The sequence below is a fragment of the Mesorhizobium argentiipisi (SeqCode) genome (genome assembly GCF_037179585.1).
GTDB lineage: Bacteria > Pseudomonadota > Alphaproteobacteria > Rhizobiales > Rhizobiaceae > Mesorhizobium > Mesorhizobium argentiipisi.
Genome location: NZ_JAPYKO010000003.1, coordinates 55,206 through 112,876, shown reverse-complemented (window position 1 = coordinate 112,876; position 57,671 = coordinate 55,206). Strand labels below are relative to the sequence as shown.

Sequence of the window (57,671 nt, the reverse complement as noted above, 5' to 3'; positions counted from 1 at the left end):
TTCATTCGGTCGTAAGTTTTGGCTTCTGGCCAACCTTGCGCTTTTCTTCAGGGAGACATTCTCATGACAATGGAAGACCAGCATGTGAGCTATTGCTTCTTGGAGAAGACTGAGTGATCCCAGGCCGCGTCGTCAACGCCGATGCCGACGAACCAGCGGAACAGAAGATTGTATCCAGCCGCTCCATCAGGAGCCGTTCCGAGCGGATCGAATAGAACGCCTGTAGCAGCATAGCCCTGAGCAATTTCTCCGGCGGAATCGACGGCCGCCCGATCGGCGAATACAACCGCGAAGTCCCGCTACAACGCCGAAAGTGCCTCGGTCACAATCGCTCGGATCGTCCGAAGCGGATGAGCGCGAGGCAATCATCTGTCGCGTTGCGGGAGCGCGTCGGATTTTGTTTGACGCAATTCCCATCCGTCGATGGACTTCTGCAAGTCGGTGGATATGGCTTGCGCGGTGTTCGGCGCGGCCCATGAAATGAGGGCAACGCTGACCGAGAATGAGATCAGCAAAGCAAAGGCGGTCGCGAACAAAACGTGGTCCCTCTTTGGAAAGCACGAGCTTAACCGCCGCCAATCCGGTTCGTTCATTCACGATCCGTTAGCCTGTGTGTCGTGGTTAATCCATGCTTAACCGGCCGTGCGCGGCCATTTGCTAAACCCGCATAGGGGGCGTAGGCTCAGACATCGGCCGCCGATTATCCGGATGCTGCCGACAGTGAGAGATACGTGCTCTTGCCCGATAGGGAGAGGAGCCATGCCTCAATCCACCTTTCGCAACCATGTTTTGAAAACCCTCACGCCTGAGGATTTCGCGCTTTTACGCCCATCGATGAATCGCGTCGAACTGGCCGTAAAAGTCCGGCTCGAGATCGCACATCAGCCAATCGAGCTGGTATATTTTCCCGAGACGGGAATCGCGTCCGTGGTCGCAGCAATGACCGCAGGGCGGCACAGCGAAGTCGGCATCATCGGCCACCAAGGCATGACGGGTGTTGCGGTCGTTCTCGGCCAAGACATGTCTCCCAATGAAACCTATATCCAACTCGCCAGCAACGGCTGGTCCCTGCCCGTTGAACCTCTTCGCATTGCGATTGGCGAAAGCCAGACCCTTCACGCCTCACTGCTTCGCTTCGCCCACGCGTTCCTGATCCAGTCATCCCGCACGGCGCTGGTCAACAGCCAATCGAAAATCGAGGAACGGCTGGCCCGCTGGTTGCTGATGGTCAACGACCTCATCGAAGGGGACAAGATTTCCCTGACGCATGAATTTCTGGCGACCATGCTTGGCTCCCGGCGGCCGGGCGTCACGACCGCCCTTCAAATGCTCGAATATCGGGGGCTGGTTCATGCCAAGCGCGGCGAGATCACGATTGTTGACCGCCCCGGAATGATCGAACTCTCGCACGGCGCATACGGGAAGGAGGAGCAACGTCACTTCGACATCACCACCGGCTGATTGTTCGAAATCGGACATGCCCTTGAAGGCTGTCAGATGTTGGCGGTAAATCATCTTGGTCAGGGTTCAGGGAGGAATTCTCGATGACCAACGCTTTTCATTCCATTACGGTTGAAAGAGCTACCGAGGCCTATGTCCTGTCCAGAGGCAAAGCTCGCTTCCTCTCCATTGCAAAGGCAATCCGCGCCATCCGAACACTCATGCCGACCTGTAAGGCCTCTGACCGCCAGTTAGAGGAGATGTTAGCGGCGGCATCCATCGTTCACGGCGTGGCTGTGGCTTTCGACAAAACGACGTCCGACAGCGTAGCACCCCAGCTCCATTCCTAGGTGGCCGTATGCTTGCGTTCGCCCAGAAGGCTGCTTCTGCGGACGTTCGCCAAGCGATCATCCGCCAGCGATCGAGGACATCGGCAGGCCGTGCATGTCGATAGCAGAGGTGATTCAGGCAACCAGACGAGCTTTTCCACTTTGCGAACTGACGGATTGGGAGCTCGGCAACTTCGCTGCGCGAAGCGCGATTGATGCCGGACTTGCGATTGAATTCGACGCAGCTGTACCTTGATCGCAAGCTCGGCTGCGCGTTCCTTCGAGCGATCATGGGGCGATCATCAGGCACCCGTGCGAACAGTTGGGTTTAGAACTTCTCCGCACAGTCCATGCTTGCCGTCGCGAGCGCGGCGTAAATTCCTTGGATTTCCATTACATACCTCCTTTCCAAGTGCCAGCATCTGCAATGAGGAGGCTGTTTTGGTTCCGAAATCGCTTTTGGGCGGCATCGGCAACTTCCGCTGGGCGGCTGCTGTCAAGCGTCTCCTACGCCATCAGTCAGGGGTGTAGGGCACCGATCCGTTTTTGCTTCGCGTCGAATCTCAAAGTCAGACTAGATTTGAGGGCACATGCCAATTTATCAAAGAGCCAAAGAAGCTAGCGTCTTCGATTCCTCCGACGTCGCTCTGCTAGGTCGCGTGTTCGAGAAGTTGAAAGCTGAGGGCCAATCGCCAGAGGGACGTGAAGCGCTCGCCTCCCGCGTAATCGCAAACTATCAGGCCGGAATCAGAGACGAGGAAGAACTGGCGGCGGTTTCCAAACTACCTCTGGGGCGGTGAAGTGCATCTTGTGCCGTAGCGCATCTGCCTTGTCGAAACAGAGCAAAAAGCCCGTCAGCTGTTGACGGGCTTCTTACTTGCGGGTGGGAGTGTACCCAACCGCTATGAGCGGCACCAAGCCGAATGCCGGAGCAATCAGCTTCGAATTCCTCGAGCACCTCTGCATATTTGCGCTTAGCCTCTTCCGGGTCTTTCGTGCCAAGGGTTCTGTTGACTTCCTTGCGGCCGAAAGAGAAGGAAGCGATAGGGCTGACCATAGTTTCTGAAATCATAGACAGCTCTAATCCTCTATCAGCGAGCGCCCGGCATACGGCGCCTGGGGCAAGCCGAGAACACGCGCAAGCGTCGGCGCAAACTGGTCCGCATTTGCCTCGTCGACGGTCCGCTGGGCAACGCCGATGCCGGACAGGATGAACATTCGGTCGTCCTCACGGCTGCCCGGCCGAAAACCGTGAGTTGAGATGGCGCGCGGCCTGCCCGTCGCAGCGAGCGGCGCGGCCGCATGCGTCGCTCGCTCCTCGAAGGAATGCCGAGGCGGCGCGACGAACATCGCCACAGCCCCGCGGAGTGGCTCCGGCAGATGCAGATCGTTCCAGAGCTCGACGCCGTAGGGCGACAGTCGCTCGGTGGCCCTGTCAATATCGCCGGGCGTTTTAAGGGAGACGTAGAGACTGGCGCCCTCGGTCATCCAGTGCATGTCAGGGATAATGGCCTCTGGAAAAATCGCCGTATCAACCGGACCGTGACCGTGGTCGCTGGCGATCGCGATCACATAGTCGCCGAGCCGTCCGTTCCGCTCGAGAACTGCCAAGACGTTACCCAGCAGCATATCGGCGAACTGCATCGACCAGATCGCAGTAGGGCTGTCGTAGCCGAGAGAATGCTGGAATGCATCCGGCATCTCGATCTCCGTCAGCAGGAGATCCGGCGGCCGGTCGGAGCCGAGCAGAGCCACGACGGCGCGATTGAGAAACTGATCGAGTGCGAGGCCGGCCAGCAGGTGCGGCGCGCCGTCATCAACTGACTCTCGGAACCAATCCATTTCGGTCAGGCCGGCGCGCGCGAGCCGATCTTCGGGATCGTGGATTGCGCGCGAGGCCGCCAATGCTTCGGGAGTGGTCATCTTTCCGAAGCGATGACCGGTCACGAAACTACGCAGCCACCAGGGCGGGACATAGATGGAAGTATCGTCCAAAGCGATCAACGCATGGCCGATCGCCGCGACATCCAGGCCGGCGGCCTTGGCATGGGTGGCAAGAGTCGGTGCCCGCAAATCCTCAGCTAGCGGCGCCATGAAGATGTCACCGCGGAAAATATGATTGCCATAGACGCCGTGCACTTCGGGTCCAACGCCTGTCAACATGGTTGCGCGGCCGGGGACAGAGGTGGCCGGCACCGCCGATTTAAGCCGGCGAACGCGCAGGCCAGAAGCCGCGAGACGGCTCATGTTCGGCAGGCGGTGCGCATGGGCTTCGAAAGTGTCGGCGCTGACGCCGTCGACGAGTATGGAGATCAGCTTTCTTTGCATGAAGGTCCGTCATTTTAGGGTCGGGTCGAGTTGATCGCGCAACCAGTCGCCGAGGACGCTTACTGCCACGGCGGTCAACACGATGACGAGACTAGGAGCGAGCAGCATCCAGGGGGCGCGGGTGATATACTCGCGGCCGGCGGCGACCATGACGCCCAGGCTGCTCATGGGCGGCTGGACGCCAAGGCCGAGAAAGGACAACCCGCTTTCGACTAGAATGATTTCGGGAAATGTCACTGTTGCCGCGACCAGAAGCGTTGCCGCACTGTTGGGCAGGATGTGCCGAACATAGACGCGCAATGGGTGGGCGCCGAGCTGGCGGGTTGCACTCGCATAGCCCTGCGCACCGGCTGCCATCGCCAGTCCCCGGGCAAGCCGCGCATTCCGCTCCCAGCCGTACAGCCCCATCAGCGCGACAAACAGCGTCAGCGAATTGCCCAAAAAGGCGAGCATCGCCAGCGCCACGATGAGAAATGGTAACGAAGCCTGGACGTCTATCATCAGGAGCAGAACGTGCTCGACCAGCCGGCCGAAATAAGCGGCGGTGAAGCCGATCGCCGTGCCGACGAACACGCTGATCGCGGTCGCGCCGAAGGCGACCAGCAAGCTGGTGCGGATCGAGTAGATAAGACGCGAGCCAACGTCACGGCCGAGATCGTCAGTTCCAAGGATATGCAGCATCGTCCCGCCGAACCCCACAGGCGGCGCCAGACGATGGCGCAGGTCGATCGCAGTAATGTCGTAGGGGGCAATGTGCGCTGCTACGAGTGCGACCACGACCATGAGCAGAACCCAGCCCACTGCGAGGCGTGTCGGCAAGTCCATCCAGGATGTCGTCTGAAGCCTAGGCATCATGACCGGCATCTCAATGCGATCCAGCGGACGATGCCCGCAAGCGCGGATCGAAAACGCCATAAAGCAGGTCCATCAGGAGGTTGGCCGATGTCATGGTTAGTGTCACAAGCAGAAGGATGACCTGAACCACGGCGAGGTCGCGGTTGGCGACCGAGACCACCAGCAACTGGCCGATGCCGGGCCAGCCGAATACATTCTCCACCAGGACCGCGCCTGCAACTTGTCCGCCTAGCATCAGGCCGAACAGCGTCAGCACAGGAATGATCGCGTTCGGGAGAGCATGATGGCGAACCACCTGCCGCCAGGTCACGCCCTTGGCGCTGGCCGCGACGACGTATAGCTGTGACAGAACCTCGATCATGGCACTGCGCGTGAAACGCGCGATGATGGCCGCCCCGCCAATACCGAGCGTCAGAACCGGCAATACGAAGCCGGCAGCCCGATCTGCGCCGCCTGACGGGAACAAGCCGAGTGTGACCGAAAAGATCAGGATCAGGAGCAGCCCAAGCACGAAGCTCGGTACAGTGAAGCCGAGAACGGTCAGCATCATAACCGATCGATCGACCCAGCTGTCGCGATGCATGGCGGCATAGGCGCCGACGGGAATCCCGATCAGCATTGTGAGTATCAGCGAGGGGATCATCAACGCCAAAGTCAACGGCACGCGCTCGAGCACAGCGTCCAGGGCCGGCTTTCCGCCCAGCATGGAATTGCCGAAATCGCCGTGAAAGGCCGCCTGGATGTAGCGCAGATATTGTAAAGAAAGCGGCTGGTCGAGACCCCAATGCCGGCGAAAGGCTTCGAGGTCGGCGGCACGAGCGCTGGGACCGAGAATTTGCAAGGCTGGATCTCCAGACGCGCGTAACACCACGAAGGTAAGGGTCACCACAACAAGGATCGAAAGTGCGGCACGCAAGACTTTCGGGCCAACAAAACGAATGATTGTTGCCGTCATCGATCCCTCACACGATGGCAGGCGACCTCCCGTTTTGAATCCAGTGGCAGGAGTTCGGGCAGGCTTTGTCGGCATATGTCCTGCGCTAGTGGGCAGCGTGAATTGAACGGACACCCGGAAGGCCGATCGGTGGCGTTCGGCGGCTCGCCCGAGAGCGGCACATAGTGGTCGAAGCCGCCCGGCAGCCTCGGCATGGCCGACACGAGCGCCTGCGTATAGGGATGTGCGGGATGGTCGATGATGACGTCGGCGCGCCCCTGCTCGACGACGCGGCCCAGATACATAACGACAATGCGATCGCTCACATAACGCACGATCCGCAAGTCATGGCTGATGAACAATATGCCGAGCCCAAGCTCCCGCTGAAGATCCACCAGCAGGTTGACGATTTGTGCTTGTACAGAGACGTCGAGCGCTGAGACCGGTTCGTCACAAACCAAAAGCGACGGTTTTGGTGCTAGGGCACGCGCCAGCACGACGCGCTGGCGCTGGCCGCCGGAAAGCTGATGCGGGTATAGCATGTGGTGGTCTTCGCCAAGTCCCACGGCTTGGAGCAGCTCCCATACCCGCTGCCGCCGGCTCGCGGCATCGCCAACGCCGTGAATCTCCAGTGGCTCGGCTATGAGGGCGTTAACCGTCATGCGGCGGTCGAGCGCCCCTAGCGTGTCCTGAAAGACCAGTTGCATCTGCCGCCGCTGTGACCGCCACTCCTTGCTGCCTATCCGCGGCAGCAAGGAGCCTTGAAACAGCACCCGGCCGCTGTCCGGTGAATCCAAGCCGAGCGCGATCCGGCCGGTGGTGGATTTGCCGCAACCGGATTCGCCAACAATGCCGGTCGTTTGCCCCGCCTCGACGTTCAGCGACACGCCATCGACGGCAGTGAGATATTTCCGCGATCCGAGAATCGAGGAGCCGACCGGGAAGCGGCGGGAAACGCTTTCGAGACGCAGCAAGGTCATCGCTCGGCTGCAGCCTTCAGGCAATGCACGGAATGCCCGGCAGAAACCTGCCGCACTTGCGGTTGGACCATGCGGCATGCGGCGAGGGCGTCCCGGCAGCGCGGTACGTAGGCGCATCCAGGCGGCAGGTTTCGCTGCGGTGGCGCGCCCGCTATGGCGGTCAACCGTATGCGCGGTCCACACGATGGCGGAATGGCTCCGATCAGGTCGCGCGTGTAGGGGTGCTCCGGCGCTGTCAAAAGCGTGTGTGTCGATCCGGCCTCGACGATCCGTCCCGCATACATGACGCAAAGCCGATCACAGATCGCCGCTACTGCCGCTAGATCGTGGCTTATCATCACCAAGGCCATGCCGGTGTCTTGCTGGATCTTCTTGAGCAGCAACAGGATCTGCGCCTGCACAGTGGCATCGAGCGCAGTCGTCGGCTCGTCGGCAACCAGCAGTTCGGGCCGGCCGGCAAGCGCAATGGCGATCATTACGCGTTGGTTCTGGCCGCCCGACAACTCGTGCGGATAGGCATTGACCCTATTTGCAGCATCCGCGATGCCTACTTGTTCGAGCAGTCGACGGGTCTCAGCCCGAGCGGCGGGACCGGTCAAGCCGCGATGCAGGCGAAGTGCTTCAGCAATTTGCGCGCCTATGCGATGCACCGGATTCAGGGCGCCGGCCGGATCCTGGAAGATCATGGCAATACGCCCGCCACGCACGCGATCCAAAACTAATGGCCGGGCGCCGACCAAATCGAGATCACCGAGCCAGGCTTCGCCCGAAACCTCCGCGGATCGTGGCAATAGATCCAGCACCGCCCGCCAGGTCACGGACTTGCCGCAGCCGGATTCGCCGACGATACCAACCGCCTCGCCTTTGCCTACAATGAGATCGACACCGTGTAGTACAGGCACACCCCCGAAAGCGACCGTCAGGTCAGCAATCTTGATTGCAGGGTTGGTACCGGATGGCGGAACGCCATGAGCCGGCAACAGCGCGAGACTCGCGCTGTTCTGGTAAGACTTGTTCAGCATGGAGCTCAGGCCACCGGCTCAGGCGATATCTTCGGACCAAGATACATTTGCGGCAAGGGGCTGGGCTGCCAGCTGACATCCGCCTTCTGCCCATAGATAAAAGGCATGGAGTGCAGTGGTGTGATACAGGGGTCCTCAATCTCGACAATGTCCTGCATCCGTTTGAAGGCTGCCTTGCGCTTGGTGAGATCGGTCGTCGTTTCAAGCTCATGGCCGAGCGTGTTGAATTCGGCATTGGTCCAGCCGCCGCCCGCCTGCAGGTCGTTGGTCGGGCCGATAATCTGCCAAAGCATGGAGACCGGATCGGCGTAGAAGGCACCGCCGGACGTATCCGCGATGCCGCCGAGATTGTCGACCTGCGTCCAGTTCTCGCACATGATCAGCTTGACGTTGAGGCCAGCGGCTTTCCACATTTCGACCAGTGCTTGGTTATCGGCAAGCTGCATCGGATAGTAGGTGCCGACGGAAGGGTAGGGGATTTCCTCGCCTTTGTACGACGACTTAGCGAGGAGTTCCTTCACCAGCGCCGGATCGTAAGACACGCCCTTGCGCCCGGGATCGTTGATGGCGCCGAAAATCGGCAACTGCCAGCCATTGAGCGCCTTCGCCCGGCCATTCCACAGGCCGTCGGCCAGTGCATCTCGATCAATCGCGCAGGCAAGCGCGCGACGCAGGTTGACGTCCTTCAAAACGGGCGTCTTGAGCGGCGAGAATGTCAGGAAGCGGAACCACATGGTTTCGACGCCGGTGACCGAAAGGCCCTTGACGCCTTCGATCTCCGCAATGTGATCCGGGGTGATGTCGGTGATGATATCGTAATCGCCCGCCTGCAGCCCAGCGATGCGCGCGGCGATCTCCGGCACCCGCTTGAAACGGATCGACGCAAACGGCGGTTGGCCGCCCCAATACTCATCATGCGCGACCAGCGTGATCTCGTCGCCGCTACGCACGTCGCCAATCTTGTAGGGACCAGTGCCGATCGGCTTTGCAGCCCATGCATCGTAATTCTTTGCAGCATGCCAGGCCTTGGCACTGATAATTTGAGTGCCCCATGCTCCAAGGCGGTTGGTGAAAACCGGGTCCTCTGTCGTGGTAAGCAGACGGACAGTGCGGTCATCGACCTTCTGCACGTCGGCAAGTGAGGAAAGAAAATTGGCAAGCACGGCTGCACCAGGTGCCTTTTCGCCGCGCAGCCGATCCGGCCCGAGCGACAAGACAACATCATCGGCGCTCATTGTGGAGCCGTCATGAAACTTCACATTGTCGCGCAAACCGATCTCATACGTTTTCATGTCGATCTGCTTCAAGGATTTTGCGAGTGCGAAATTGAGACGGAAGTTGTCGTTGTAATCTGTCCGTAGAAGCTGGTCGAAAATGCTGTACTGCACCCGCCAGGAAACGTTGGCGATGGAAGCGCTATCCACCGGTTCCAGAATGGTGCGCAGATCCTGGACCGCGACCTTGAGGCTCGGCCGCTGGCCGCCCGCGGCCATGCGCGGCAACGCCATCGCGCCAGCCGCAAGGGCCATCATGCCTAGAAATGTGCGACGTGTCGTTTGCATATCAAAACCCTCTCTTTTGTCGGGACGGCAACCCGGCCGAACTCCGCTTCTTCCCGAGACGGGCAGAGACATAGCGCAGTTATATGAAGGTTTTGTGTGGCTTTAAGACGGATTGTGGCGGGTTTGTAATGGAGGCGCAAAGGCATTTCACAAACTGTCGTGAAACGATCGCATTCCTGCGGGGCCCATGCCGCAGCAGGGTCAGGGTCATTTATGCCGGGTTACGACGGCTTTTGCTGCGGATATAGGATTTGTGCACCAGCGGCTTCGATCTGCTTCAGCACGTCCGGTGCCGGCTTCCGGTCGGTGATGATCGAGGAAATCGCTGAATGGGGGAGGATTCGGTAACGCAGCGACAAGCCAAATTTGGTGTGATCGGCGAGAACGACGATTTTCCGCGTCTGCTCGGAAAGTGTCGCGGCGAGGTCCTGCCCGACCTGTTCATGGTCGAAGACGCCTAGCGTGGGATGCACGGCGTTGACCCCGATGAAAGCAACATCGATCTGCTGTTCGCGAAGCGTGCGCAGGCCAAGGAATCCTGTCACGGTCCGGAAGTCGGGATTGAATTCGCCGCCCAGCATGACGACGCGATGCCGACGGCCGTCGGCAGCTGCGATCGCTATATCGACCATGTTGGTGACGATGCGCATCTCCGGCAAAGCGGAAATGCGACGAGCCAATGAAAGCACCGTACTGCCGCCCCCCAAGAAGAGGTTCTGCCCGGGCTTGAGAAGACCGAGCGCTATCTCGGCAATAGCGTTCTTTTCCGCACGCTGAGAAATCGCGCGCGACGAGACGGCCAACAGCTTAGGCTGCTGCGTGGCGACGGCCCCACCATGGACGCGCACGACTAAGCCGTCCTGCTCGAGCTGTTTGATATCCCGCCGCGCGGTCTCCTCGGAAATGTTGAAGTGCACTATCACATCTCGGATACGGACTTCGCCATCCGTCTGGATCATTTCGATGAGCTTCTTCTGGCGATTGTGGCTGAGTGACATACTTCCCTCACGGTATTTGCGCGAAACTAGCGAGCTCGAAGCGCAAACGCCATCGTGGAGAGCAGGCTGGCCTGCATGGAGGTAGCGTCATTAGCAAAGCATGCCGCCCGGGCTGCGGACTAAATTGACCGCGCCGGTCAGCATGCCAACCGGGAGAGCGCTTCGTGGGGCGCTCGTCGTCACGTCCACAGCTTTGACGAAGACCTCGCACTTCGTGGGGTAGGCTGTGGCTCGCAAGCTCTGACCTGATGTGGTGGACGGCCTCCGCTCTCGGCATCGAGGTGCCATAGTGTGGCTGTCGAAAGTCACATGAGGGAGAGCCGTCCATGGAGAAGATTACCACAATTGGTCTGGATATCGCCAAGCAGGTATTTCAGGTTCACGGGGTCAATCGTGCTGGCGCGATCGTGAGCCGCCGCAAGCTGCGTCGCGATGATGTCGTTTGTTTCTTCAAGGAATTGCCCCGTTGCCTGATCGGCATCGAGGCTTGCGCGACGGGACACCACTGGGCTCGGGTTCTTATAGCGCTGGGTCACGACGTTCGGCTGATGCCGGCGTCTTACGTCAAGCCAAACGTGAATCGGCAGAAGAATGATGCGACGGATGCCGAGGTTTGCGAAGCGGTGGCGCTGCCCACGATGCGCTCGTTCCGGTGAAGAGCCGGGAGCAACAGAGTGTGTTGATGCTGCATAGGGTCCGCGAGCTTTTGATCCGGCAGCGGACAATGCTGGTGAACGCCTTGCATCCCGCCGCTTGCGCGGTCCGCGCTTCTTCCGCTGATCTTGCAGTTGCGAGAGGTGCACGGGAAGATCGCGAACAAAGGCCTAGCGGATCTACGAGGCTGAATTTAGGACCTTGGCGAGGTTCTAAGGGGGAAAAGAATCTGTCATCCGGCAGAGACAGCAGGTCAGACAATCGTCCAGATCTTGGACAAAGTGAGCATGCAGCACAAACATTGGCGGGCGGCTTTGCCTTCAGGCAGCGCGTTGCCATCATCCTGACGGCTCTATCGAAGACGGCTTCAGGTTCTGCTGGCGAGAGGCCACAGGCAACCTCAAGGTTCTGCGCGGGCAAACTCGTCAGACTTGCGCGCGCCCTACCTCCTGGCCGCGATGGCAGCAGGGCGCCCGGCATTTCTTAGCCACCCCGGCGCCGATGCCGGCGATCTGCCCACCTCGGTGGAACGCTCGGTTCTTTACCCATAGCTTCTCGTGCCCCAGCGATGTCAGTCTGCAATATATCGCCAGCTTCTGCCTGCCGTCAGGTTACCGAAATTCCGACAGTCTGTATCGGATGGATTGTTCCAACGACGATAAGCGGCTCGGGACGCAACGTTCAACCAACCTGCCGCCGTTCCGCCACAATGCCACAGCGCTTGGCGGGTCGGCCCGCGCGGCTTCAAGGAGGTTGCTCAGATGATACTCAAGAAAGCGGCTTTGGCCGTCCTGATGACGGCAGCCCTGGCAGGCTGCGAAACGCAGACGGAAGGCCAGCAGCGGGCAACCACGGGCGCTCTGCTCGGTGGTGCCGGTGGCGCGCTGGTCGGCCAGGCCATTGGCGGCAACACGAAGAGCACCGTGATCGGCGCGGCCGGCAGCGCGCTGCTCGGAGCAGTCGTCGGCTCCGCCACCACTCCGCAGCGTCGCGAGGATCAACTCTGCCGCTACCGATCGCTACGGCCGAATTGACACCGCACCTTGCGATGACCGTCACTATAACGGCAATTGATAAGGGCGCTCGATCGGATAGTAATCCGCCACGCACCTGTGGCGGATCAACAGCACATTTGAGAACAGTTGAGTATCCGGCCAGGTTTGCTTAGCGGCAATTCTGGCCCAACCATGTCCTGCTTCCAACACGACGTGCAGCGGTCGCAAAGGCGGCATTTCACGCTGCCAAGACAGCACATCATCTGCAACGATGATTCGGTACGCGCCAGCAAGAAAGCTTGTTCGGCACAATATGGCGAAGCTGGCCCAGCTGTGGGTTGGTTGGGCTCGGCGTTCGCGAATTGGCTGAAGCCGCGATGGGTGGACGCCCTTCAGAATCGCAGCTTTGCGCCTAACCTATGGTCGTTCGTTGTCTGCGTCGCCGATCCCGTGGTTGTCCGCCGGCAGCTTCTACGCTGCCACGAAGACGATTATTACACACTTTGCTTCGTCAGCGATCGAAACAGCGGGAACAAGCCCTGCATCAATGCGCGATTGCGTTCGAGACGTTGTTGGTAACTTTTGAAGGCGGCAGTCGGAAGTTCGATCGCCTCTTGGCGTAACGCGATGACAAACACGCCCGCATCAAGGCCGTTGGGGCCAAGGGCCAGACACCGCTCGACAAGAGCCGAGACCGCCCTTGTCGTATGCTCACTCGTCGGTATCGCCGCGATGTAGGTCAGGCGCTCGCCCAAGGCTGCGTAGAAGGGCTCGCGACGCTCCAAACAGATGGCATCCGGATCGAGCGAAATCGGATCGCCCGCCGTCATGCGGACAGCCTGTGCCAGCGCGATCGGCCTGGCGAGTTGATCATTGTCCGCAGCCTCTTCGACGACCTTTCTGAGACGGTCGAACACGCCTGCCCGCCGCGCGAAGCCGAGGGTCACAAAAGCCCAATTCTGTACGGTGATGAGGTTCGGCGCCGTGGGCAATGGGATTGCGAAGGGTGCAAAGAGCAACGAATTGTGCCGAGCCGCTCGCCAGAACTGTTCAAGCGCGCTCACGATCGGATCAAGCAGCGCATCCAAGTCGCTTGGCGAGAGGGACAGGGCCTCGGCGATCACGTCCAGTCGGTAGGTCAGGGTGTTGAGAGGCTGGTAGGCAGACGCGATGGCAATGTTGTGCCGCTGCGTCGTTGCCGTGCCCAGCAGGGCAATCAGGCCGCGCACGGCATCGTCGATACCGTCACGGCCGGCCAGCGCAGGCGTGGCGAACAGCACCGAGATATTTCCCGTGACGCCCGAGTGGTTCGACTTCAGGGCGCCGTCCCGCACCGTCCGAACGACCTCCTGAATGCGCTCGTCCTGCGCAACCGGAGCATCGAGATGAGGAAGAATCTCGTCGAGCAGGGCGAGGAGACGGGTGCCTTCCGTCGCGCCGCCGAGACCGTGTCGCAAGATCGTTTGTGCGCACCGGGATCCGAATTCTGAGTTTTCCGCCCAAAGCGCCTGCACCTCATCGCAGGCAATGAAGGTGATGGCGGGTGAGACGATCGGCCAGGCGCTCTCTGATGGCAGCCTATTCTCGAGAATGGTGAGAGTGGCATCTGCGAGACGGGCCAGATCATCGGGGGCAAATGCCACCGCACAGCCGACCGCCGCTTCCAGACCAGCTACAATCAGGTCAAATCTCTGGGCAGCAAAGCCGGCAAGGATCGCATCGGCAATGATCCGGGAAGCGGAATGCACAAATTCAGGGCGTTTTCGTGCAATTTCCTTGATTGCGACAAGGCTTGTCTTCGGCAGGCTATGCCCTTGGATCAATGAGTCTCCTGGTGATTCCTGAGCAAGTTTTGCGATGGCATCAATTAACAGACGCGCGAGCTGATCTTTTTCGGCGCTTAACGTGCCCAGCCAGGCGACGAAGAGCTTCACCAGCACATTCAGACGCTCGCGCCGGACGCCGCTATGCCTCTCGGCGACTTCCGTCGCCAAGCCGATCACCTCTTGTGTCACATAGGCATCGACAAGATCCTCGCGGCTGGCTTCGGGCCCCACGGCATCGTCGCGCCCGCTGCTGATCACCAGCCGCAGCGCAAGATCGAACCTGTCCTGCTGACGATGACGCCCGATCTGTTCGTATAGTTCGTCGAAAAGCGACCGCCCGTAGAGTCCCATTGCCTCGGTCGAAAGCGTGGCACCGCCCAGCGCGTTCAGACGGCGTAGCGCAGCCCAGAAGCATCGATGAGCGTCGGTGAACTTCTTCTTAGCCCAATGATCAAGGGGCGCGCCGAGATTGTGCGAGTATTGGAGCAGGGGGGTGTCGAGCACGCAGGCGCGCACATCCTGAAAAAACAGTCCATCTGCGCTTTGATAGCCGGCATGCATTGCCGCCAGCGCCGCATTCAGCGCGATCAAGGGCCTACTCACAAGGATTTCCGGTGCCTGAACCGCACCGAGCATGGCGTAGGTGGTTTTGAGCGACCCTGCCATGCCGGAGACGGTCGCAAGCGATTGGAGCGTCATGTCCGCAACGGGTTCGACGATCTCGGACCAAGTTCGATCAGAAAGACCTTCGCACAAGCGTTGCGTCGTCTCGTAAAGCGCGCCGGCGAGACTCGGGCGGTCCGCCTCCAGCGCGAGGTCGCCCAGATGCTTTGTGGCGACGATCCGCAATGGAGGGGCGAGCGAAGCAAGAGCTTCGTCGGCCATTCGAATGGTCGCCGGGTCCGCTCCGTCACCAATGGCGGCGACAACGCCGATTGATTTCCCGATCACGTTCAGGGAAGCGGATCCACCCTCGGTGCTGGCAAGCCAATAGCTGATGGAGGAGAAGTCCACGGTGGCCAGTTCTAAGGCAGATGCGATCGTCCGGCACCTTTCACGAAATGCTTCCGGAATGGGGTTATCATCATAGTGGAGGCGAGCATCGGATTGCCACGTCAAGACACGCAGCACATTCTGTAGGTAGGTCGCCAAGCCTTCCTGGCCGGTTTTGAGGCGGATCGTCCAGGTAGCTAGGTGCGGGGGGGCGACCGAGATCTGCTCGATACACAAGTCGCCGAGTTGGATCGTGCCGTCACTTGTTGCGTCGATGGTCGCGGCGCAGAGCTCGCGGACCAGACCGGCGGAGAGGAAATGGCTCAGCGCTACCCATGCCGGAGCGTCGTTACCGAAGCTGATCATTCGTACAGTGCCGGGTTCCATCATGGTTGGTCTGCCTTCCAGTCGGTGAATGCAAGGTGATTGGGCGACTGCCAGCGGCCAAGCAATATCTCACAGCTGTTTGGCGCGCTGATTGGCCGCCACATCGATGAATCGCGCAGCATGCTAGAAAGGTTGAACCCGAGAACGCGCACCGCCTCATCTTTGGAGGGCTGTGTCAGCGCGGCGATATAGCCACGCCATTGCCAGTCTCCCGGTTCGCCCGGTGCGGACTGATGCCAGGCATTGTTCCCACCATCATTCCTGCTGCGCCCGTAGCGATTCAAGCCGACCGCAGGGTGCAGTTGCTCCTCACGCGGATCAATCGGTTGGAAAATGCCGGACAGCCCTCCTTTCAATCCTTTGTTCAGCGTCTCGAAGTTCGAAAGGATGAAGGTCGCGAAGTGATGGCGTGGCAACTCGCCGCTTTGCGCCGCTCGGCAGAACGTGTCGCGAAATTCCAGGTGCCATTCCCGCGGGCGCGGCTGAGTCGCTTTCGGCCCGTATTCGATTTGGGGCGTGTGGGTCGGGACGGACACCACGTCGATATGATCAGGCGGGTTTTCGAACGGTGTCTCGGCGGTGTTCACCGCAGCGAGCGGACAGGGTATAGCGCGTTCAGTCGGGAGGTTGAGGACGTCCGAGCAGATCAATGGCTGGATCGTCACCGACAGGAAGCGCTTGTCGGCAGGCAACAGCGTCACTAGCGAAAACAGGTTCGCTTCCTCCATCGTCCTCTCCGGAAGAGGGCTGTACTCATACTGCGAACGCACCAGCTTGGGATGAATACAAACACGTGGGTGTGCGTCCACATCCAGCGTGAACAGGCAGCCCAGATTGAAATGGAGGTTTGCCGGCTGGTTCTCGAACCACGAACAAAAAGGCGCGAGATCCTGCGGCACGATATCCGGGAGAGCGAGCAAGGCATCAAGGAGTGACCAGATCTCGGAGTTCGAGAAGAGATGGCCTTTATCATCGCTGTCCGGACGAAGCCCGACATGAATACAGCCAAGCGTCTGAACTTGGCTGAGCGACCGCAACACCGACAGCAAGGCCTCTGTCGGCGCGAATGCTTCGGGGAAAGTGAGTAGGTCGAATGGCGCACCTGCTTGGAAGCTGGTCTTGGTATAGCCATCCATCGCACGCGGCGTCGGATTGATAAGTTCTATGATGACCTGCTCGAAGATGTCACTATGGGCGGCAGGTGCGTAGACGCTGGGCTCGACGACACGCACCACGAAATTCCGGCGATCACGCAACACCGTCCATACCAGGTGATTGCTCAGCAGCTTAGAGGGAGAGGCATTCGCGGTCAGAAATAGTCCTCAGTTGTCACGAGCGAGGTTTAAAGTGCCGTGCAATTATTTCCGAGCTAAGATGCCATCCTGCATACCGGCCGCGCAAGCCATCCGCAATTTTCAAGCGGGGAAAGTGGTACAAGCACCGATGTTTTGGCGTCTTTTCAGATGTATCCAACCGCGTTCGCCTCGGATAGGTGCCATTTTCAAGCCCCTTTCTTGCCCTGAGGGGGTGGTTGGCGCGTCAGCCCTATCGAACTCGGCTCGTTCGAATCGTGCGGTGCGGAAGTGAACCGATGCTCAACCGGAGCGTTGTTGCGTTCCGATCAATGATGAATGACCTCCCGAAGTCGGTCAGGGAGGGGCACCGCATAGCGAAAAGATCGATAGGGGCGTTTTACGGCCTCGGCGGCTTAACGCTGCCTATTTGCAGACGGCCCTCTGCGACTGACGTGGTCTTTATATCAATAGCTTACGAACCGGTTCGCGAAAGTCGACTCAAGAACCTGATCTCGCCCCCCGATCTCGGCGGACATGAGCTGTGGTCGACAAACTCCTGAACGACCGGCCTGCGGATTGCGAACCCTCATGCGGCGGCAGATAAGTGTGCAGGTCACACGTCCACAGCGGCAATGATTTTCTGGATTTGGACTCCCAAGATGCACAAACGGCAAACTAGCAACGCCCCTCGGTGGTAAGGTTCCTGGATGTCTAACAGCGCTGGCCACTACCGCCTCTTCGAACCGATCCGCCCATCTGACGACGCGTCACGAAGCGTGTGCCGCCCTCTATCTGCCGCGTTCAAAAAGCGGGTTAGGTCGTCCGCTTGCAAGAAGGGCATGCCGATCAGCACCAAACAACCGCGTTCGTAGGGCTCGCCGGTGAACACGTCGAACACGGTCCAGGAACCCTCTTCCTCCCAGCGGGCGTCATAGCGATCGGTCATCATCCAACGGAGGCTGGCGCATACGAGCATGAACGCAAGGGGTTACGCGATCGCGCCATTCCCACGGGAGCCGGCTCTGCTATCAGTCCGGCCGCGGCGGATCCGAGCGAACCGCCCGGCCGGCGCTCATTTAAACCACAAAGCCCCCGCCCAATGAGCGCCGGCCGATTCACCTTCGGAGCGATGCATTACCAAGTGCGCGCCGCCATCCATCTCGTTGGCGAATTGGCGGAAGCCGCGAGGGGTAGGCACTTCAGAATGGCAGCTTTGCGCCAAAAGCGGACATCCGTGACTGAGGCCCGCGGAGTTGTCAGCCCAAAAAGGGTTCGGAAATGCCCGGGCCGGCCGCACGGTACGCTTGTCAAGAAGAGGAGCGCCGCCGCCGATCTCTCGGAACGCGCCACTTCACGGTTAGACAAAATTCTGCTAGCGGACCAGAGCATGAACCGGACGGAGAGCTGAGATGGCCAAGGAAGATCACCCGCGTTTCTCGATCCACATTGATGGCCAGCACTTCGAGGTTGAGCAGACAACCATGACTGGCGCCCAGCTGAAAGAGCTCGCTCACAAGGACCAGCAGTACCAGCTCTTCCTAGAGGGGCATGGCAGCGATCCGGATGAAGTTGTCGGGGATACCTCTGCGGTATCCATCAAAAACGGGATGCACTTTTACACTGTCCCTCCGGCGACGTTTGGCTGATGTCGATTACCGAAGAACAATTCGTGGCGTTGAGGGCGCGTTTTCCGAATGCGACGATCGCGAAACAAGCTAATGGAACGCAGGTCGTCACTATTCCGGAGGTGCCCATGCCGGCCGGTTGGAATGTCGCCGAGGTCGACCTCTCCCTCGTAGTGCCCGCAGGCTATCCTCAGGCGGCGCCAGATTGCTTTTGGACATCTCCTGGCCTTCGTTTGGAGAACGGCACGCCCCCGCAAAACACCGGTATCCAGGACGTACCCGGTATCGCACCTGGGTCCGTCTGGTTTTCTTGGCATCCGGTCAGGTGGGATCCCAATAGCGACAATCTTGGAACATACGTGAACGTTGTCAGGCAGCGCCTCAGAGAGGTTCGATGACGTCCCTCGTTTTCGCCCCAGAACAGTGGAGCAATCTGCGCACCGCTCTGTTGACGGATGCGAATAGGGAGACGGCGGCGGCCCTCGTAGTCGTTGGCGGTAACTATGATGGAGGCGTCCGTGTGGTTGTGCGCGACATCGAGGTGGCGGAGGCTGACGACTACCTTGAGAGAAGTGGCAACATCGCATCGCTGAGTCCGAGCTTCGTAGCCCGGGCGTTAAAACGCGCGCGCCTGCTCGGAGGCGGTCTTGTTCTCGCGCACAGCCATCCATTCCAGCAGGACGTTCATTTTTCATCGGTGGATGACCTAGCGCAGAAGACGCTTGCCCCTTCGCTTTTCGCCCGCACACCGGGGCCCCACGGCTTTCTGGTCGTGGGTCCCGGCGGTTTTGAAGCCCGACTGTTCGATGAAGAGGGGAAGACCCTCTTCGAAGTCGACGCCGTCCAAGAAATCGGCCGCGTTGTGAACTACATCGACCGCCGCCTGCCTGACGCGGAACCACGGGAGCCGTTTTTCGACCGAAACGTTCGGGCATTCGGGCGTGACGGGCAGCTGCTGCTGTCGCAGCTGCGGATCGGTGTGGTCGGAGTCGGCGGGACCGGCTCCATCGTCGTTGAGGAATTGTCGCGCCTTGGGGTTGGACAAATACTCTTGATTGATCCGGAGATCGTTGAGGAGACCAACCTGAATCGCCTGATCGGTGCCACCGGGGAGGACGTCGGTCAGCCAAAGGTTACCGTCGCCGCCAGAGCTGCGTCGCGTGCGCGAAGCAGCATTGTGGCAAAGGGTGTTTGCGGGTCTATACTCGAAGAGGATGTTGGGCGCTCTCTTCTCGCTTGCGCCTTTGTGTTTTGCTGCACCGACTCCCACGGCAGCCGCGCGGTTCTCAATCAGCTCTCCTATCAATACCGCTTGCCCATGATTGACGTAGGGGTCCGGATCGACGCCAAGAGTGGCGTGGTGGCAGCGATGTCTACGCGGGTGCAGATGCTCGCGGAGGGCCTTGCGTGCCTCAATTGCTATCCACTGCTAGATCCGAATGCCGTTCGACGGGACCTGATGGTTGACCCATCGACCGATCCGTACATCGTTGGCACGTTCGAACCACAACCTGCTGTCATCTCGATCAATGCGGCCACATCGTCAATGGCCGTTTCCATGTTTCTCTCTGCCATGGTCGGCTTCCCAGGCGATGCCCGACACGTGGTAGGCAGGCCGATCGAGGGGATCGTGCGTCCGGTGAAGTCGAACCCTAATCCTTCATGCGTCGTGTGCGGAACGCTGTACGCGCTCGCAAAGGGTGACACATGGCCGATGATCTGGCGACAGTCATGACGGCGGGAGGTCGAACCAAGGTCTATGTGATTGGCGACCTTCCAGATGCAGCCGAGTTCGTCAACCGGCGCTTAGCGCTTGAACCTTACAAGACCGTAGACGAGCTGGCTGGCCCGGGTGCGCGGGCCTTGCTCATCCAGGCCGGTGACCTGAAGACACCACACGAGGAACAGAAACTCGCGAAGCGCCTCGCCCATAACCTGATCACGGCAGCGAAATCCGAGACCCTTGTCGTCGTACTATGCAATCCTGGCGAAGAGGCCCTCGTTCAACACACTCTGAGTTCAGTTGCGTCTTCGCTAGCGCAGTTCGCACGTCCAACGCGCGAAACGGAGCCTCCGTCATCCGTGATTACGCAAGTGGTCGTACGCACACGATTGGCCCTGCCCATGGTGGCAGAAGAGATAGCGCGACGCGACTGCGGCCCTGCTCATAACAGCGCCTTAGCGATCTCGATTCAGGGCGGCGGCGTTCCCGATCTGGATCCTGAGATCGAGTTGCTCTTTCGGCGCGCCTTCGCTGATTTCGCGAAGATTGAGATAAAGAGAGAAGACGGTGGCCGCTCCCGGATCGACGGTGTGTGGAGCGTGCTTCCCACCTTGTACGACGGAAGCATTCGGCGCCCGTTCGCCGTTAAGTGTGGGCCAGCAGCGGGCATCGGCATCGCAATTTACACCCACGCGGAGGTCGCCGACCACGTACCCTTTCGCGGATGCGCTCCACTATGCCCCGAGCGTTGCGTACGCGGCAGCACGCGCCGCTTCGCGGTCTTCCGTTTCATTGAAAGCGCAACACGTCTTGATACCGCCCTTCTTGGGCGAGATGCGACTGCCGCGGTCACCTCGATCTATACGGATCTGCTTGCGCACCTGCGGAGCCATGCCGAGCCCTCTTCGGGGAGTTTCGAGACCTTCCTGCCACAGGCCGGGTGGGAACCGCGTGACTTTGCAAAACAGCTGCCAATCACCTACGGGGCCGTTACTGCAGATGGTCATAGGGTCCGCCAGCCTGAGGAACTCAGAGCGAAGCTGTACGGGCTGCCGCCGCAATCTTGGCCCGTTGTTCGAGCTCATGGTGATCTCAATATCCGAAACGTGTTCGTGTATAATGGGACCTCAATGCCGGTGCTCATTGACTTCACATCCGACGTGCGCTTTCCACTTTCATACGACTGCGCGCGGCTCGACGTAGGGTTGGGATTCGATGAAACCTTTGCTGGCCCGAACTTTCTCCCCGCCGAACTCTTGCTGTCTTTGTATAGCGGAGACCTGTTTTCGATGAACTTAGGAAATCGGCTTGGGCTTTCCGAGAGCGCGCGGCATCGCGTGGCAGCGCTCGAAGCGGTGAGAATGCAGGCTCTCGCCTCAGCAAAGCTCCACAATGTCGACATTCGCGCGGAGTACAACCTCGCTGTGTGCGCCTCCATTCTCTTCTACGCAAGGATGCCCGACGATCTCGGCAAGTGTGCCTATCGTTGCGCCTCGGCGCTTGTTGAAGAAATGTAGCCGATGGCACGCAGTTTGCGCCGAAAGGCGCACCTCCGAGGAACGGTCGCGCATCAAGCCGATGCACTTGCGCTCGCAAGGGATGCGGGTGACGTTGTTGTGGTAGAGCGGGGAGTGCCTCGCTCCCTCGTAATGCGCTGCCCAGACGGCTGCGGCGACATTCTCACCGTTAACCTGGACCCGCGCGCCGGCCCCGCGTGGCGCCTTTATCAGAAAGACGGGGCGACCACCCTATTTCCCTCTGTTTGGCGCGATACAGGGTGCAGGGCACACTTCATTTTGTGGGATGATGTGGTTTTTTGGATTGGCGAGCCATGGCATTCGCACGAACGTGCGGAGCTTCGAGTGCGGGTGGCCGAGCGTCTAACCAATCATTTCCGCAGCTTTGCGGACATCGCCGACGAGCTCAATGAGATACCATGGTCCGTCCTCGTGGAATGCCGCCGCCTCGTGCGAGAGGGGCGAGCACTCGAAGGACGAGACGACCAGCAAGGGCTCTTCCGGTCTGTGCATCAGTCATCAGCCTTCTAAGTTGGCCAGCGCTCACCCGGCTCTCAGCTTCCGAAGGGGCATGGTTCGGGTCGCAAGTAGGCCGAGCGTAAGACGGCTGGTAATAGCTCGAGCAAAGCAACGTCCGCTTTGGGCTGATCCCGGACCTTCGCACTGTCTCGAATGTCCGCTTGTGTGCTGGGTACCCAAACAGCCGACCGGAATCCAGTCGCGCTAAGACTTTGCAGGCGGCGGACGGTCATCACTAGCAAAGGCCCTCGCAAGGGATGCCATCCTTGTCTCGGTCGAGTTTGCCTCCCCACGAGCAGTTCTCGAGATACCAGCGAGCCTCTTCACACGAGCTGATTTGAGAGCAGTATCGCCGCGGTTCGCATGAATATCCGGTTTGCGCGACCTGACGGCGGGTGATGATTCGGACCGGGCTTGGACGAAGGAGCGCTATCCGCGTGCTCGGCGCGCCATTCCCAAGGCTCCTGGAAGGCTCCAGCCCACACGCCCAGCTTTGCCGCCTCCGCCTTCGCCTGCTGCGCCGAATATTCGCCGCGGCTGTAGGGAGGCCAGTCCAGTGCTTGGCCGTGCTCGACCATCTACGCGGCTACACCGACGCCGTCCGCACGCTGGCAGTCTCCGACAAACCGGTGATATCGGTCCCAGGTCACGAACTTGCATTGCACCGGCCCGGAGGCCGTTAGGAAGGCATCCAGTGCCTCGGCTGACCGGCGCCCGCACGGATAGTCAAACCCCTTAGCATCGCTGCAATACTGCTTAGTCTCTGGAGTATCGATGCCATTGAAGCGGATCCGCTGGCTGTGGATCTCGATCGTATCGCCATCGATCACGGATGCGACGCCTGTGATCGGCTCTGGCTTCGGCCCGAACCAGATCGAAACTCCGATGTCCGGAGTTCGATCACTATACCGCATCGTCGACTGCGTAGCTAAGGCGGCAGCGGCCGCCAAGGTCACGAAGATCACACGCAGCGGTAGGTGTGCTCGAAGCCGAGCACGTGAACGACCTGTGGCATTGCGCGTCCGCCACCGATCAAGGCGGCGAGCGCGGGTCAATCACGCCAATACTCTCTGCGAACGCCGGTTTCGAATCCTGCCAATAGCCGGGGTAGCTACTTTAAGTACGAGAAGGCGGAAAAACTGTCATCGTCGCGGCCGATCGCAGAGAATGGAGCGGCTGGATACAGCTGCTCCTTTGAGTTTGCATATAGCTCGTCGGCGTAATATCGAATGATCGGGAATGGCTTTTTTGCACGGAAATCGAGACGGCCGCGTTAACGGCTCAACACGCGGTGAGGTCCGGTGATTTCGTATGGAAATGAGGGTTATTTAGCGGCCTTCTTCTCCCTTGCCGTACTGTTACTAACTCCGGAGACTTGTTATGCTGAGAATCGGCTCCGAATTACAGTTGAGCGCCTCCGACCTGGTCGGCCACTTGAACTGCGGCCACCTGACGGCGCTTGACCATCAGGTGGCGGACGGCGCACTCGCGAAACCGAAGATCTGGGACCCGTTGCTAGAGATACTGCAGCTGCGCGGCGCCGCGCACGAGGCTGCATATGTCGATCACCTGCGGGCGTCCGGCTTTACGGTCGCGGTCATCGAGGGCAAGGGCATTGATGGCGGCTCGGTGGCCGCCACGATTGAGGCGATGCGCGCCGGCGTTCCGATCATTGTGCAGGCTGCGCTGCGCGCGTCGCCCTTCACGGGCCGGGCCGACATCCTCCGGCGCGTCGAGACACCAAGCGATCTTGGCGCCTGGTCCTATGAAGTCATCGACACCAAGCTCGCCCGCGAAACCAAGGGCGGGACGGTGCTGCAGCTCTGCCTCTATTCTGACCTCGTCGGGCGGCTGCAGGGCCTCGTGCCAGAATACGCCTACGTTGTCGCGCCCCTTACCGGCTTCGAGCCGGAGGTTTTCCGGATCAGCGACTATGCAGCCTACTACCGCAACGTCCGGGAACGCTTCGCCGCGTCCTTAAATGGAAACGGCGGCAGCTATCCGGAGCCGGTCGCTCATTGCGACATCTGCCGCTGGCGGGGCCGATGCGACGACCAGCGCCACCAGGACGATCACCTCTCCCTTGTGGCGGGGATCACGGCCGTGCAGCGCGGCGAGCTCGCCGGCCACGACGTCGTCACCATGACTGCGCTGGCCGAGCTGCCGCTGCCGCTGCCGTGGAAACCGGATCGCGGCGCCGTCTCGTCCTACAATCGCATCCGGGAGCAGGGCCGGATCCAGGTCGCGGGGCGCGCGGCCGGGCAGTTGCTGCATGAAGCGCTGCCGATAGAACCGGGCCTTGGCCTGTGCCGCCTGCCGGAGCCGGACGACGGCGACATCTTCTTCGATCTCGAAGGCGACCCCTTCGTCGGCGAAGGCGGCCTCGAATATCTCTTCGGCTATGCCTTCAAAGACGCGAAGGGCGTGCTCACCTACGTAGCCGACTGGTGCCTCACGCCGGCCGATGAGAAGGCCTCCTTTGAGCGCTTCGTCGATTTCGTGATCGAGCGGCGCGCGCACCATCCCGGCATGCACATTTATCACTACGCGGCCTATGAGGTGGGCGCGCTCAAACGCCTGATGGGGCGCTACGCCACGCGCGAGGAAGAGATCGACACGCTGCTGCGCGGGCTGGTCCTGGTCGATCTCTACGCTGTGGTCCGCCACGCCATCCGCGCCAGCGTCGAGAGCTATTCCATAAAGAGGCTGGAGCCGCTCTACGAATTCGCTCGCGCGGTGTCGCTGCCCGATGCCAACTATGCCTTGAGCAAGGTCCAGGCCCGTCTGGAGCTCGGGGACGCAGGCGGCATCAATGCGGATGATCGGGCCGTCGTGACGGGCTATAACCAAGATGATTGTGTCTCGACGGAGCGGCTTCGGGACTGGCTGGAGAGCCTGCGGACTGATGCGGTCGCTTCAGGCTTGGAGGTTCCCCGGCCGGCTCCGCCTGGAGAGAAGGCTCCCCCGGATATTACCGCCTGGCAGGCGCGAATCGATGCGGTAGCGGCCGTGCTGACCGATGGAATTCCGGTGGACTCCGCGGAGCGCAGCGCCGAGCAGCAGGCGCTCTACGTGCTGGCGAACGTGCTCGACTGGCATCGCCGGGAAGAGAAGGCGATCTGGTGGGAATATTTCCGCCTGGCGGCGCTGTCCGCGGACGAGTTGGAGGACGAGCGGGCAGGCATCGCCGGCCTCGAGTTGGTGGGTAGCGTGGGCGGAACCGTCAAGGCGCCTATCCACCGCTATCGATTTCCCCCGCAGGACGCGGAGTTTCGCGGCGGGGAGGATTTGCGCAGCGTCGGCGGCGAGCGGTTCGGCAAAGTCGAGGCCGTCGACCTGGAACATCGGTTCATCGACATCAAGAAGCGGGGCGATACTGCCGGTTTTCACCCCGAAGCTATCTTCGCCCACACCTACATCGATACGGGTGTTCTGGCCGAGTCCCTGGTGCAGATCGGCGAATACGTGGCCGATCGTGGCATTGCCGGTCCCGGTGCCTATAAGGCGGCGCGCGATTTGCTGCTGCTGCGGCCGCCCGATGCCGGAGGCGCGGCGCTGCACCAGCCGGGCGAGAGCCCGGTCGATGCGGCCTGCCGCCTCGCCTCGACCTTGCAGGGCGTGCTCGCCATCCAGGGGCCGCCGGGCGCGGGCAAGACCCATACCGGCGCCTACGCGATCCTTGCGTTGGTCAGGGCCGGCCTTCGCGTCGGGGTGACCGCCAACAGCCACAAGGTCATTCGCAACCTGCTCGCGAAGGCCGCCGAGGAAGCAGCGAAGGAAGGCTTCGACCTGCAGTGCTTGCACAAGGTCACGGATGCGGAAGACAATGTCCCGCACCTCACCTTCACCACAAAGAACCCCGAGGCCCTCGGCGCCTTTGCGAGCAGCTACCACGTCCTCGGCGGCACGGGGTTCCTGTGGGCCAGGCCCGATGCAGCTGGCCTCGTCGACGTGCTGTTCGTGGATGAGGCCGCGCAGATGTCTCTCGCCAATGTGCTTGCGATATCGCCGGCCGCCGCCAGCCTTGTCCTGCTTGGCGATCCCCAGCAGCTTGAGCAGCCGATGCAGGGCTCGCACCCCGAGGGTACGGAGGTCTCGGCCCTCGACCACCTTCTCGGCGGACGGCAGACCATCGCCGAGGACGAGGGCCTGTTCCTCGACCAGACCTGGCGCCTCCATCCCGACATCTGCCGTTTTACCTCCGAGCTGTTTTACGAAAGCCGCCTCCTTCCCCGTCCGGGTCTCGAGAACCAGACCATCCTGATGGACGGCCCGCTTGGCGGGAGCGGCCTGCGCTATGTTCCGGTGCAGCACAGCGGCAACCAGAATTCCAGCCCGGAGGAGGCTGACCGTATCTGCAATATTGTGCTGGGGATCCTTGCTTCAGGTGCAGGTTGGCGCGACCGCGAGGGTAACGATGCGTCGCTCACCCTGAACGACATCCTAGTTATCGCGCCATACAATGCACAGGTCTTTGAAATCCAGGCGCGCCTCCCAGGCGCGCGGGTCGGGACGGTTGACAAGTTCCAAGGGCAGGAGGCACCGATTGTAATCTATTCCATCACGACCTCCAGTCATGCCGACGCCCCGCGTGGCATGGAGTTCCTCTACAGCGCGAACCGGCTCAACGTGGCTACCTCCCGCGCCAAGGCACTGTGCATTCTCGTGGCCAATCCGGGCGTGTTCGAGCCGGAGTGTCGGACGCCGCGCCAGATGCAGCTTGCTAATGGCTTCTGCCGCTATCTCGAAATGTCTAACGTCGTTGATACTAGTTTCTCGTAGCCCGGCTTCGGGAGCACTACAAAAACGCGTTGAATCAGCTCGGGGTTCGACCCATGAAATAATAGATCGGGCGCAGCAATTGATCGTTTGCTGATCGAAGCATGCGCCCCGACCAGTCTCACCCTTGGAATAAAAATTGCGATATCGTCGCCTTAGCATTTCCCTTTCGTAAGCATGCGCGCAAACGGAACTTGGCTCCGGACCCACTTTCTCCTACCCTGGTTTTCTAAAAGTCACATAAGGTTTGGCCCGGTCCAACTCGAATCCAATCGTGGGCGGGCATCTTTCTGCAAAGGCGTCATGGAAGACGCCAGCCTCGGGGGGCGCGTGAACAGTTCTTCCTATTCTAAGCCCCGTTGGCTTAGAGATCTCACCCGATTTTTGTCGCTGAAAAGCCAGTTCGTGCTTACAGGCAACATCAGGGACTTGCAGGCGTCAGAAGTCGAAGCAGGTACAATCGCCGCTGTCCCTCTTTTGCATTGTCTGGAACGCGAACTGAAGGGCAGCGGCTACGAGCAAGTCATCTCGTTCCGACCATTCTCCGGATTCAGCCTTCCAAATGGGGGAACCGGCGATGAGCTGCAGGCCGCGATGGCGAAGGCGGGCCTAGGCTCGGAGAACCCCTCGGGAGCTGGAATTGAAGTACTCGCGGCGGTGATTGACGGGTTTGTTAGGTCCAAGGAAAAGCCAACCGCACTGATAGTTGATTTTGCATCGCGATTGGTGAACCGCAGTGATGTGCTTTCCCCAGCCGAGCACATGTTGTTCTCACGCGCACAAGTCGTGTCCCACACAGCATCACCGCGGCCCGCTGGCGAAGCCAGAAAACCGTTTTTCAACACAGTAATTTGGTTGGCAGATCGTGAAGCGGACCTCCCCGACTTTCTCACCGTAGGCAACCCGAGGATCCGTCATATCGCGATTTCGCCGCCTGACGGGATGACCCGCAAGGCTCTCGCCGGGACGCTCCTCCAGAGCTTGCCGGGCGCCCGAGAGACGCCATCAAACGAACTTGAAATAGCTGTCGATATGTTTGTAAGCCTTACGGACGGGCTTCTGCTCATGGACATGAGCGCCATCACTCAATTGAGCAGGAATGAGGGCCTGCGGGTGTCCGAGATCGGTGATGCCGTAAGGCGATACAAGGTTGGGGTAACTGAGGACCCGTGGCGCCGCCTTGATCGAAAGACGATCGCGGGGGCTGATGAGTTTATTGCCTCTCGCCTAAAAGGTCAGCATCACGCTGTTGTCCACATGCTCGACATTATCAAGCGAGCCGTTACAGGCATTGGGCGTACAGGCTCGGGCAACCGGCCACGTGGTGTTGCTTTCCTTGCTGGTCCTACCGGGGTGGGCAAAACCGAGCTCGCAAAAACTGTGACAAGTCTGCTCTTTGGAGACGAAACTGCATATATCCGCTTCGACATGTCAGAGTTCAGTGCCGAGCACGCGGACCAGCGGCTAATCGGCGCGCCGCCTGGCTACGTAGGCTATGACGTCGGCGGCGAGCTGACGAACGCCATCCGTGAGAAGCCGTTCAGTGTCGTGCTTTTCGACGAGATTGAAAAAGCTCATCCGCGAATTCTCGATAAGTTCCTTCAGATTCTCGACGATGGCGTCCTGACCTCAGGTCGCGGCGATCGCGTCTACTTCTCAGAGGCAGTCATTCTGTTCACGTCTAACCTGGGAATCTACAAGACTGATGTAGGGGGACAGAGGATCGCGAGCGTCCAACCCGACGAGCCGTATGAGAGTGTTGCAACGAAGGTTCGCGACGAGATCGAACGACATTTTAAGCTGGTTCTGAACCGGCCAGAAATTTTAAATCGGATCGGCGAAAACATCATCGTATTCGACTTCATCCGACGCCCCGTCGCGGAGCAAATTTTTGACCAAATTGTTTCCGCACTTCTCGAGAACTCCAAGTCCTTGGGATACTCCCTCGCGATAAGCGAGAAAGCCTACTCGGCGCTTCGCGAGTTGTGTCTACACGACCTGACAAATGGCGGCCGCGGCATCAGAAACATGATCGAGGCCCACTTGGCGAACCCTCTTTCTCGCGCTCTCTTTGACGCGGAAGCAGCCGGCGGCTCTTTTGAAATCACCGACATAACGTACGGGGCCGTTACGTCGGTCAAGTTGAGCGAGAGCAGCAGACTGACATGACGACGCCCCTTGCTCTATCACGGCTCCATTTCCCAGTCACAACACTGGGGCCAGGATCTCGGATCGGCATCTGGTTTCAAGGGTGCTCGATCCGTTGCCCTGGCTGCATTTCAGCCGACACCTGGGCTCAAAAAAGGGGCATGACGACTGTCGAGCAGGCTGTGGATGCCGTCACGCGATGGATTCCAAAAGCAAGCGGCATCACCATTTCGGGCGGAGAACCTTTCGACCAGCCTAACGCATTGGCCACTCTGTTGCGGGCAATCCGACAGGGATCGCGATTGGATGTTCTGGTCTATTCAGGATACCCCTTCGAGGCCCTTGACCACCACCTTCGAAACATGGGTGGGCTTATCGACGCTCTCATCTCCGACCCGTATGATATCGGCTCTACCCAAACACTCGCCTTGAGGGGTAGCGACAACCAGCGGCTCCATCTTTTGACAGAATTGGGCAAGGCACGCCTTGCCTCCTTTGAACGGCCAATCCGGCCGGACGAAAAGAGGCTCGATATGATGGTCGATCCATCCGGCGAGATCTGGATGGTGGGCGTTCCTGGTAAGGAAGATCTAAATCGCCTCGCCCGCCTATTGGCCAGCCAAGGGCACCGCGTCGAAACGAGCCAAGACCGATCGAATAGAGCAAGCCATGATTAGATTTTGCCCTAATTGCAACACTGAGCGCCCTTTGAGCGAAATCTTCTGCCAAGGGCAACTGCCAGATGGGGCTACGTGCAACTGGGATCTTTCGTTGACACCGATCCGCGAACGCGGCCACGGCCACGATACTGCGCCGCCCTCGCCAAATGAGAAGTCAGTTTTGAGGCGCTGTTCAAACGGCCACGAAGTCTCGGAAGGCGATCTAATTTGCATAGCTTGCGGCGTCGAAGTCGGCGAGGTTGACGCGGAGCGATCGTCGTTGGGAGCCTCCGCGATCCCAGATGCAGGACCAATCTCGGTTCATGTACCGACGGAGATCGCGGGCTGGACGATCGAACGACGACTGCCGTCGTCGAGTGCAGTATGCGAACGGTTCGTCGTCTCGCACGGCAACAGCGAGCGAAGAGGTGTCTTGTCCTTATTTGCTGACGGCTCTGAGCCCGACGTTTCGGTATACGACGCTCTCAGAACTATGCCCCACGACCACCTTCCTGAGATTTTTGAGGTGGGTCGGTGGGAAGACCGGTCCTATGAGATCAGTGAGGATATTAAAGGCGGAACTCTGGAGGAGGCGAGGCCTGACGGGCGAAACCTGGAAGCTGTCCGGAGTGTCATCTATGAGATCGGCAAAGCGCTCGGGTCATTCTCTCAATCCGGGTTAAGACATCGGGACCTCAGGGCAGCCAACATATTGGTGAGGAGCGCCGATCCGCTGGATCTTGTGGTGACAGGCTTCGGCTCGGCGAGGCTCTCTGACTACGATCTTGACGTGGTCGCCCCTCTTGAGACCACTCGCTACATGGCTCCAGAAACCATCGCCGGCGGCGTAGCAGCTGCCTCGGACTGGTGGAGTCTGGGTATAATCGTACTTGAGATAGTCACGGGCGGCGATTGCTTCCAAGGCGTCAACGAACAGGCTTTCCTAATCCACGTGCTGACGAACGGCGTTGAAATCCCCCAGGACATTGATCCGGGCTTAAGTCAGCTACTGCACGGTCTGCTTGCTCGGGATCACCGCACCAGATGGCAGTGGCAAGAAGTTCGAGCATGGCTTGAGGGCAAGCATGTCGAATTACCTCCTGAGGCCGAGCGTGGCGTAGACACGGAGGGCCATGCCGGGATCAACCTCGGCGGCAAGAGTTTTAGGAAAGCCTCCGGCTATGCCCTGGCTGCGGCACAACCCGCGAATTGGGACGAAGCACGAAATCAAGCGGCGCGCGGAGTGATCGCGGCGTGGGCTGAAGACGCGGGCCTCGATCCTTCCATGCAGTCCGCGATCCGACGTCTCGGTCATGTCGAGGGACTTTCTGAAGATCTTAGGCTGGCCATGGCGCTCAAGGTGCTTCACCCGGCGATGCCACTTGTTGTCAAAGGCAACATCGTTACGCCCGGTTGGCTTCTCGACCATCCCCAGGAGGGAACGGAGCTCATCTTCGGCCCGGCTACCGAATTTTTAGGGCGCCTTGGTGCAGAAGAATGGCTTCGGCGTCTAAGGCTGCGGGGCGAATCGGTTCGGTCAAAGGCACAGCAATTCAGCATCGCTCTGAACGAGGATGAGCTCCAGATACATCTCCTGTCCACTTCAAAGGCGAGACTGGGTGCGCTATTGGAGGACCGGCGCCGAATCCTGCCCGACACAGAGCATCCCGGCCTTGTTTCTCTGATAGAGAGGCGCCAGACGACGGAGGAGGACTTAATTCTCCTTTTGTCCGCCGAAGTATCGCAGTTCAGGTCGGTCGACGAGATTATGGACCGGGCTCAAGAAGAAGCACGTCGAGCGGGCGTGCCACCAGTTGATGACGGCGAACTTCGGCAGATGCTAGGCAATTCCCGGCGCGACCTGCACAAGATGATAGACGAACGGCTCGAAGGCTTCGCAAGATGTGGGATCGAGCGCGTCGACGAATGGTCAGACCGTTTCCGCCTTGACCGCCGAATAGCAATTGAAAGGGCGGTAGTGCTGCTCTCGATTCCTTCGCAAAGCTGGAAGGAACCGCCAAAGCAGGCTTACGTCGCGACGCTGCTCGACTACTTCTCGAAGAAGGTGACTGGCAGCATTCTGCGAGGGCCACTGACGCGAATGGTTATCGGTAAGACGACACCTCGAGTGGACATCGTCGAACTCGGAACCGAGAGAAGGCCGGCGGCGGCGCTACTAGATCACCTGCTGGCCAGAACCGAGAGAGCCGAGGAATTGGATCCTGCAGCCTTCGCAATGTCAGAGACCCTTGAGCGGCGACTCCGCTCGCTGCATTCTCACGCAACACTCTACAAGCGAGATACCGGCATCGACGGGCTTTATCTTGGCTTCCCGTTTTTGCTTCATCGAGATGATCGAACCAAGACGAAGATAGCGCCAATCCTGTTATGGCCGATCAAGGTCATCCCGGAGGTCGGTAATCGCGGGCATGCATCGATTGTCTTCGACCGCGACCGAGAGGAAGTTCGCCTCAATCCCGCTTTCGAGGGGATGATCGGCATAGATGCTGCGCGCCGTTGGCAAGACGCTGCCAAGGATCTCCTCGGTCGAGCTACCCTTACTGCCTCCGATGTCATTGATGGCTTTGGCAATCTCGCTGATCCCACAGGCAGAACGCTGGACCGACTGCCGAATAAGGATGCACAAGCGGATTTCGGCAGACCGCTGATCTCTTGCTCTGCTGTTTTTTTTCACCTTGCCTACATGGGGCAAGCGATAGCTGAAGATCTGCGGCAGCTGAAGAGTAAGGATCTAAGTGGCAGTGGGCTGGAAACAACTCTGAAGGTCGCCGAAACGGAACCCAGTCTGGCGTTCCGGGCTCCTGTTCCTGAAGCGGATAGGTATTTCACTGTTGACAGTGACCCCTCACAGGAAGCGGCTGTTCTGGAAGCCCGTAATGCTCCTGGCCTGCTGATCGAAGGGCCCCCGGGAACGGGGAAAAGCCAGACGATTGTTAACATGGTCGCCGATGCGATCGGCAGAAAGAAGAGCCTGCTGGTCATCTGCCAGAAGCAAGCTGCCCTTGAGGTCGTAAAAAAGAGGCTCGTAGCAGAGGGGCTAGATGGCCGCCTTGTTATGGTCACAGACATGAACGGCGACCGAGAGCCGATGCTCAAGGCAATCCGAGACCAGCTAGAAAGCCGGCGCGGTGCATTTTCCGGCCAGGCGTGGCGTCGCGATCGCCAGAGCTTGGCTCAACGCATTGAATCCGTGGAAGGTGAGCTCGACAAGCATCACGAGGCGCTGCATGCAGAGGACGAGCAAACTGGACTCACCTACCGAGCCATCCTTGGAGAGCTGATAAAAATAGAGCAGGGACACGCTCCGTTGAATGTCCCGACACTGCGTCGGGTTCTCTCAGCCCTCGTGCCGGCGGAAGTTTCTGCGCTCGAAGAGACGTGCGGGCCACATGTGCGTTACTGGCTACCTGCTGACTTCGAAGACAATCCCCTTGCAGTGCTGAAGATCTTCAACCCTGATCCGGCGAATGTTGAGGCGTTCAAAGAAGATCTGATTGCGTTCGTACGGAGGGAGGCAGAGCGTATCAGCGTTCTCGCTCGCACCGCTAATGCGTCCCCAATGGCAGAGCCAGAGCCCTACCGAAGCTGGCACGCGGCACACGACGCGGAATTTCTCGGGCTCACAGAAGAACGGCGGAGCGAACTCGTTCGGTGGTATGATCTTTTCAGCCGGAATCCGGACGGGTTGAGCCCAGCTTTGCAACTCGTTAAGCGGCTCGAGCAACTGGCGGAGAAATTTGTGGCCATCGGAGGGCCGCCCCCACCGGTTGGATATGTTAAACGGGCAGTCGCTTTTTCCGATGCAGAGCTTTCGGGTTCGAACGACCTTGCCACTTTAGTTACCGCGGAGCCGTCTTCGCTGGGCCGATTAAATCCGTTCCGCTGGATGCGAGGTAGGAAGCTGCGAGCGCTTCTCACGGATCTCGCGCTAAACCCCGACGATCCGCGCACATTCCTCGAGGCAACTCTTTGGGAACGCAGCCTTAGACCGATTAGGCGAGAACTTGTGTCTGCGCTCGGCGAGATCCAAGAGCAAGCCTCCTTGCTATTGGAACTCGATCCTACTCATCTTGGTCGGCTAGCCAGCGATCGGGCGTTGTCCGTTTCCAAAGCGCAGGAACTTGCTGATATTGCCCGGGCGTATCCGGAACCCACCAGGATGGAGGCCACTCTCAAGGCCGGAACGTTGTCCGCATTCGAGAGTCTCAGGGATAGCATTGAGCAGGCGTTCGAACGGTATGAGGCGAAACAATTTAGCCGAGCAGCCGTCAGTAATCTGGCGCAGTGGTTTGAACAGAAATGGATCGCACACTGCGTTCACTTAGTCGAAGTCGATCAAGCAAATGCCGCTGCCATCGAGCCGATCGTGCGGACATTGGCGAAATTGGAGCCCTATCAACGCTTTAGGCTGCGCATCAGTGCATTGTCGTCAGAGGCGCTTGAAATCTTCCGGCTGCTTAGGCCGAAGTCGCACGAGCTAGCGGCGATACCTGCTGAACGCCTCGAGGACGAAACGCGTCGGATAATTAGGCGGGAGGCGCTTCTGGTCTGGAAGACGCGGCTAGAAGCGACATATCCGGTACTCTTGTACGAGGCAGCGGAACTGACGAGCAAGATTCGATCTCTCTTTGAGGCGGAACAGTCGATGCGCCGCGCAAACCGGCAGATGCTGACCAACGGAATAGACTTCACGAAGGTCGCTTCTGATCGGGAATGGGAGCCGATTACCAGATTGCGGGGCCAAAGGGCTCAACGGCTTCGCGAGTTCATGGAGAAGGGTCCGGATCTCGGCCTATTGGAACTTCGTCCGGTTTGGCTGATGAACCCGGACGTGGCGAGCCGCGTCTTGCCGCTTCGCAGGGGGTTGTTCGATGTCGTCATTTATGACGAAGCCTCGCAGATGCCAGTAGAATATGCACTTCCGACACTGTTTCGCGGGCAAGTGGTTATTGTCAGCGGCGACGAGAAGCAGATGCCCCCAACCGCCTTCTTCTCCAGCAAAGTTGAGAATGACGAAGCCGACGTTTTCGATGGCGATGAGCCAGAGGAAAATGCCACTGAAGCTGAGCGCGAAAGCTACGAGGAGACTTGGAACCGGCGAGAGATCAAAGACTGCCCAGACTTGCTCCAACTCGCCAAGGCAGTTCTGCCGACTACCACTCTACAGATCCATTATCGGTCCGAATACCGCGAACTCATAGGCTTCTCGAACGCATCCTTCTATGCAAATCGGCTCAACATTCCAGTTAGGCATCCAGATGAAGAGATACGCAGAACCCGCCCAATAGAGGTCATCAAAGTGGATGGGGAATATCAGGACCAAACCAATAAAGCCGAAGCCCAGAAGATCGTCGAGGTTGTCGCTTCGATCTGGAGATCTGGCGGACGACTTCCGACCACCGGTGTTGTCACGTTCAACCGAAAACAGGCCGACCTGATCGAGGAAATGTTGGACGATGCCGCCGACAATGATGAATGGTTTCGTGCCATTCTGGCTAAGGAACGAGACCGGGTTGAGAAGGGTGAGGACGTCGGCTTCTTCGTAAAGAACGTGGAAAACGTTCAAGGCGACGAACGCGACTACATAATCTTTTCGTCAACCTTCGGGCGAAATGCGCAAGGTAGCTTCCGTAGAAACTTCGGTGTGCTCGGGCAGAAGGGTGGGGAGCGTCGGCTAAACGTAGCCGTAACCCGCGCCAAATCTAAGATAATTATGGTGACTTCGATGCCAATTGCCGAGATATCGGACATGTTGGCGAGCCGAAGGCGCCCCTCCATTCCCCGTGACTATCTCCAAGGTTACATGGAGTACGCAACCGCTGTGTCGAGCGGCGAGTTCGAAGCCGGGCGAACACTGCTTGGGCGCATGGTCACAGAAAGAAATGGTGGCAAGAACGAAAACGACAGCGACTTCGACGGGTTCGCAAAGTCTGTTTTTGACTACGTGTCCAGCCTGGCAGTCACAGCTCACGCCGTGAACGACGGAAGCGCCTTCGGCATAGACATCGCTGTCGAGAACCCTCGAACCGGCCTCTATGGCATCGGCATCGAGTGCGACGCCCCACGTCACCGAATTCTTGCAAGCGCTCGTGCAAGGGAGATTTGGCGCCCGGCCGTTCTGCGTCGAGCAATTCCACACGTCTACCGCGTATCTTCCCACGGCTGGTATCACACCGGTGACGAAGAGCGGCTACGGCTCAAGGCAGCTATTGAAAGCGCCTTGTACAGGGAGGCGGCGGAATGAGCGGTCCGAAGGTGGTGCGAATTGTTACTCGTGAGGAACTGGTTGCAATCTGCGAAGGCCAGATCGCTGCTTTCGAGGCAATGGTTGGTTCTTGGGAACGTTTCGGTGAGAGGAACCGATGCGTCGACCAGCAAGACATCGATCAGACCCGTGATCGTGTGAGGGCGATGCGAGCCCTGCTCGCCGGCGACAATTTTGCGGAAGTCCAGAAGCGCATTCCCGCTGAAATATCGTTCCTCAAATCTGACATGGACCGGCGCATGAATGCGACCGCCGACGCGGCAGCCGTAACAAGGAAGCGTGCTCATCAACTCAGGCGCTCAGCAGAAACCCTCGCGAGATCATTGCGTGACAAAGATCTGCCAGTACCAGAGGAGCTTTCAGATCCGTCTCGGCATTCGGACGAGGCTATTCGGAAAGCCATCAGCGCTGCATTTTCCGATTTGGCCCTTGCAGGTTCAGATGGGGGCATATCCGATCGACAGCGCGCACTTGCTGATTCACTTGGAGTTGGAGAAGAACGAACGAGTCTTGCCACCTGGCTTGAAGGGCAAAGCGGAGACTTTGTCGACGACCCTCTCGTCGCTGCGCTCGACCGGAAATTAGACGAACTGCGTATTTTCGATCCGGAAGCAGCTACGACGTTCGCTGCACGGTTAGACGCGGTCGCTGCAGAAAGTGGCACTCGGCGCGGCCTGCTGGCCGACAGCCTCACCATAGAGCTGTCGGCTGCGCGGCGCGAAGCCGTGCAGAAGATTGAGATCAGGAGCGAGCTAGAGGGCATTCGGGCCGAATTCACCATCCTTGGCAGTCAAACCGCAAAAGAACGCATTCGCGCAATTGAGCAAGCGTTGGCGACGGTGACAGCGAAGGACGAGTTAGAGACCGCATTGGACGAAGCCAAGTCAGCCCTTGAAAATCTGAGAAATGAACAAGCTATGACCCTTCGCAGGCAAGCGATGCTGGAGGGGTTGGCGGAGCTGGGCTACGAAGTGAGGCAAGGAATGGAGACTGCTTGGGTAGAACACGGTCGCGTCGTGCTGCGAAACTCGAAGTCGCCGTCTCACGGCGTCGAGCTCGGAGGAAATCCTGAAAGCCTTCTCCAGATCAGGACCGTAGCATTCGACGAACCTCATCGAGTGACTGATAGAAAGGGCGACGTTGACGCCGAGACGGCGTTTTGCGCGGACTTCGAAGGTCTTCAGAAGCGCTTGGCTGCGAGCGGTGGAAAGCTGTCATTGGTTAAGGCGCTAGGAATTGGCGCGACGCCTGTGAAGATCGTACCGGCCATGGACTCTGTGTCGGAGCCGGCATCCACGATTAGCCATCATAGTTCGCGGCTCACCTAGACCAGGCGATCCTGGAAACTCTGATTTCCTTCGAGCGAAGAAGGAATTCCACAGAAAAACCGCTGGCGCGCCCGGCTGCGCTATAGGAGCGGGGCGCAAACGCCATCGCGGGCTTGTTAGGCGCCCTTTTTGGGCGCCGATCCGTACTCATCCGGTGAACACTGACCTGAGACCCTTGTTCCCTCCATTTCAATGGAGAGTCCGGCGCTTCATTTCTGGCCTCATGCGGCCTGTTTTTCCAGCGCCATTTTTATGGCGAATTCGATGGGCGTGATGTTGCCCAGGGCTGAGTGTGGTCTGTTGCGGTTGTAGTCCTCCTTCCATAGATCGATTGCTGCCCGCGCTTGCGCGAGGGTGGAGAACAGCGTTTCGTTCAAGCATTCGTCGCGAAATCGGCCGTTGAAACTCTCCACGAATCCGTTATCCGGCATGTTGTTCTCGGTGCCATCGTTTGTTCGGTCGTCAGGTTTCGTTAAGCTTGGCGCATCCGGGCCACGGGGCACCGGGAGCACGCAAGTGCGGGCAGGCCGTCGTATGCAGATGAACTGCGAGTTCGAGCACGTTATCTGGCCGCCCCTACGACTCGCCCGGATGCGCTGCGAGCGCGGATCCGTATTTGTCGTGTTGCCCGCTGGCTCCCTGTTCGTGACCAACGATGGAGGGAACCGTGCGTATTATCGGCATGGACATACACCGCGTAGCCGCCGAGGTCGTGTCGTTGCTTGACGGCAAGATCGTCAAGCTCGGCCGCGTTCAAATGCTGCGCGATAAGCTCGAAGTGTTCGCCAAGAAGGAACTCACCCATGACGACCACGTGGTGATCGAGGCGACCGGCAATGCCGCGGCCGTCGCCGAGGTGCTATCGCCCTACGTGGATCGGGTCGTGATCGCCAATCCCAAGCAGGTGCACATGATCGCGCACGCAAAGGTGAAGACTGACACGATCGACGCCACAGTCCTTGCGAAGCTCTACGCCTCGGGCTTTCTGCCGGAGGTCTGGGTTCCGGATCCGGGGACCCTTGCCCTCCGAAGACAGGTCACCAGGCGGACACAGCTGGTTCGCCAGCGTTCACGGCTGAAGAACCTGATCCAGTCCATCCTCCACGCCCACCTGATCCCGCCTTGTCCGCATGGGAACCTTGTCGGGATCAGCGGGCGCAAATGGCTGACGAGGCAAATATTGCCTGCGGATGAGCGCACTGCCATCCAGCGCCACCTCGGCTTGATTAACCAGATCAACGAGGCTTTGACGGTAGTCGAGGCGGATATCGCGGTGCATGCGCTCCAGGATCCGACAATCCGCCGCTTGATGACGTTGCCCGGCCTCGACGTCACGGTGGCTGCGAGCGTTGCCGCGGCAATCGGAGACATACGGCGCTTCAGCGATCCACAGAAGCTCGTCGCCTATCTTGGCCTCAATCCGAGCGTGCGGCAGTCTGGTGAGGGGCCAGCCTATCACGGGCGCATCACAAAGCAGGGCCGCGGCCATGCGCGGGGGATGCTGGTCGAGGCGGCATGGGCGGCTGTGCGATCGCCAGGACCTCTACGCGCCTTCTACAAGCGCATCGCCTCGCGCCGCGGAAAGCACATCGCGGCCGTCGCCACCGCGCGCAAGCTTGCAATGATCATCTGGCACATGCTGAGCAAGAATACCGACTACATCTGGGCCCGGCCGGCCTTGCTCGCCCGCAAGTTTAGATCGGTCGAGCTGCGTGCCGGCCTTCCGACCAGCCATGCCAGACGCGGCACCGCCTTCGACTACAACATCCCGGCCAAGCGCGCCGAAGAACGATCCCGAATAGAGAAGGCGGAAGCTGCCTATGCAGCAGCGACTTCCCGATGGCGGACGCGACCGAACAGGCAAAACGCTGTGGAAAAAGCCGCCGAATGAGAAGAAGGGGCTATTCTACAACATCCGTCTGCATCGGCTTTCCGGGTGCGATGTAGTGCCATTCGACGCCGCTCTCCTGGCACCATTTGAGGATCGCCATCGACGTCAGCTCGGTGCCGTTGTCCGAGACGATCGTGCAGGACCTGCCGCGGCGGGCGATGATGGCGTCCAGTTCCCGAGCGACGCGGGCGCCCGACAGCGACGTATCCGCGACCAGCGCCAGGCATTCCCGCGTGAAGTCGTCGACGACGGCCAGAACCCGGAACCGTCGTCCGTCCGTGAAGGCATCGCTGACGAAATCCAGGCTCCAGCGCTCGTTCATCCGGCCCGGCGCGATCATCGGCCTTCTCGTTCCCAAGGCCCGCTTGCGGCCGCCACGCTTGCGGACCTGGAGCTTCTCCTCCCGATAAAGCCGCCGCAGCTTCTTCTGGTTCATCACGATCCCTTGCCGTTCAAGCATGATGTGGATGCGCCGGTAGCCAAAGCGGCGGCGCTCGGCAGCCACCGTCTTCATCGCCGCTCGGACGACGGCATCGTCCGGCCGGATGCTTGTGTAGCGAACACTCGAGCGATCGACGAAAAGTGCCTTGCACGCCCGACGCTGGCTCACCCCATGCCGCTCGCAGGCGTGGGCCACAGCGCATCGCTTGGCATCGGGCGTCACCATTTTTTTGCGGCGACATCCTTCAGGATGGCATTGTCCAGCATCTGCTCGGCCAGCAGCTTCTTCAGTTTGGCGTTCTCCTCCTCCAAAGCCTTCAGCTTGCGGGCGTCGGAAACGTCCATGCCACCGAACTTGGCCTTGTATTTGTAGAAGGTCGCTTCCGAGATCCCGTGCTTGCGGCAGACATCGGCGGTCTTCATTCCCGCCTCTTGCTCCTTCAAAATCGCGATGACTTGTTCTTCCGTGAACCGTGAACGCTTCATTCGTCCGTCTCCTTGAGCGGGACGAACTCTACCAAAAACTGCAGGAGCTTCAGGGTCTCAGGTCAAGGATGATACCCTCACGTTGCGAGCACGCGTGGTCCGCTGCGACAGGCCGCGGGTCGCTAGGACCCGCCGAGCAGCTTGGGATGTTGTAAGAAGCCTTGGGGCCGCAATCGCCCCGACAATAACAGAGGCCCCCGCCGCGGACATGCCCAGGAAAAGCGCGTTCAGCAGCCAGCTAGATGGCTGAGGGCCTTTTGGGGAGCGCAGGACGCATGCGAAACTGCAGGCCTTTGGGTTTCCTGCTACTGAGGAAGCAAAAGCGGGCTTGTTCGCAGGATATTGAGAGTGTGTGCCTGAGCCACCGCACCAGCCTTGTCCGCTGCTGCGGTTGTACAGGGTGGAAGGTAATTTGCCCAACGGGGGGTTCCATCAACCAATTCTGGATCGTATTCGAAGCGAGGCCCTTTGTTTAAGGCTTTGTATTTTTGCCGTATGCAAATCGGAATGAAGGTTAACGTCAGTTGGTCTTTGGCAATGCGCTTATAGTTAAGTAAGCCATCGCTGCTATTGGGACCGGTGAATCGATCTATAACCCAGCTAGGGCCACCCTTTACGCCAGATGTAATGGTGAAATCGACTATCGTCTGAATTTGACCGATGGAATATTTCAGATCCGAATTGGCAATTTTTGGCGTCCCACTCGGGGTCTTAGTGGGCCAAACGGAAATGTCGTTCATATCGGCGGTCATAAAATAGTACATGAGCATCTCTTGTATTCCGAGTGTGCCACCTAGTTCCCTGCCTTCGCCGCAGGGGACCGACGGCTTCTCCGCGCCATAAGCGAAATGGGCAGCGGGGCCTTCGGTATCGAGCAAGTCCTTGTGGGGTGGAGACCGCACAAGACGTTCAAAATCCATGGATGAAAACAGTGTCAGGACTCGGTGCGAACCCTCGGACAATGACCCATCGGCCGATAAGGTGAGAGGCGTGGATATGGCACCTAGATTGACAAATTTAGTGGACGGGCTTGAGCCGACAGTTGAGGTTGCGTCGAGCTGCAACTGTGCCTCCCCGACATATTCGATTTCCTGAAACAGGTTCTTCAAGGTAAAGCGGCGGTCTGTAGATACTACAGCATTGTCCTCACGCCGCGCCAATCCGGGATCATTAAAATATCTAGGGATCACATGAGAGTCGTCATTTGCCGCTTGGTATAGTTCGCATTTCAGATTGGCAATCAGAGCTGCTATTTTCGGTCCGGCAGGGGCATCCTTTGGCCCGGCCGCTGTCAAATCGAAGGCAGGCACGTTGCTACAGCTTGAAGTCACAACAATAGCGGTAAGTGCGGCGAACTTTCGGATCATCCCACTGCCCTCCTAGAGACGCCCTATTTGGGCATCTGGGCACAGAATCTTGAAAACTTCAACTTAGCTTAAATACAATACACACGAATCTTTCTCCGCCGTTTGAAATCGTCGAGAGCCCCGAACGCAAGATCGCCTCAGCAGTGCGGATGATGTATAATCGTCGCCCGAAGCACAGCGGGCCCGACCGCCGCCAACCGATTGGCCTGAGGCCGCAGAGGAGATTTGGGCTCATCGGCTCTGGGTATGCTCGGGATAAACCCGTCGCCACCTGATTGGCGCGAAGCTTGGGCGTCTTTCGGAGCGCAAACGGCAGCATTGCCCTGATTTTAGACTACTAGTCATTTAATGAAGGTCCGCTTCGCGCCGCATCATAGCGGTCCAGCGCGAAACCCTGACATCCTGAAAGCCGTCGTTCTGTCGGCCGGTGCGCGATCCTGTCGCGAAGCCTCTTTTGGGAGGCAAGCGGCATGGGCCGCATTTCGCCACGCGCAATAGTGCCCGGTAGTTCTTGCAATCATCGAAAACTCGGTTCCCTACACTCCGCCAAATCGATGATTCGTCTTCGCCTCCAGCATGGTGGGCCTCGAGCGCTTTCGAGCTGCGCGGGGTACTAGAACGCCTAACGCTCACGTTCGCAAGCGGCAGCTACTGACACCTCCGCTAAAACCGTCAGACCGCTGTCGGCCCATGTTCGTCATTCACAGGGGAGGCAGGCCCAATGAGACCGCAGCCAACAACCTTTCAGGGTATGCGGCAAACCCAAAAAACGAGCCCGCGTTGGCGTCAGGGCGCCCGCGCTAAACAGTCGATTTCTCCAGCTAAGGGTCACTTTCAGTGTTCTTCGGTTCACCAGACTATACGAGATCATACGAGGGATATGGGTTGGGCTATAATCCGCTAAACCCTGATTTTCTTTGCTATCCGGGTACCATTTTGTTATTTATCAAAGGTTTCGCCAACAGGATGGGCCTGAGATGGTTCGCGTAAAATAAAGTCCGCGTGAGCACATCCACAAAGGGATCACGCCGATGCGATGACGTACGGTCTTGGAGACAATCGAGCCGCACACATGCATTCAGCGCACCGCAGTACATTTATGCAGCGATTTCAAAAGCGCTCCTTTTTTACGGTAAAATTGACGGTAAACCGTGAAGTGCCGCATATAGATATTATGTAAACTCAATAACATAGGGTGGTTGTAAACAATGGAGTGGGAGTAGGGGGAAAACGGCGGCAATAGCGGCGCTTTCGCTGCCCTATGAATTGCCCTCTTGTCCATATCTGACTCCTATTCGACTGAGAATCTCCATCTCCGATCTGGCAGACGCGATCTGCGCCCACATCCCGGATCAAGTAAAGTGCTTTCGAATGGCGAGAGCGCTATGGCGTAGAACGGCGTGCGTAAAGGCGTGTCCGCTTTGCGCCCCTCATTCAAACCCATGCGCACCGCATTGATCTCCGCCGAAAGCGGTCATTCGATCCGCGGGCGGAGATCGACAGTTCCGCACTCCATTTGAGATTTACAGCTGGACAGTGAATGCGCATCAACCCTCGTCGGTCATGGGAGGGGGGCGCCCTGCGCAATCAATCCGCTGTCTCTGAGGTCGGTCCACAAGCTGGATGGGATGTCCTCGCGCAGATAGGCCAGGTTCTGCTCGAGCTCATCCGCCGACCGGGCGCCGGGAATGACGCTCGACACCAACGGATGGCCGAGTGGGAACTGTAGCGCCGCCGCCGGCAATGAAACGTCGTGGCGGGCGCAGACCGCCTCGATGCGGCGCACGCGCTCCAGCACCGGTTCGGGCGCCGGCCGGGTGTTGAAGGTCGCGCCCTTGACCGCGCCCGTCGCAAGGATGCCGGAATTATACGGTCCACCGATGATGATCCTGGTGCCGCGCTGCTCGCAGAGCGGCAGCAAAGTCGCCAGCGGCTCCTGCTCGAGCAGCGTGTAGCGGCCGGCGAGCAGGAAATAGTCGAATTCCCCTGCGACGACGAAATCCGACAGCATCTGCCACTGGTTGATGCCGACGCCGACCGCCTTGATGACGCCCTGCGATCGTAGCTCGTCGAGAGCCGGATAAGCGCCGTCCATGGCTTCGCGAAAACGGCTCCTCGCATAAGGATCTTCGCCGGGGCCGAAATGGATCGCCTCGTCCGGATCGTGGATCGAGACCATGTCGACATAGTCGGTGCCGAGCCGCTTCAGCGTGCCTTCGAGCGAACGCATCACGGCATCGCGCGAAAAGTCGAACTCGGCGCGGAAAGAGCCGGGCTGATCCCACAGCGCGGGCTTCAGCTCCTCGGGCGGGATCGGCACGAGGTCGTAACCGATCTTGGATGAGATGACGATGTCGGCGCGGGATAGCGATTGGATCGCAAGGCCCAACCGCGTCTCGCTGACACCGAAACCGTAGACAGGGGCGGTGTCGAAATAACGAATGCCACTGTCATAGGCCGCGTGCACGGTGTTGACCGCGGCATTCGTATCGACGGCGCGATACATGTTGCCGAGCCCCGTGCCGCCGAGCCCGATCGTCGTCACCTCTAGCCCGTTCTTCGCAACGGCCCTGAACTCGATTCCAGCCATTTTTTTGCTTCCCTTGATCCCTGCTTTTGTCCGGGCCGGCTTCCCGCGGCGATTGGGCCCGAAAGCCCGCCATCGGGCCACATCGAAAGGCCATTGACACCTAACTTGTCATATAACAATGTAACCACATGACACACAAGCAGGTAAGCCACGAAAAGGGAGGAAACAATGGACGACGAGACGAGGAACCACATGGCGAACGCCGCGATCAGCCGGCGCGGCGCCTTCGCGCTAGCCGGCAAGCTCGGCCTGGGCGCGGCTGGCCTGGCTGGCGGGCTGGCAGGCGCGGGTCTTATCGGCGGCATCAGCGCGGCAAAAGCAGCTGATTCATCGGCTGGCCTGCCGAAGAAGCCGTACAAATTCCATTTCGTCTGCCATGTGACGCTGGACCAGTTTTTCACGCCGACTGTCTATGGCATTCAGGACGCCTGCGCCGCCTTCGGTTGCAGCTACCAGTGGACGGGTTCGCAGAAGAACGTCGTCTCCGAAATGGTCAGTGCCATGCAGACGGCGATCGCGCAGAAGTCGGACGGCATCGCGGTGTGCCTGGTCGATCCGACGGCTTTCGACGCCCCCACCGAAATCGCGGCTCAGGCCGGCATCCCGGTGGTCGCCTTCAATGCCGACGTGCCGGTCGGCAGCCCCAACAAGCGGCTCTCCTATGTCGGCCAGCCGCTCTACCAGTCGGGCTATAATTCGGCGCTGAAATGGCTGAAGCTGATCCCCAAGGGCGGCCACGTCATGCTGTCGATCGGCGTGCCTGGCTCGCTCAACACGCAGCCGCGCCTCGATGGCTACATCCAGGCGATCAAGGACTCTAACAGCGGCGTCACTTACGATGTCGTCAACACCGGCCCGGATCCGGCAACGGAAATCTCGCGCGTCGAAAGCTATTATCTCAGCCACAAGAACGTGAACGGCATGTTCGGCACCGGCGGCTCCGACACCTATGCCTGCGGCTTCATCTCTAACAAATATGGGCTGGTCAAGAACGGCGGCGCGGTCGCCGGCTTCGACCTGTTCCCGCAGACGCTGGACTTCATCAAATCCGGCGACGTCAACTTCACCACCGACCAGCAGGCCTATCTGCAGGGCTTCCTGCCGGTGCAGCAGATGTATCTCTACAAGCTCTCCGGTGGCCTCGTCGGCCCTGCCAACAGCGACACCAGCCAGGCCTATGTGACCAAGGACAATGTCGACGCCTATGTCGGCAAGACGCGATTCGAGGGCCGCAGCGACGCCGAGCCGACCTGAGCCTTTACGCAGCCTGCACCCGCTCGCGGCCTTATCGCGCGATGGGACGGCGAGCGATCGGCTGCGGACGGACAGCCCGCCGCCGATCAACTTGCCTCGCATTGAAACCAGGAAGACAAGCTTGCCGCCCACCGCTATACAGCCAGCGAAGAAGAACGCCGTTGGCGTCAAGGTCCCCCGGACAATGCGGGAGCAACTGCTCATCCTGTTGTCGCGCTACCGCGAGGCCAGCATCGCCGTTGTCGCCATCGTGCTGGTGATCTATTTCCAGCTCGGCAGCGACGGAGGTTTCCTGTCGCCCTCGTTCATGAGCGTGGTGCTGCGCGACACCGGCCGGCTGGGCTTGATCGCCGCGGCCGAAGTCATGCTGATGATCACCGGCGAGATCGACCTGTCGCTCAGCGCCATCTTCTCCATCGCTCCCTATGTCATGGCGCTGCTGTCGGTGACCTACGGCGTGCCTTTGGCCGTCGGTGCGGTGATCGGCGTGCTGATCGGCATCCTCGTCGGCGCCATCAACGGCATCATCACCGTGCGCTTCAAGGTGCCCTCGTTGATCACCACGGTCGGCACGCTGTTCTTCCTGCAAGGCATCGTGGTGTCGATCTACAACAGCCAGCCGATCGTGGCGCCGGTCGAGCAGCCTTTCAACGCGATCTTCGGCCAGAGCCTCTACCAGCCAACGGATGCGCTTCTGTCCTGGCACGGCGTCACCGCTTTCACGCCGTTCCTGTGGGCGGTGCTGGTCGTGCTGGTGCTGGCCCTGGTGCTCAACCGCACCACCTTCGGCCTGCACACGATTGCGACCGGAAGCAATATCATCGGCGCGCGCGAGATCGGCGTGCGCACCGACCGCATGAAGATCTACAATTTCATGATCGCCGGCGGCTGCGCCGCCTTTGCCGGCATCATCAACACGGCGCAATTCACCTCGGCCGACCCGCAGGCCGGCAGTCCGTTCCTGACGTTGCAGGCGATTGCGGCGGCGGTCATCGGTGGCACGTCGCTGCTGGGCGGCTCGGGCACCGTGATCGGCGCGCTAATCGGCGCCTTCGTCGTCGCCTCGCTCAACAACGGCCTGGTTATGATCGGCGCCCAGGCGACGGTCTCCGACATCTATCTCGGGGCGGCCATCATCGCCGCCATGATCCTCTCGATCCAGGTCGACCGGCTGCGCACACGGAGGCGCGTATGAACACACAAACTATTCCGCCGCTGGCGCCCGATGCGCCTGTCGTGCTGGAGATGACCAACATCTCCAAGAGTTTTGGCGCCGTCACCGCGCTGGTCGACGTCTCGATCAGGCTGCGCCAGGGCGAGGTGCTGGCCCTGGTCGGCGACAACGGCGCCGGTAAATCGACGCTGATCAAGATCTTGTCCGGCTTCCACCAGCCCGACACAGGCACGATCGTCTCGCAGGGCAAGGAAGTGCGTTTCGCCTCGCCGCGCGACGCCCGCGCGCAAGGCATCGAGACCGTCTACCAGGATCTGGCGCTGATCGGCGACCTCAGCGTCTTCCACAACATGTTCCTGGGACGCGAATACCGCAAGCGCGTGCTCGGACTGAACCTGCTCGATAACGGGAAGATGCGCGAGCAGGCGCAGCTTTATCTCGACACGTTGGGCATCTCGATCCCCTCTGTCAACAGCACTGTCGACCTTCTGTCCGGCGGTCAGCGCCAGTGCATCGCGGTTGCCCGCTCGATCTATTCGTCGCCAAAAATCCTGGTGCTCGACGAACCGTTGGCCGCGCTCGGCGTGCGCGAGAGCGCGCATGTCTTGGGCCTGATCCAGAACCTGCGCCAGCAGCGCTGGGTCTCGGTTATCCTGATCGTGCACAACTACAACCAGATCTTCGAGGTCTGCGACCGCATCAACTTTCTGCATTCGGGCGAGATCGCGCTCGACGCCTCGACGGCCGACACCAGCGAGGAGGAACTGATCCGCATCGTCAAGTCGGGCCTCGGCCGCAAGGGCGATCGATGCCGCCGCGGCGCAAGTGCGGCCGGGCTTCGTATGAGCCGCCGACAAGGCACCGCTAGAACAATCCCAGCCGGCTCGACCCCATCCACCGGCCCTCGCATGGAGCACTCGCTTTGACCTTCTCTCCGACCGAACTGATGAAATCCCTTGGCCGCGGACTGCTGTCGTTCCCGCTAACTTTTTTCGACAAGAACGGCGCCTTCAACGAAGACGGCTACCGCGCCCATGTCGCAGCCCAGGGCGCTGCCGGAGCGAGCGGGCTTTTCGCCGCCGGCGGGACTGGCGAGTTCTTCTCGCTGACGCTCGAGGAGTACGAACGCGTCGTGCGCTCGGCCTCGCACGAAGTGCCCAAGACCCTACCGCTGCTCGCCGGCGTCGGCTATGGCACGCATATGGCGGTAGAGTTCGCCAAGGCGGCCGAGGCCAATGGCGCCGACGGCCTTTTGGTGCTGCCGCCCTATCTGGTCAAGTCCGAGCAGGAGGGCCTGCGCCGCCATCTCACCGCCATCTGCCGTTCGGTGGGTATCGGCGTCATCGCCTACAATCGGGACAATGCCATCCTGGCGCCCGAGACGCTGGAGCGTGTGGCGCAGGATTGCCCTAACTTGATAGGCTTCAAGGACGGTGTCGGCGACATCGAGCTGCTCACCGCCACGCGCTATCGCATGGGCGATCGGCTGGTCTTCATCGGCGGCATGCCGACGGCGGAGGTCCATGCCAGCGCGGCGGCCGCGATCGGCATGACAACCTATTCCTCGGCCATCTACAACTTCGCGCCCGAGGTTGCGCTGCGTTTCTTCAACGCCCTGCGGGCCGGCCGCAAGGCCGAGGTCGACGATCTCATCCGCTCGTTCTTCCTGCCCTATCTCGCCATCCGCAACCGGCGCGCCGGCTATGCGGTGGCGATCGTCAAGGCTGGCGCGCGCATTGCCGGCATCGACTGCGGACCGGTCCGCTCGCCGCTGCTCGATCTGACGGCGGATGAGGAACGCCAGCTCGCCGCCCTCATGCAGGCCTGCAAGATGCCGATGGCCGAGATGGCTTAGGTCCGATGGATCCTGTGTTACCGCCTTGCCGGACCGTCGACCATGCGGCGATAGCGCTCGCGGCCCGCCTCCAGATGCTCGCGCAAGGTGAAGCGGGCGGCTTCGACATTCTGCCGCTCGATGGCCTGGTAGATGCGGCGGTGCTCCGTCTGGACCTGCTCCAGATACAGCCGCCGCTGCTCCGGCGTTTCGTCGCGCGGGCGCATCAGCTGGCGCGGAATGATGACGGGTCCGAGGAAATGCATGAAGCGTTCGAAATAGGGGTTGCCGGTGGCGGACGCGATCGCCCGGTGGAAGGCGAAATCCGGCTCGATGGCGCTCTCGCCCGCCGCGATCGAGGCGTCGATGGCATCGAGGCAGTCGCGCATGCGGGCAAGATCGTCGTCGCTGCGCTTCTCGGCGGCGATGCCGGCGGCTTCCTGTTCCACCGCAAGCCGAAGCTGCAGCACGTTCTGCACTTGGGTCAGCGAGGTGAGCTCGTCGGAGATGATGCGGAAGGTGGTGGCGGCCTGATGATCGGCGACGAACACGCCCGCACCCTGGCGGCTGACGACAAGCCCTTCCGAGCGCAGCGAGGCCATGGCTTCGCGGATCACCGTGCGGCTGACGCCGAATTGCGCGATAAGCTCCTGCTCGGTCGGCAGTTTCTCGCCGCTCGTCAAGTGACCGGCACGTATTTCGCGCGCAAACCAGTCGGCAACCTGCGCGGTGCGGCTGATCTGCGGGGGAAGGCCAAAGGAACGTTCCATCATCTCCAAGCAATAAACCAACCGCGTTTGCAGGCAAGCCATAATTTGTCTGGTGATATGATGACTTCAGCGGTTAGCCGCAGGCGATCTTCGCTCGCCTTGGCAGGCACGCACGAACATCGGAGCGGTGGCTAAGAAAGGGCGGGCTGATGGTACCCACCAAACCTGTGTTGTTGACCGGGGCATCCGGCACTATCGGACGGCTGCTCTCGGGCAGGCTGGCGGCGTTGGGCTGGACCTTGCGGCTCACCGATATCGCGCCCTTGCCGATCCGGCTGCCGGACAGAGCGAGCTTCACGACAGCCGATCTCGAGGACCAGCAGGCGGTGAACGAAATGGCCGAGGGCTGTGGGCTGATCCTGCATTTCGGCGGCATCTCCACCGAGCAATCCTTCGAGACCGTGCTCGGCCCGAATTTTCGCGGCGCCTACCACATCTACGAAGCGGCACGCCGGGAGAAAGCGCGTGTCGTGTTTCCGTCCTCCGTTCATGCGGTCGGCCTCTACGAACGCACGCAGATCCTCGACCAGGATTGCCTCTTGCGGCCCGACGGCTATTACGGCCTGTCAAAGGCTTATGGCGAGATGCTGGCGCGGCTCTATTTCGACAAGCATGCCGTTGAAAGCGTGCTGATCCGCATCGGTTCCGTCCTGCCGGAGGTGCCCGACGAGCGGATCCTCTCTACCTGGATATCGCATGACGATTTCGTGCGCCTGATCGACCGCTGCGCTGCGGCGGAGCGCGTCGATTGCTCGGTCATCTGGGGCCAGTCCAACAATAGTCGTGGCTTCTGGCGAAAGGACGCAAGGCTGAAGATCGGCTGGACGCCGCTCGACAGTTCCGACAGCCAGGCCGAACGTGTGCACGGCAAGGTGACCGACAACCCGGTCGTCGAGCGCTACCAGGGCGGCAAGTTCATCGTCGTCGACTACAGCCGCGCCGACTTCCCGCCGCGCGAGATGTTCGAGAGCGAGTGAGCTATGCCGCTGTGGTCTTGCCGGTGATCATATCCGCCGCCTTCTCGGCGATCATGATCACCGCTGCGTTGGAGTTGGAAGAGACGATGCGCGGCATCACAGAGCTGTCGCAGACGCGCAGGCCGGCAAGACCGCGCACACGCAGCTCGGGATCGACGACGCTGTCGGCATCGCCGCCCATGCGGCAGGTGCCGACCGGATGATAGGCGCTGCGGCCATGCTGACGGGCAAAGGCTTCGAGCGCCGCGCGGCCCTTCGTCGCCGCTCCCGGCAGATGCTCGCGGCTGATGTATTTGGCGAAGGCCGGTTGCGACAGGATCTCGCGGCTGATCTCGATGCCGTCGACGGCGCGTTCGAGGTCGTAGCGCTCGGCGAAAGGATTGGCGTCGATAATCGGCGCATCGCGCAGATCCGCCGAGCGCAGCGCCACACTGCCGCGCGAACGCGGCCGCACATGGTAGGAGTTCAGCGTGCAGCCGTTGCCGCCGGGAACCGAGCCGATGCCTTCCTCGACGCCGGCGCCGGGCAGGAAATGGAACTGGATGTCCGGCGTCCTCTCGGCGCGGTCGCCCCACCAGAAACCGCCGGCCTCGACGATGTTGGAAGCCACCGGTCCCTTGCCGAACAGCGCGTATTCGAGACCGGCAACGGCCTGCCAGCGCTTCTTCTTGTAGCGGTCGATGCCGTGCGGCCCGTTGAGTTCGGCGACGACGTCGACATCCATGTGGTCGTGCAGGTTCTGGCCGACGCCGGCGAGATCGTGCACCACCTTGATGCCGTGCTGGCCGAGATGCGCGGCCGGGCCGATGCCGGACAGCATCAGGAGTTTCGGCGAGCCGATGGCGCCGGACGTGACGATCACCTCGCGTTCGGCGCGCATCAGATCGGTGCGGTCGGTGGCCACGATCTCGACGCCGACGGCGCGGCCGTTCTCGACGACGACGCGGCTGACCGTGGCGTCGGTGCGCAAGCTCAGGTTCGGGCGCGCCAGGGCGGGCTTGAGATAGGCGACCGCCGTGCTCGAGCGCCTACCGTTGCGCGTGGTCGTCTGGTAGAAGCCGGCGCCTTCCTGCTCGCCGGCATTGAAGTCGGCTCGGAAGGGCAGGCCGGCCTGCTGCGCCGCCTTGACGAAGATCCGGGTCAGCGGATGCGGCGCGCCGCTGGAGACGCCGAGCGGGCCCTCAATGCCGTGCTGCGGACCGGCAAAGGTGTCGTTGCCCTCGGACCTGACGAAATAGGGCAGCACATCGGCGTAGTTCCATCCGGCGCAGCCGAAGTCGGCCGCCCAGCCGTCATAGTCCTGCGGGCAGCCTCGCGTGAACACCTGGGCATTAATGGACGAGCCGCCGCCCAGCACCCGTGCCTGCGGGTAGACCATGACACGGCCATCGATCTCCTTGCCGGGCGCCGCGTCATAGCCCCAGATCAGCGGGCCGGACGTCATCTTGAAGAAGCCGACCGGCATGTGGATGTAACGGTCGGTGTCGGGCGGCCCAGCCTCGATCAGGACGACCGACAGGCCTGGATCCTCGCTCAGTCTCGCGGCAAGCACGCAGCCGGCCGAGCCGCCGCCAACGATGATGTAGTCCGGCATTCTCGCTCCCTACCCGAGGCGAAGTCAGTGCCTCGCTCTTCATGCGCGCGACGATCTCAAGTCGCTTGTGCCGCGTCAAGAGAAAGAGTATGGTTGCCGTGTTGAAGGGTTGTCATACAAGTAGAGATCGATAACCCTCGCTGGAGGATCCGGCCGTGCGCCCTGCGCAAGCGCCGGGCGGCAAACAAATTCAATCGGGAGGTTCGAAATGAAGGACAGCAATGGTCTTGTTTTTTCCGGCAGGGTAAACCGCCGGACGCTGATGCTGGGCGCTGCCGCCGGGGCGGCGACGCTGGCCATGCCAAATGTGCTGCGCGCGGCCGACAAGCCGACACTGGTGACGTCGATCCGCTCGTTGTCCAATCCCTACCACGCGGTTTGGAAGACCGGCGCCGAGGCCTATGCCAAATGGGCCGGGCTGGAACATGTCACGCTGGTCTCGGAAGGCAACAGCGAGAAGGGCATCGCCGACATCAAGGCGATGCTGGCCAAGACCAACGGCAATATGGTGCTCAATTCCGATCCCAACGACACGCCCGACGCGCGCCCGATCGTCGAAGCTTGCGCCAAGGCCGGCGCCTATGTGGTTACGCAGTGGAACAAGCCGGCCGACCTGCACCCCAAGGACTTCAATCCGAACTATGTCTCCCATATCGAGTTCGACGGCATCGCCAGCGGCAAGACCATCGCCGAGATCCTGTTCAAGGCCATCGGCGGCAAGGGCGGCATCGTCGCGCTCGGCGGCCTGATCTCGACCACGGCCGCGATTGAACGGAAGAAGGGCCTTGATGCAGCGCTTGCCGCCAATCCCGACATCAAGCTGCTCGACTTCCAGGTCGCAAACTGGAAATCGACCGAGGCCTTCGACCTGATGGGCAATCTGCTGACCCGATTCGGCGACGACATCAAAGGCATCTGGGCCGCCAATGACGACATGGGCTCCGGCGCGCTCGAAGCGCTGCGCGCCGAAAACCTCGCCGGCAAGGTGCCGATCGTCGGCGTCGACGGCATCAAGACGGCGGTCGACGCGGTGCGCACCGGCGAGTTCGCGTGCACCGTCACCTCCGATCCGTTCTGGCAGGGCGGCATGGGGCTTGCGATCGGCTACAACGCCAAGATCGGCAAGTTCGACCCGGCCAAGGAGCCGCCGGAGCACCGCGAATTCTATGGCAAGGCGGTGCTGATCTCGCACGACAATGTCGAGGAATATTACAAGACCAATGTCGAGTCGAAGCCCGAGATTGACTGGAACGATCTGTGGGGCCGGGTGACCGGAGCGATCCGCACCTGACCCGTTTGGGGCGGGCACGCTTCTCCCTGGCGGCGGCCCGCTCCTTTTTTGCTGGCGTCCTGTGCCTATAGGCGCAACGCCGCTCATCCTGCACACGGGAAGCGGTTTCTTGACAATCCATACAGAACCCCTGAAGTCCGTTCCGGACATCGAGCGGACGACGCTTATGACATCGATCCCCGGCCGCATCGCCGCGCTGTTCGGCGGCAGGCGCTGGCGCAGCCTGGCGCCGCTGGCGGTGCTGATCGTGCTGTGCCTGCTGATCGCCATCGCCAATCCCAATTTCATCGAGTTGCGCAATCTGGTGCGGCTCGCCAATTCGGCCGCCGTGCCGCTGACGCTGGCGATGGGGCTGACCTTCATCATCCTGATGGGCAGCATCGACCTCTCGGTCGAAGGCACGCTGTCGGTGTCGGCGATGGTGGTGGTGCTGCTTGCCGCCAATGACGCCAACGGCAACGACTATGGCTGGTGGGCGGTGCTTGCCGCCGTGGTCGCCGGCACGGTGATGGGGCTAATCAGCGGCCTCGTCCAGACGATGCTGCGCATCCCGTCCTTCATGGCGACGCTCGGCATGTGGTTCATCGGCCTTGGCCTGTCGGTCTATATGCTGGGCGGCTCGGCCATCCGCCTCAACGACGCCTCGATCCGCGACCTTGCCTTGCACCGCTTCCTCGGCCTGCCGCTGGCGGTCTGGGTCGCGCTCGGCGCTTTCCTGCTCGCCGCTGTCATCCAGTATCACACCAGGCTCGGCCGCCACATATTGGCGATCGGCGGCGACGAGGACGTGACTAAGCTCTCCGGCGTCAACGTCACGCGCGTGCGCATCGCGGCGTTTGCGCTGGCCGGCTTCTTCTTCGGCATCGCCGGGGTGCTGGCGGCGGCCCAGCTCGGGCAGTCGCATGCCGTGATCGGCGACGGCAGGCTGTTTGCCGCCGTCACCGCCGTGGTCGTCGGCGGCACGGCGCTGACCGGCGGCGAAGGCGGTGTCGTCAACACGCTCATCGGCGTGCTGATCGTCACGGTTCTGGCCAACGGCATGATCCTGCTCGGCATCTCGCCCTACATCCAGCAGACGGTGCAGGGCTTGATGATCATCGCGGCCGTGGCGCTGTCGCTCGACCGCGTCCGCCTCAAGATCGTCAAGTGAGCGCCATGTTGCAGGCGTCGAACATCATCAAGAACTTCCCCGGCGTCCAGGCTTTGCGCGACGTCTCGATCGAGGTGCGGCCGAACGAGGTGGTCGGGCTGATCGGTGAGAACGGAGCCGGCAAGTCGACGCTGATGCGGGTGCTGGCCGGCGGCTACCGGCTGGACGGCGGCTCACTCACGCTCGACGGCGAGCCGCTTCGCATGCGCAGTGCCCGCGACGCGGCCAGGCACGGCATCGGCATGGTGTTCCAGGAACAGTCGCTGGTGCTGAACCTGACGGTCGCCGAAAACATCTATCTCGGCGAGGAGGGCCGATTCACCCGCTTTGGCCTCGTCAACTGGCGCGCCATGAACGCGGCGGCGCGCCGGCAGCTCGCCAAGATCGGCGTCGACATCGACGTCACGGCGCGCACCTCCGAGCTCACCTTCGCCGCGCGCCAGATGGTCGAGCTCGCCAAGGCGCTGACGCTTGAGGAGACGGTCGAGCGTCCGCTGCTCATCCTGCTCGACGAGCCGACCTCGGTGCTCAACGCCGCTGATATCGAGGTGCTGTTCGCGCGTGTGCGCTCGCTCAAATCCCGTGCCAGTTTCGTCTTTGTTTCGCATCGCCTTGACGAAGTGCTGACGATTTCCGACCGCGTCTACACGATGAAGGACGGCGCTGTCGTGGCCGAGCACCGCGCCGCGCAAGTCACCGCGCCGGAGCTGCACGAGATCATGGTCGGGCGCGGACTGCAGGCCGAATATTATCGCGAGGCGCGCCAGCAGCCGCCGGGCGACAAGATCATGGTCGAGGCCAAGGGGCTTGGCGCGAACGGCTTCTATCGCGGCGTCGATCTCATGATCCGCGCCGGCGAGATTGTCGGCATCGCCGGTGTCGTCGGCTCCGGCCGCGAGGAGGTGACGCGCACCGTCGGCGGTTTCCTGCCGCATGATGCAGGCGAGATGAAGATCGCCGGCGAGACGGTGCGCTTCGGCTCGCCGGAGCCAGCGGTGCGCAAAGGCATCGGCTATGTGCCGCGCGAGCGCAGGCTGGAAGGACTGGTGATGTTCCTGTCGATCGCGGAGAACATCTCGCTGGCGGACCTCAAGAGCGTCATGCGCAACGGCGCCATCGACCATGGCAAGGAGCGCCGGCTTGCCGCCGACTGGATCAAGCGGCTCAGCATCAAGGCGCCCGGCCCGGATGCCGCTTGCCGAAAGCTCAGCGGCGGCAACCAGCAGAAGGTGGTGCTGGCGCGCTGGATGACGGCGGGCTCGCGCATCCTGGTGCTCGACCACCCGACGCGCGGTCTCGATGTCGGCGCCAAGGAGGAGGTCTACGAGTTGGTCCGCGATCTCTCGGCGCAGGGCGTGGCGATCCTTTTGATCTCCGACACGCTGGAAGAAACGATCGGCCTGTCGCATCAGGTGCTGGTGATGCGCGACGGCGAGATCACAGCGCGCTTCGACGCCAGCCCGGGCAACAAGCCGGACCAGGTCGAATTGCTGCGAGCGATGGTGTGAACCTATGAGTGAAGGTTTTTCGATCAGGCAGGTCTTCGAAGGCAAGTGGACGCAAGGCGCCATCCCTCTGGTCCTGCTTGTCGCCCTGTTGCTGATCATCGAGGTCGCCGCGCCCGGCTTTCTGACCGGCGAGACGCTGGCGCTGCTCTTCGCCAACACCGCCGTGCTGTTCATCCTGGCGACCGGCGTCACCTTCGCCATCCTGCTCGGCGGCATCGACCTGTCGATCCAGGCGGTGGCCTCGCTGGCGAGCGTGATGCTGGCGCAGTTGCTGCCCTCGCTTGGCTTCGCCGCCTTCCCGGTGGCGATCCTGTCCGGCCTCGCCTTCGGGCTGCTCAGCGGCATCGTGCATGTCAAGCTGCGCGTGCCGTCCTTCGTCGCGACCCTGGCCACCGGCGGCGTGGTCACGGGCCTTGCGCTCTGGGTCTCCAACGGCCGCGCCATCACCATCGAGGAGGCCGGTCGGGAGAAGACCGCATGGATCAACGCGACGATTTTCGGCCTGCCGATGGTGGTGCTGATTTCGGCGCTGATCGGCATCGTCAGTTTCCTGGTGCTGCGCTACACGCGCTTCGGCCGCCAGGCGATCGCGGTCGGCGCCGGCGAACCGGCGGCCTGGGCCGCGGGCATCAATGTCGACCGCACCAAGATCATCGCCTTCGCGGCGTCGGGGATGCTGGCGGCCGTCGCTGGCGTCGTGCTGGCGGCCAGGCTGTCGAGCGGCTCTCCGGTGCTCGCCAACCAGCTGCTGCTGCCGGCCATCGCCGCCGTCATTGTCGGCGGCACTGCGATCACCGGCGGGCTGGGTGGCGTCGCGCGCACCGCGGTCGGCGCGCTGATCATCTCGATCGTGCGCATCGGCATGACCTTCGTCGGCGTCAATATCTTCCTGGAGAACATGGTGTTCGGCGCGGTGCTGATCGCCGCCGTCGCAATCACCATCGACCGCAGCAAGATCGCGGTCATCAAGTGACGGACCGATCCGCACCGCCTCCCAAGCAAGCGCGGACGCAGGGGGACCGCATCGGCGCGAGGCCGGTGCGGTCCGGCCTGAATTTACTGCATAGTGTCCAGACCGATCAGCTCGATCTTGTAGCCGTCCGGGTCCTCGACGAAGGCGATGTGGGTGGTGCCGTGCTGCATCGGTCCGGGCTTGCGCGGGATCTTGGCGCCGCGCTTTTCCAGCTCGGCGCAAACGGCGTAGATGTCGTTGACGCCGAGTGCCAGATGGCCGAAGCCGGTGCCGATCTCATAGGGTTCCTCGCGGCCCCAGTTCAACGTCAGCTCGACGACCGCTTCCTTGTCCTCCGGCCCGTAGCCGACAAAGGCATTGGTGAACTTGCCGCCGGGATAATCCTCGCGGCGCAGCAAGGTCATGCCGAGCACTTCGGTGTAGAAGGCGATCGACTTGTCGAGGTCGAGCACCCTGATCATGGTGTGCATATAGCGAAAGCCGGGGGCGTCGCTCATTGGGAAAGTCCTCCGAATTCAGTGATTTGCCGGTCTGACCATCCACATCAAACGGCTTCGGGAAGCATGGCGTCGCTTGATGTTCTAAATCAGGGTTGTATGATAACACGACAAGATTGGTGGTTGTCCAGTCGTTTTCCGGAAGGGTCCAGGTTCAGTTCATGAATGCCGTGCCGCCCAATTCCGCATCGCTGATCGCCGCCCTTGCCGGCGTGCTGTCGGATGGCGGGCTACTGACCGAGGCAGAGGACCTTATCCGCTACAGCCGCGACTGGTCGGGCGACCATTTCGGCCGCCCGCTGGCGGTGGCGCGGCCCAGTTCGGTGGAAGAGATGTCGGCGCTGATGAGGCACTGCCATGCCGAGCGCATTCCCGTCGTGCCGCAGGGCGGACTGACTGGCCTTGTCGGCGCGGCGGTGGCAGCCGACGGCAACGAGGTCGTCGTCTCGCTGGAGCGCATGAACAGGATCCGCTCGATCAGCCCGATCGACTTCGCTATGGTGGTCGAGGCCGGCTGCATCCTCGAGGACGCCAAGCGCGCGGCCGAGGAGAGCGACTGCATTTTGCCGATCACCTTCGGTGCGCAGGGCAGCTGCCGCATCGGCGGCAATGTCGCCACCAATGCCGGCGGCTTCAACGTGCTGCGTTACGGCATGACGCGCGACCTTGTGCTCGGCCTCGAAGTTGTGCTG

General features: G+C 60.7%; 43 protein-coding genes and 6 pseudogenes (2 of these 49 cut by a window edge). 26 read left to right on the top strand and 23 right to left on the bottom strand.

Going from position 1 to position 57,671, the window contains the following annotated elements:
* On the top strand, positions 1-67 hold the 3' portion of the coding sequence (gene asnB, locus O7A05_RS06070) for an asparagine synthase (glutamine-hydrolyzing) (RefSeq protein ID WP_337092079.1). Its footprint begins 1,823 nt before the window's first position; 67 of the gene's 1,890 nt are visible here — the last part of the coding sequence; its start codon lies beyond the left edge, outside the window; the stop codon is at positions 65-67.
* A gap of 25 nt (positions 68-92) precedes the next feature.
* Here the strand turns inward: asnB and O7A05_RS06065 are convergent.
* A pseudogene (locus O7A05_RS06065) lies at positions 93-365 on the bottom strand (transposase); the annotation flags it as partial.
* The gene (locus tag O7A05_RS06060; protein ID WP_337092078.1) at positions 366-536 is read right to left on the bottom strand and encodes a hypothetical protein; all 171 of its coding nucleotides are present in this window, start codon (positions 534-536) and stop codon (positions 366-368) included.
* Positions 537-759: 223 nt separating this feature from the next.
* Here O7A05_RS06060 and O7A05_RS06055 point away from each other — a divergent pair, with 223 nt between their 5' ends.
* Both O7A05_RS06055 and O7A05_RS06050 read left to right on the top strand, forming a co-directional pair.
* On the top strand, positions 760-1,461 hold the full coding sequence (locus O7A05_RS06055; RefSeq protein WP_337092077.1) for a Crp/Fnr family transcriptional regulator: 702 nt from the start codon (positions 760-762) through the stop codon (positions 1,459-1,461).
* An 83-nt stretch (positions 1,462-1,544) separates the two neighbouring features.
* Complete coding sequence (locus tag O7A05_RS06050) at positions 1,545-1,790, top strand: hypothetical protein (protein ID WP_337092076.1); 246 nt, start codon at positions 1,545-1,547, stop codon at positions 1,788-1,790.
* Positions 1,791-2,505: 715 nt separating this feature from the next.
* On the opposite strand, the gene O7A05_RS34345 is transcribed toward O7A05_RS06050, so the two are convergent.
* The 8 genes from O7A05_RS34345 to O7A05_RS06015 all read right to left on the bottom strand — a co-directional run bounded on the left by O7A05_RS34345 (position 2,506) and on the right by O7A05_RS06015 (position 10,448).
* Entirely contained in the window at positions 2,506-2,826 is a 321-nt protein-coding gene (locus tag O7A05_RS34345) for a DUF6538 domain-containing protein (protein ID WP_415926975.1), read from the bottom strand.
* Positions 2,827-2,849: 23 nt separating this feature from the next.
* On the bottom strand, positions 2,850-4,097 hold the full coding sequence (locus O7A05_RS06045) for an alkaline phosphatase family protein (protein ID WP_337092075.1): 1,248 nt from the start codon (positions 4,095-4,097) through the stop codon (positions 2,850-2,852).
* A gap of 9 nt (positions 4,098-4,106) precedes the next feature.
* A complete protein-coding gene (locus O7A05_RS06040; RefSeq protein ID WP_337092427.1) occupies positions 4,107-4,961 on the bottom strand; it encodes an ABC transporter permease in 855 nt (284 codons plus the stop codon).
* Between the two features lies 1 nt (position 4,962).
* Complete coding sequence (locus tag O7A05_RS06035) at positions 4,963-5,907, bottom strand: ABC transporter permease (RefSeq protein ID WP_337092426.1); 945 nt, start codon at positions 5,905-5,907, stop codon at positions 4,963-4,965.
* The gene (locus O7A05_RS06030; protein WP_337092074.1) at positions 5,904-6,866 is read right to left on the bottom strand and encodes an ABC transporter ATP-binding protein; all 963 of its coding nucleotides are present in this window, start codon (positions 6,864-6,866) and stop codon (positions 5,904-5,906) included. The genes O7A05_RS06035 and O7A05_RS06030 overlap by 4 nt, the downstream gene beginning before the upstream one ends.
* The gene (locus O7A05_RS06025; RefSeq protein ID WP_337092073.1) at positions 6,863-7,888 is read right to left on the bottom strand and encodes an ABC transporter ATP-binding protein; all 1,026 of its coding nucleotides are present in this window, start codon (positions 7,886-7,888) and stop codon (positions 6,863-6,865) included. Before O7A05_RS06025 ends, O7A05_RS06030 begins: the two co-directional genes overlap by 4 nt.
* A 5-nt stretch (positions 7,889-7,893) precedes the next feature.
* Entirely contained in the window at positions 7,894-9,420 is a 1,527-nt protein-coding gene (locus O7A05_RS06020; RefSeq protein WP_337092072.1) for an ABC transporter substrate-binding protein, read from the bottom strand.
* Between the two features lie 251 nt (positions 9,421-9,671).
* Positions 9,672-10,448, bottom strand: coding sequence for a DeoR/GlpR family DNA-binding transcription regulator (locus tag O7A05_RS06015; RefSeq protein WP_337092071.1), 777 nt, complete (start codon positions 10,446-10,448; stop codon positions 9,672-9,674).
* 326 nt (positions 10,449-10,774) lie between these two features.
* On the opposite strand from O7A05_RS06015, the pseudogene O7A05_RS06010 reads away from it, so the two are divergent.
* Both O7A05_RS06010 and O7A05_RS06005 read left to right on the top strand, forming a co-directional pair.
* A pseudogene (locus O7A05_RS06010) lies at positions 10,775-11,190 on the top strand (IS110 family transposase); the annotation flags it as partial.
* Positions 11,191-11,863: 673 nt separating this feature from the next.
* Positions 11,864-12,176, top strand: a pseudogene (locus O7A05_RS06005) (glycine zipper 2TM domain-containing protein).
* Between the two features lie 415 nt (positions 12,177-12,591).
* Here O7A05_RS06005 and O7A05_RS06000 read toward each other — a convergent pair.
* The 3 genes from O7A05_RS06000 to O7A05_RS05990 all read right to left on the bottom strand — a co-directional run bounded on the left by O7A05_RS06000 (position 12,592) and on the right by O7A05_RS05990 (position 17,544).
* The gene (locus O7A05_RS06000; RefSeq protein WP_337092070.1) at positions 12,592-15,282 is read right to left on the bottom strand and encodes a hypothetical protein; all 2,691 of its coding nucleotides are present in this window, start codon (positions 15,280-15,282) and stop codon (positions 12,592-12,594) included.
* Between the two features lie 20 nt (positions 15,283-15,302).
* On the bottom strand, positions 15,303-16,535 hold the full coding sequence (locus O7A05_RS05995) for a hypothetical protein (RefSeq protein WP_337092069.1): 1,233 nt from the start codon (positions 16,533-16,535) through the stop codon (positions 15,303-15,305).
* Positions 16,536-17,325: 790 nt separating this feature from the next.
* The gene (locus tag O7A05_RS05990) at positions 17,326-17,544 is read right to left on the bottom strand and encodes a hypothetical protein (RefSeq protein ID WP_337092068.1); all 219 of its coding nucleotides are present in this window, start codon (positions 17,542-17,544) and stop codon (positions 17,326-17,328) included.
* A 463-nt stretch (positions 17,545-18,007) separates the two neighbouring features.
* Between O7A05_RS05990 and O7A05_RS05985 the strand changes: the two genes are divergently transcribed.
* The 5 genes and pseudogenes from O7A05_RS05985 to O7A05_RS34340 all read left to right on the top strand — a co-directional run.
* Entirely contained in the window at positions 18,008-18,244 is a 237-nt protein-coding gene (locus tag O7A05_RS05985) for a multiubiquitin domain-containing protein (RefSeq protein WP_337092067.1), read from the top strand.
* Positions 18,244-18,621, top strand: a complete 378-nt coding sequence (locus O7A05_RS05980) for an E2/UBC family protein (RefSeq protein WP_337092066.1) — start codon at positions 18,244-18,246, stop codon at positions 18,619-18,621. The genes O7A05_RS05985 and O7A05_RS05980 overlap by 1 nt, the downstream gene beginning before the upstream one ends.
* Positions 18,618-19,958, top strand: coding sequence for a ThiF family adenylyltransferase (locus tag O7A05_RS05975; protein ID WP_337092065.1), 1,341 nt, complete (start codon positions 18,618-18,620; stop codon positions 19,956-19,958). The genes O7A05_RS05980 and O7A05_RS05975 overlap by 4 nt, the downstream gene beginning before the upstream one ends.
* Positions 19,931-21,463: a phosphotransferase gene (locus tag O7A05_RS05970; RefSeq protein WP_337092064.1), complete on the top strand. Its 1,533-nt coding sequence runs from the start codon at positions 19,931-19,933 to the stop codon at positions 21,461-21,463. The genes O7A05_RS05975 and O7A05_RS05970 overlap by 28 nt, the downstream gene beginning before the upstream one ends.
* 3 nt (positions 21,464-21,466) lie before the next feature.
* Positions 21,467-21,754 (top strand): annotated as a pseudogene (locus O7A05_RS34340) (ubiquitination-like system serine protease family protein); the annotation flags it as partial.
* 72 nt (positions 21,755-21,826) lie between these two features.
* Here the strand turns inward: O7A05_RS34340 and O7A05_RS05965 are convergent.
* The 3 genes from O7A05_RS05965 to O7A05_RS05955 form a co-directional block, all read right to left on the bottom strand.
* Positions 21,827-21,976 (bottom strand): hypothetical protein, encoded by a 150-nt coding sequence (locus O7A05_RS05965; RefSeq protein ID WP_337092063.1) that lies wholly within the window; start codon positions 21,974-21,976, stop codon positions 21,827-21,829.
* Positions 21,977-22,217: 241 nt separating this feature from the next.
* Positions 22,218-22,382: an excalibur calcium-binding domain-containing protein gene (locus O7A05_RS05960; protein WP_337092425.1), complete on the bottom strand. Its 165-nt coding sequence runs from the start codon at positions 22,380-22,382 to the stop codon at positions 22,218-22,220.
* Positions 22,383-22,560: 178 nt separating this feature from the next.
* A complete protein-coding gene (locus tag O7A05_RS05955; RefSeq protein ID WP_337092062.1) occupies positions 22,561-22,812 on the bottom strand; it encodes a thermonuclease family protein in 252 nt (83 codons plus the stop codon).
* Positions 22,813-23,362: 550 nt separating this feature from the next.
* Between O7A05_RS05955 and O7A05_RS05950 the strand changes: the two genes are divergently transcribed.
* From O7A05_RS05950 to O7A05_RS05930, 5 genes are all read left to right on the top strand, one after another.
* Complete coding sequence (locus tag O7A05_RS05950; protein WP_337092061.1) at positions 23,363-26,764, top strand: TM0106 family RecB-like putative nuclease; 3,402 nt, start codon at positions 23,363-23,365, stop codon at positions 26,762-26,764.
* Positions 26,765-27,064: 300 nt separating this feature from the next.
* A complete protein-coding gene (locus O7A05_RS05945; RefSeq protein WP_337092060.1) occupies positions 27,065-28,930 on the top strand; it encodes an AAA family ATPase in 1,866 nt (621 codons plus the stop codon).
* Positions 28,927-29,586 (top strand): 4Fe-4S single cluster domain-containing protein, encoded by a 660-nt coding sequence (locus tag O7A05_RS05940; protein WP_337092059.1) that lies wholly within the window; start codon positions 28,927-28,929, stop codon positions 29,584-29,586. The genes O7A05_RS05945 and O7A05_RS05940 overlap by 4 nt, the downstream gene beginning before the upstream one ends.
* A gap of 94 nt (positions 29,587-29,680) precedes the next feature.
* Complete coding sequence (locus tag O7A05_RS05935) at positions 29,681-35,833, top strand: protein kinase domain-containing protein (protein ID WP_337092058.1); 6,153 nt, start codon at positions 29,681-29,683, stop codon at positions 35,831-35,833.
* Positions 35,830-37,182, top strand: coding sequence for a hypothetical protein (locus tag O7A05_RS05930; RefSeq protein WP_337092057.1), 1,353 nt, complete (start codon positions 35,830-35,832; stop codon positions 37,180-37,182). Before O7A05_RS05935 ends, O7A05_RS05930 begins: the two co-directional genes overlap by 4 nt.
* Positions 37,183-37,403: 221 nt before the next feature.
* Here the strand turns inward: O7A05_RS05930 and O7A05_RS05925 are convergent.
* Positions 37,404-37,604 (bottom strand): annotated as a pseudogene (locus O7A05_RS05925) (integrase core domain-containing protein); the annotation flags it as partial.
* Between the two features lie 260 nt (positions 37,605-37,864).
* Here O7A05_RS05925 and O7A05_RS05920 point away from each other — a divergent pair.
* A complete protein-coding gene (locus O7A05_RS05920) occupies positions 37,865-39,073 on the top strand; it encodes an IS110 family RNA-guided transposase (RefSeq protein ID WP_337092424.1) in 1,209 nt (402 codons plus the stop codon).
* A 13-nt stretch (positions 39,074-39,086) separates the two neighbouring features.
* On the opposite strand, the pseudogene O7A05_RS05915 reads toward O7A05_RS05920, so the two are convergent.
* The 3 genes and pseudogenes from O7A05_RS05915 to O7A05_RS05905 all read right to left on the bottom strand — a co-directional run.
* A pseudogene (locus O7A05_RS05915) lies at positions 39,087-40,000 on the bottom strand (IS3 family transposase); the annotation flags it as partial.
* Positions 40,001-40,305: 305 nt separating this feature from the next.
* On the bottom strand, positions 40,306-41,367 hold the full coding sequence (locus O7A05_RS05910) for a hypothetical protein (RefSeq protein WP_337092056.1): 1,062 nt from the start codon (positions 41,365-41,367) through the stop codon (positions 40,306-40,308).
* A gap of 1,561 nt (positions 41,368-42,928) precedes the next feature.
* Complete coding sequence (locus O7A05_RS05905; protein WP_337092055.1) at positions 42,929-43,957, bottom strand: aldo/keto reductase; 1,029 nt, start codon at positions 43,955-43,957, stop codon at positions 42,929-42,931.
* Between the two features lie 168 nt (positions 43,958-44,125).
* Here O7A05_RS05905 and O7A05_RS05900 point away from each other — a divergent pair, with 168 nt between their 5' ends.
* The 4 genes from O7A05_RS05900 (at position 44,126) to kdgD (ending at position 48,240) form a co-directional block, all read left to right on the top strand.
* On the top strand, positions 44,126-45,211 hold the full coding sequence (locus tag O7A05_RS05900) for a sugar ABC transporter substrate-binding protein (protein ID WP_337092054.1): 1,086 nt from the start codon (positions 44,126-44,128) through the stop codon (positions 45,209-45,211).
* A gap of 121 nt (positions 45,212-45,332) precedes the next feature.
* Positions 45,333-46,406 (top strand): ABC transporter permease, encoded by a 1,074-nt coding sequence (locus tag O7A05_RS05895; RefSeq protein ID WP_337092053.1) that lies wholly within the window; start codon positions 45,333-45,335, stop codon positions 46,404-46,406.
* A complete protein-coding gene (locus O7A05_RS05890; RefSeq protein ID WP_337092052.1) occupies positions 46,403-47,311 on the top strand; it encodes an ATP-binding cassette domain-containing protein in 909 nt (302 codons plus the stop codon). Before O7A05_RS05895 ends, O7A05_RS05890 begins: the two co-directional genes overlap by 4 nt.
* Positions 47,308-48,240 (top strand): 5-dehydro-4-deoxyglucarate dehydratase, encoded by a 933-nt coding sequence (kdgD, locus tag O7A05_RS05885; RefSeq protein WP_337092051.1) that lies wholly within the window; start codon positions 47,308-47,310, stop codon positions 48,238-48,240. The genes O7A05_RS05890 and kdgD overlap by 4 nt, the downstream gene beginning before the upstream one ends.
* A 17-nt stretch (positions 48,241-48,257) precedes the next feature.
* On the opposite strand, the gene O7A05_RS05880 is transcribed toward kdgD, so the two are convergent.
* Positions 48,258-48,989: a FadR/GntR family transcriptional regulator gene (locus tag O7A05_RS05880; RefSeq protein WP_337092050.1), complete on the bottom strand. Its 732-nt coding sequence runs from the start codon at positions 48,987-48,989 to the stop codon at positions 48,258-48,260.
* 149 nt (positions 48,990-49,138) lie between these two features.
* Between O7A05_RS05880 and O7A05_RS05875 the strand changes: the two genes are divergently transcribed.
* A complete protein-coding gene (locus O7A05_RS05875; protein WP_337092049.1) occupies positions 49,139-49,966 on the top strand; it encodes an NAD-dependent epimerase/dehydratase family protein in 828 nt (275 codons plus the stop codon).
* A gap of 1 nt (position 49,967) precedes the next feature.
* Here O7A05_RS05875 and O7A05_RS05870 read toward each other — a convergent pair whose 3' ends face one another.
* A complete protein-coding gene (locus O7A05_RS05870) occupies positions 49,968-51,560 on the bottom strand; it encodes a GMC family oxidoreductase (protein WP_337092048.1) in 1,593 nt (530 codons plus the stop codon).
* 208 nt (positions 51,561-51,768) lie between these two features.
* Between O7A05_RS05870 and O7A05_RS05865 the strand changes: the two genes are divergently transcribed.
* The 4 genes from O7A05_RS05865 to O7A05_RS05850 all read left to right on the top strand — a co-directional run bounded on the left by O7A05_RS05865 (position 51,769) and on the right by O7A05_RS05850 (position 56,482).
* Positions 51,769-52,851 carry a sugar ABC transporter substrate-binding protein gene (locus O7A05_RS05865; RefSeq protein ID WP_337092047.1) on the top strand — a complete coding sequence of 361 codons (1,083 nt, stop codon included), beginning with the start codon at positions 51,769-51,771 and terminating at the stop codon, positions 52,849-52,851.
* A gap of 166 nt (positions 52,852-53,017) precedes the next feature.
* Complete coding sequence (locus tag O7A05_RS05860) at positions 53,018-54,001, top strand: ABC transporter permease (protein WP_415926974.1); 984 nt, start codon at positions 53,018-53,020, stop codon at positions 53,999-54,001.
* Positions 54,002-54,006: 5 nt separating this feature from the next.
* Positions 54,007-55,509: a sugar ABC transporter ATP-binding protein gene (locus O7A05_RS05855; protein WP_337092423.1), complete on the top strand. Its 1,503-nt coding sequence runs from the start codon at positions 54,007-54,009 to the stop codon at positions 55,507-55,509.
* A gap of 4 nt (positions 55,510-55,513) precedes the next feature.
* Entirely contained in the window at positions 55,514-56,482 is a 969-nt protein-coding gene (locus O7A05_RS05850; RefSeq protein ID WP_337092045.1) for an ABC transporter permease, read from the top strand.
* An 83-nt stretch (positions 56,483-56,565) separates the two neighbouring features.
* Here O7A05_RS05850 and gloA read toward each other — a convergent pair whose 3' ends face one another.
* The gene (gene gloA, locus O7A05_RS05845; RefSeq protein WP_095080570.1) at positions 56,566-56,979 is read right to left on the bottom strand and encodes a lactoylglutathione lyase; all 414 of its coding nucleotides are present in this window, start codon (positions 56,977-56,979) and stop codon (positions 56,566-56,568) included.
* A 161-nt stretch (positions 56,980-57,140) separates the two neighbouring features.
* Between gloA and O7A05_RS05840 the strand changes: the two genes are divergently transcribed.
* Positions 57,141-57,671, top strand: the 5' end (the start) of a protein-coding gene (locus O7A05_RS05840; protein WP_337092044.1) for an FAD-binding oxidoreductase. 912 nt of this gene lie beyond the right edge of the window; 531 of the gene's 1,443 nt are visible here — the first part of the coding sequence; its start codon is at positions 57,141-57,143; the stop codon falls past the right edge of the window.

Coding starts and splice junctions, on each gene's coding strand:
- O7A05_RS06055 (WP_337092077.1), top strand. CDS start 760: ATGCCTCAATCCACCTTTCGCAACCATGTTTTGAAAACCCTCACGCCT.
- O7A05_RS06050 (WP_337092076.1), top strand. CDS start 1,545: ATGACCAACGCTTTTCATTCCATTACGGTTGAAAGAGCTACCGAGGCC.
- O7A05_RS34345 (WP_415926975.1), bottom strand. CDS start 2,826: ATGGTCAGCCCTATCGCTTCCTTCTCTTTCGGCCGCAAGGAAGTCAAC.
- O7A05_RS06045 (WP_337092075.1), bottom strand. CDS start 4,097: ATGCAAAGAAAGCTGATCTCCATACTCGTCGACGGCGTCAGCGCCGAC.
- O7A05_RS06040 (WP_337092427.1), bottom strand. CDS start 4,961: ATGCCGGTCATGATGCCTAGGCTTCAGACGACATCCTGGATGGACTTG.
- O7A05_RS06035 (WP_337092426.1), bottom strand. CDS start 5,907: ATGACGGCAACAATCATTCGTTTTGTTGGCCCGAAAGTCTTGCGTGCC.
- O7A05_RS06030 (WP_337092074.1), bottom strand. CDS start 6,866: ATGACCTTGCTGCGTCTCGAAAGCGTTTCCCGCCGCTTCCCGGTCGGC.
- O7A05_RS06025 (WP_337092073.1), bottom strand. CDS start 7,888: ATGCTGAACAAGTCTTACCAGAACAGCGCGAGTCTCGCGCTGTTGCCG.
- O7A05_RS06020 (WP_337092072.1), bottom strand. CDS start 9,420: ATGATGGCCCTTGCGGCTGGCGCGATGGCGTTGCCGCGCATGGCCGCG.
- O7A05_RS06015 (WP_337092071.1), bottom strand. CDS start 10,448: ATGTCACTCAGCCACAATCGCCAGAAGAAGCTCATCGAAATGATCCAG.
- O7A05_RS06000 (WP_337092070.1), bottom strand. CDS start 15,282: ATGATCAGCTTCGGTAACGACGCTCCGGCATGGGTAGCGCTGAGCCAT.
- O7A05_RS05990 (WP_337092068.1), bottom strand. CDS start 17,544: ATGACCGATCGCTATGACGCCCGCTGGGAGGAAGAGGGTTCCTGGACC.
- O7A05_RS05985 (WP_337092067.1), top strand. CDS start 18,008: ATGGCCAAGGAAGATCACCCGCGTTTCTCGATCCACATTGATGGCCAG.
- O7A05_RS05980 (WP_337092066.1), top strand. CDS start 18,244: ATGTCGATTACCGAAGAACAATTCGTGGCGTTGAGGGCGCGTTTTCCG.
- O7A05_RS05975 (WP_337092065.1), top strand. CDS start 18,618: ATGACGTCCCTCGTTTTCGCCCCAGAACAGTGGAGCAATCTGCGCACC.
- O7A05_RS05970 (WP_337092064.1), top strand. CDS start 19,931: ATGGCCGATGATCTGGCGACAGTCATGACGGCGGGAGGTCGAACCAAG.
- O7A05_RS05965 (WP_337092063.1), bottom strand. CDS start 21,976: ATGCACAGACCGGAAGAGCCCTTGCTGGTCGTCTCGTCCTTCGAGTGC.
- O7A05_RS05950 (WP_337092061.1), top strand. CDS start 23,363: ATGCTGAGAATCGGCTCCGAATTACAGTTGAGCGCCTCCGACCTGGTC.
- O7A05_RS05945 (WP_337092060.1), top strand. CDS start 27,065: ATGGAAGACGCCAGCCTCGGGGGGCGCGTGAACAGTTCTTCCTATTCT.
- O7A05_RS05940 (WP_337092059.1), top strand. CDS start 28,927: ATGACGACGCCCCTTGCTCTATCACGGCTCCATTTCCCAGTCACAACA.
- O7A05_RS05930 (WP_337092057.1), top strand. CDS start 35,830: ATGAGCGGTCCGAAGGTGGTGCGAATTGTTACTCGTGAGGAACTGGTT.
- O7A05_RS05920 (WP_337092424.1), top strand. CDS start 37,865: ATGGACATACACCGCGTAGCCGCCGAGGTCGTGTCGTTGCTTGACGGC.
- O7A05_RS05910 (WP_337092056.1), bottom strand. CDS start 41,367: ATGATCCGAAAGTTCGCCGCACTTACCGCTATTGTTGTGACTTCAAGC.
- O7A05_RS05905 (WP_337092055.1), bottom strand. CDS start 43,957: ATGGCTGGAATCGAGTTCAGGGCCGTTGCGAAGAACGGGCTAGAGGTG.
- O7A05_RS05900 (WP_337092054.1), top strand. CDS start 44,126: ATGGACGACGAGACGAGGAACCACATGGCGAACGCCGCGATCAGCCGG.
- O7A05_RS05890 (WP_337092052.1), top strand. CDS start 46,403: ATGAACACACAAACTATTCCGCCGCTGGCGCCCGATGCGCCTGTCGTG.
- O7A05_RS05880 (WP_337092050.1), bottom strand. CDS start 48,989: ATGGAACGTTCCTTTGGCCTTCCCCCGCAGATCAGCCGCACCGCGCAG.
- O7A05_RS05875 (WP_337092049.1), top strand. CDS start 49,139: ATGGTACCCACCAAACCTGTGTTGTTGACCGGGGCATCCGGCACTATC.
- O7A05_RS05870 (WP_337092048.1), bottom strand. CDS start 51,560: ATGCCGGACTACATCATCGTTGGCGGCGGCTCGGCCGGCTGCGTGCTT.
- O7A05_RS05865 (WP_337092047.1), top strand. CDS start 51,769: ATGAAGGACAGCAATGGTCTTGTTTTTTCCGGCAGGGTAAACCGCCGG.
- O7A05_RS05860 (WP_415926974.1), top strand. CDS start 53,018: ATGACATCGATCCCCGGCCGCATCGCCGCGCTGTTCGGCGGCAGGCGC.
- O7A05_RS05855 (WP_337092423.1), top strand. CDS start 54,007: ATGTTGCAGGCGTCGAACATCATCAAGAACTTCCCCGGCGTCCAGGCT.
- O7A05_RS05850 (WP_337092045.1), top strand. CDS start 55,514: ATGAGTGAAGGTTTTTCGATCAGGCAGGTCTTCGAAGGCAAGTGGACG.
- gloA (WP_095080570.1), bottom strand. CDS start 56,979: ATGAGCGACGCCCCCGGCTTTCGCTATATGCACACCATGATCAGGGTG.